At 57.9% G+C, this 57,671-nt stretch carries 48 protein-coding genes and 2 pseudogenes (1 of these 50 running past the window's edge); 30 read left to right on the top strand and 20 right to left on the bottom strand.

What is annotated here, in order from left to right; genetic code table 11:
• Window positions 1-69: 69 nt before the first annotated feature.
• The 3 genes and pseudogenes from RBH71_RS01560 to RBH71_RS01550 all read right to left on the bottom strand — a co-directional run.
• Window positions 70-491, bottom strand: a pseudogene (locus RBH71_RS01560) (SOS response-associated peptidase family protein); the annotation flags it as partial.
• Window positions 492-504: 13 nt separating this feature from the next.
• The gene (locus tag RBH71_RS01555) at window positions 505-642 is read right to left on the bottom strand and encodes a hypothetical protein (RefSeq protein ID WP_244561980.1); all 138 of its coding nucleotides are present in this window, start codon (window positions 640-642) and stop codon (window positions 505-507) included.
• Between the two features lie 14 nt (window positions 643-656).
• On the bottom strand, window positions 657-1,193 hold the full coding sequence (locus RBH71_RS01550) for a hypothetical protein (protein ID WP_080850285.1): 537 nt from the start codon (window positions 1,191-1,193) through the stop codon (window positions 657-659).
• A 118-nt stretch (window positions 1,194-1,311) separates the two neighbouring features.
• Here RBH71_RS01550 and RBH71_RS01545 point away from each other — a divergent pair, with 118 nt between their 5' ends.
• Complete coding sequence (locus RBH71_RS01545; protein WP_323687011.1) at window positions 1,312-2,226, top strand: LysR family transcriptional regulator; 915 nt, start codon at window positions 1,312-1,314, stop codon at window positions 2,224-2,226.
• 153 nt (window positions 2,227-2,379) lie between these two features.
• On the opposite strand, the gene RBH71_RS01540 is transcribed toward RBH71_RS01545, so the two are convergent.
• Genes RBH71_RS01540 through RBH71_RS01525 form a run of 4 tightly spaced genes read right to left on the bottom strand, consistent with a single transcriptional unit; the run spans window position 2,380 to window position 4,760 of the window.
• Window positions 2,380-3,213, bottom strand: coding sequence for an oxidoreductase (locus RBH71_RS01540; RefSeq protein ID WP_112361567.1), 834 nt, complete (start codon window positions 3,211-3,213; stop codon window positions 2,380-2,382).
• 50 nt (window positions 3,214-3,263) lie between these two features.
• Window positions 3,264-3,569, bottom strand: coding sequence for a putative quinol monooxygenase (locus tag RBH71_RS01535; protein WP_111801635.1), 306 nt, complete (start codon window positions 3,567-3,569; stop codon window positions 3,264-3,266).
• A gap of 1 nt (window position 3,570) precedes the next feature.
• Complete coding sequence (locus RBH71_RS01530; protein ID WP_323687010.1) at window positions 3,571-4,302, bottom strand: SDR family oxidoreductase; 732 nt, start codon at window positions 4,300-4,302, stop codon at window positions 3,571-3,573.
• Window positions 4,299-4,760 (bottom strand): VOC family protein, encoded by a 462-nt coding sequence (locus RBH71_RS01525; RefSeq protein WP_112361569.1) that lies wholly within the window; start codon window positions 4,758-4,760, stop codon window positions 4,299-4,301. Before RBH71_RS01525 ends, RBH71_RS01530 begins: the two co-directional genes overlap by 4 nt.
• Window positions 4,761-4,877: 117 nt before the next feature.
• Here RBH71_RS01525 and RBH71_RS01520 point away from each other — a divergent pair, with 117 nt between their 5' ends.
• Complete coding sequence (locus tag RBH71_RS01520; protein ID WP_112361570.1) at window positions 4,878-5,762, top strand: LysR family transcriptional regulator; 885 nt, start codon at window positions 4,878-4,880, stop codon at window positions 5,760-5,762.
• Window positions 5,763-5,818: 56 nt separating this feature from the next.
• Here the strand turns inward: RBH71_RS01520 and RBH71_RS01515 are convergent, their stop codons facing one another.
• Window positions 5,819-6,748, bottom strand: a complete 930-nt coding sequence (locus RBH71_RS01515; RefSeq protein ID WP_060641930.1) for a LysR family transcriptional regulator — start codon at window positions 6,746-6,748, stop codon at window positions 5,819-5,821.
• 160 nt (window positions 6,749-6,908) lie between these two features.
• On the opposite strand from RBH71_RS01515, the gene RBH71_RS01510 reads away from it, so the two are divergent.
• From RBH71_RS01510 to RBH71_RS01500, 3 genes and pseudogenes are all read left to right on the top strand, one after another.
• Window positions 6,909-8,597: a GMC family oxidoreductase gene (locus RBH71_RS01510; protein WP_112361571.1), complete on the top strand. Its 1,689-nt coding sequence runs from the start codon at window positions 6,909-6,911 to the stop codon at window positions 8,595-8,597.
• A 24-nt stretch (window positions 8,598-8,621) separates the two neighbouring features.
• On the top strand, window positions 8,622-11,135 hold the full coding sequence (locus RBH71_RS01505; RefSeq protein ID WP_112361572.1) for a CoA transferase: 2,514 nt from the start codon (window positions 8,622-8,624) through the stop codon (window positions 11,133-11,135).
• 151 nt (window positions 11,136-11,286) lie between these two features.
• A pseudogene (locus RBH71_RS01500) lies at window positions 11,287-11,445 on the top strand (transposon DNA-invertase); the annotation flags it as partial.
• Here RBH71_RS01500 and RBH71_RS01495 read toward each other — a convergent pair.
• From RBH71_RS01495 to RBH71_RS01475, 5 genes are all read right to left on the bottom strand, one after another.
• Window positions 11,408-12,079, bottom strand: a complete 672-nt coding sequence (locus RBH71_RS01495) for a glyoxalase superfamily protein (protein ID WP_112361573.1) — start codon at window positions 12,077-12,079, stop codon at window positions 11,408-11,410. The pseudogene RBH71_RS01500 and the gene RBH71_RS01495 overlap by 38 nt on opposite strands.
• A 552-nt stretch (window positions 12,080-12,631) precedes the next feature.
• The gene (repC, locus tag RBH71_RS01490) at window positions 12,632-13,846 is read right to left on the bottom strand and encodes a plasmid replication protein RepC (RefSeq protein WP_112361574.1); all 1,215 of its coding nucleotides are present in this window, start codon (window positions 13,844-13,846) and stop codon (window positions 12,632-12,634) included.
• A 202-nt stretch (window positions 13,847-14,048) separates the two neighbouring features.
• Window positions 14,049-15,074, bottom strand: coding sequence for a plasmid partitioning protein RepB (gene repB, locus RBH71_RS01485; RefSeq protein ID WP_112361575.1), 1,026 nt, complete (start codon window positions 15,072-15,074; stop codon window positions 14,049-14,051).
• A complete protein-coding gene (gene repA, locus RBH71_RS01480) occupies window positions 15,071-16,354 on the bottom strand; it encodes a plasmid partitioning protein RepA (RefSeq protein ID WP_003518687.1) in 1,284 nt (427 codons plus the stop codon). The genes repB and repA overlap by 4 nt, the downstream gene beginning before the upstream one ends.
• A 421-nt stretch (window positions 16,355-16,775) precedes the next feature.
• Window positions 16,776-17,843, bottom strand: a complete 1,068-nt coding sequence (locus RBH71_RS01475) for a LacI family DNA-binding transcriptional regulator (RefSeq protein ID WP_323687009.1) — start codon at window positions 17,841-17,843, stop codon at window positions 16,776-16,778.
• Between the two features lie 224 nt (window positions 17,844-18,067).
• On the opposite strand from RBH71_RS01475, the gene RBH71_RS01470 reads away from it, so the two are divergent.
• The 10 genes from RBH71_RS01470 (at window position 18,068) to RBH71_RS01425 (ending at window position 36,906) form a co-directional block, all read left to right on the top strand.
• Entirely contained in the window at window positions 18,068-18,901 is an 834-nt protein-coding gene (locus RBH71_RS01470; protein ID WP_323687008.1) for an ABC transporter substrate-binding protein, read from the top strand.
• Window positions 18,902-18,961: 60 nt separating this feature from the next.
• The gene (locus RBH71_RS01465) at window positions 18,962-20,470 is read left to right on the top strand and encodes an amino acid ABC transporter permease/ATP-binding protein (RefSeq protein WP_003518683.1); all 1,509 of its coding nucleotides are present in this window, start codon (window positions 18,962-18,964) and stop codon (window positions 20,468-20,470) included.
• A 19-nt stretch (window positions 20,471-20,489) separates the two neighbouring features.
• Window positions 20,490-21,518, top strand: a complete 1,029-nt coding sequence (locus RBH71_RS01460; RefSeq protein WP_323687007.1) for a Gfo/Idh/MocA family protein — start codon at window positions 20,490-20,492, stop codon at window positions 21,516-21,518.
• Window positions 21,519-21,540: 22 nt separating this feature from the next.
• Entirely contained in the window at window positions 21,541-22,671 is a 1,131-nt protein-coding gene (locus tag RBH71_RS01455; protein ID WP_141193931.1) for an NAD(P)/FAD-dependent oxidoreductase, read from the top strand.
• 205 nt (window positions 22,672-22,876) lie between these two features.
• The gene (locus tag RBH71_RS01450; RefSeq protein ID WP_323687006.1) at window positions 22,877-23,527 is read left to right on the top strand and encodes a LysE family translocator; all 651 of its coding nucleotides are present in this window, start codon (window positions 22,877-22,879) and stop codon (window positions 23,525-23,527) included.
• Between the two features lie 1,207 nt (window positions 23,528-24,734).
• Window positions 24,735-26,039, top strand: coding sequence for a TolC family outer membrane protein (locus RBH71_RS01445; RefSeq protein WP_323687005.1), 1,305 nt, complete (start codon window positions 24,735-24,737; stop codon window positions 26,037-26,039).
• 551 nt (window positions 26,040-26,590) lie between these two features.
• Complete coding sequence (locus RBH71_RS01440; protein WP_323687004.1) at window positions 26,591-30,232, top strand: BapA/Bap/LapF family large adhesin; 3,642 nt, start codon at window positions 26,591-26,593, stop codon at window positions 30,230-30,232.
• A gap of 58 nt (window positions 30,233-30,290) precedes the next feature.
• Window positions 30,291-32,543, top strand: a complete 2,253-nt coding sequence (locus tag RBH71_RS01435) for a type I secretion system permease/ATPase (protein WP_065687694.1) — start codon at window positions 30,291-30,293, stop codon at window positions 32,541-32,543.
• Window positions 32,544-33,746 carry an HlyD family efflux transporter periplasmic adaptor subunit gene (locus RBH71_RS01430; protein ID WP_111803257.1) on the top strand — a complete coding sequence of 401 codons (1,203 nt, stop codon included), beginning with the start codon at window positions 32,544-32,546 and terminating at the stop codon, window positions 33,744-33,746. It abuts the gene before it with no gap.
• Between the two features lie 223 nt (window positions 33,747-33,969).
• On the top strand, window positions 33,970-36,906 hold the full coding sequence (locus RBH71_RS01425) for a Mur ligase family protein (RefSeq protein WP_111851607.1): 2,937 nt from the start codon (window positions 33,970-33,972) through the stop codon (window positions 36,904-36,906).
• Between the two features lie 29 nt (window positions 36,907-36,935).
• On the opposite strand, the gene RBH71_RS01420 is transcribed toward RBH71_RS01425, so the two are convergent.
• Window positions 36,936-37,982: a serine aminopeptidase domain-containing protein gene (locus RBH71_RS01420; protein WP_323687003.1), complete on the bottom strand. Its 1,047-nt coding sequence runs from the start codon at window positions 37,980-37,982 to the stop codon at window positions 36,936-36,938.
• A gap of 49 nt (window positions 37,983-38,031) precedes the next feature.
• Between RBH71_RS01420 and RBH71_RS01415 the strand changes: the two genes are divergently transcribed.
• From RBH71_RS01415 to RBH71_RS01400, 4 genes are all read left to right on the top strand, one after another.
• A complete protein-coding gene (locus tag RBH71_RS01415; RefSeq protein ID WP_323687002.1) occupies window positions 38,032-38,184 on the top strand; it encodes a hypothetical protein in 153 nt (50 codons plus the stop codon).
• 447 nt (window positions 38,185-38,631) lie between these two features.
• Window positions 38,632-38,841 (top strand): cold-shock protein, encoded by a 210-nt coding sequence (locus RBH71_RS01410; RefSeq protein WP_003519318.1) that lies wholly within the window; start codon window positions 38,632-38,634, stop codon window positions 38,839-38,841.
• A gap of 362 nt (window positions 38,842-39,203) precedes the next feature.
• Window positions 39,204-39,584: a DUF6481 family protein gene (locus RBH71_RS01405; protein ID WP_323687083.1), complete on the top strand. Its 381-nt coding sequence runs from the start codon at window positions 39,204-39,206 to the stop codon at window positions 39,582-39,584.
• Between the two features lie 70 nt (window positions 39,585-39,654).
• Complete coding sequence (locus RBH71_RS01400; protein WP_003519315.1) at window positions 39,655-39,930, top strand: hypothetical protein; 276 nt, start codon at window positions 39,655-39,657, stop codon at window positions 39,928-39,930.
• Window positions 39,931-40,444: 514 nt separating this feature from the next.
• On the opposite strand, the gene RBH71_RS01395 is transcribed toward RBH71_RS01400, so the two are convergent.
• From RBH71_RS01395 to RBH71_RS01385, 3 genes are all read right to left on the bottom strand, one after another.
• Complete coding sequence (locus tag RBH71_RS01395; RefSeq protein ID WP_323687001.1) at window positions 40,445-41,146, bottom strand: hypothetical protein; 702 nt, start codon at window positions 41,144-41,146, stop codon at window positions 40,445-40,447.
• A gap of 228 nt (window positions 41,147-41,374) precedes the next feature.
• Complete coding sequence (locus RBH71_RS01390; protein WP_111801401.1) at window positions 41,375-42,130, bottom strand: SDR family NAD(P)-dependent oxidoreductase; 756 nt, start codon at window positions 42,128-42,130, stop codon at window positions 41,375-41,377.
• A gap of 168 nt (window positions 42,131-42,298) precedes the next feature.
• The gene (locus tag RBH71_RS01385; protein WP_111801400.1) at window positions 42,299-43,240 is read right to left on the bottom strand and encodes a LysR family transcriptional regulator; all 942 of its coding nucleotides are present in this window, start codon (window positions 43,238-43,240) and stop codon (window positions 42,299-42,301) included.
• Window positions 43,241-43,908: 668 nt separating this feature from the next.
• Here RBH71_RS01385 and msuE point away from each other — a divergent pair.
• The 10 genes from msuE (at window position 43,909) to RBH71_RS01335 (ending at window position 54,443) form a co-directional block, all read left to right on the top strand.
• Window positions 43,909-44,499 (top strand): FMN reductase, encoded by a 591-nt coding sequence (gene msuE / locus RBH71_RS01380; RefSeq protein WP_162687856.1) that lies wholly within the window; start codon window positions 43,909-43,911, stop codon window positions 44,497-44,499.
• A 22-nt stretch (window positions 44,500-44,521) separates the two neighbouring features.
• Window positions 44,522-45,625 (top strand): dimethylsulfone monooxygenase SfnG, encoded by a 1,104-nt coding sequence (gene sfnG, locus RBH71_RS01375; protein WP_111801397.1) that lies wholly within the window; start codon window positions 44,522-44,524, stop codon window positions 45,623-45,625.
• A 104-nt stretch (window positions 45,626-45,729) separates the two neighbouring features.
• Entirely contained in the window at window positions 45,730-46,647 is a 918-nt protein-coding gene (locus tag RBH71_RS01370; protein ID WP_112361223.1) for an ABC transporter ATP-binding protein, read from the top strand.
• A complete protein-coding gene (locus RBH71_RS01365; RefSeq protein ID WP_065662859.1) occupies window positions 46,647-47,543 on the top strand; it encodes a branched-chain amino acid ABC transporter permease in 897 nt (298 codons plus the stop codon). Before RBH71_RS01370 ends, RBH71_RS01365 begins: the two co-directional genes overlap by 1 nt.
• A gap of 1 nt (window position 47,544) precedes the next feature.
• On the top strand, window positions 47,545-48,585 hold the full coding sequence (locus tag RBH71_RS01360; RefSeq protein ID WP_080850304.1) for a branched-chain amino acid ABC transporter permease: 1,041 nt from the start codon (window positions 47,545-47,547) through the stop codon (window positions 48,583-48,585).
• Between the two features lie 120 nt (window positions 48,586-48,705).
• Complete coding sequence (locus RBH71_RS01355; protein WP_162687855.1) at window positions 48,706-50,040, top strand: ABC transporter substrate-binding protein; 1,335 nt, start codon at window positions 48,706-48,708, stop codon at window positions 50,038-50,040.
• 71 nt (window positions 50,041-50,111) lie between these two features.
• Window positions 50,112-50,888 carry an ABC transporter ATP-binding protein gene (locus RBH71_RS01350; protein WP_323687082.1) on the top strand — a complete coding sequence of 259 codons (777 nt, stop codon included), beginning with the start codon at window positions 50,112-50,114 and terminating at the stop codon, window positions 50,886-50,888.
• Window positions 50,889-50,914: 26 nt separating this feature from the next.
• Window positions 50,915-52,162, top strand: a complete 1,248-nt coding sequence (locus RBH71_RS01345) for an SfnB family sulfur acquisition oxidoreductase (RefSeq protein WP_060641944.1) — start codon at window positions 50,915-50,917, stop codon at window positions 52,160-52,162.
• A 270-nt stretch (window positions 52,163-52,432) separates the two neighbouring features.
• Window positions 52,433-53,881 (top strand): FAD/NAD(P)-binding protein, encoded by a 1,449-nt coding sequence (locus RBH71_RS01340; RefSeq protein ID WP_323687000.1) that lies wholly within the window; start codon window positions 52,433-52,435, stop codon window positions 53,879-53,881.
• Window positions 53,882-54,068: 187 nt separating this feature from the next.
• Window positions 54,069-54,443, top strand: a complete 375-nt coding sequence (locus tag RBH71_RS01335; protein WP_111801393.1) for a VOC family protein — start codon at window positions 54,069-54,071, stop codon at window positions 54,441-54,443.
• 103 nt (window positions 54,444-54,546) lie between these two features.
• Here RBH71_RS01335 and RBH71_RS01330 read toward each other — a convergent pair whose 3' ends face one another.
• On the bottom strand, window positions 54,547-55,602 hold the full coding sequence (locus RBH71_RS01330; protein WP_111801392.1) for an aldo/keto reductase: 1,056 nt from the start codon (window positions 55,600-55,602) through the stop codon (window positions 54,547-54,549).
• 121 nt (window positions 55,603-55,723) lie between these two features.
• Between RBH71_RS01330 and RBH71_RS01325 the strand changes: the two genes are divergently transcribed.
• Window positions 55,724-56,629 (top strand): LysR family transcriptional regulator, encoded by a 906-nt coding sequence (locus RBH71_RS01325; protein WP_111803266.1) that lies wholly within the window; start codon window positions 55,724-55,726, stop codon window positions 56,627-56,629.
• Window positions 56,630-56,946: 317 nt separating this feature from the next.
• On the opposite strand, the gene RBH71_RS01320 is transcribed toward RBH71_RS01325, so the two are convergent.
• Together RBH71_RS01320 and RBH71_RS01315 are read right to left on the bottom strand one after the other, a co-directional pair.
• A complete protein-coding gene (locus RBH71_RS01320) occupies window positions 56,947-57,420 on the bottom strand; it encodes an SRPBCC family protein (RefSeq protein ID WP_111803267.1) in 474 nt (157 codons plus the stop codon).
• Window positions 57,421-57,456: 36 nt separating this feature from the next.
• A protein-coding gene (locus tag RBH71_RS01315; protein WP_111803268.1) for an SDR family oxidoreductase crosses the window boundary here: on the bottom strand, window positions 57,457-57,671 show its final stretch. Its footprint extends 655 nt past the window's final position; only the last 215 of its 870 coding nucleotides appear in the window; the start codon falls outside the window, past its right edge — the gene reads right to left on this strand; its stop codon occupies window positions 57,457-57,459.

The raw sequence follows: 57,671 nt of genomic DNA, 5'->3' as shown, positions 1-57,671 counted from the left end.
GCGGAGGAAGCGTGAAAGACTCGCGGCGATCGAAGCCGATCAGCGCCGCATCGACGAGATCTCGGAAGGTCAGTGCGTTACAGGCTCACCGGATTTCGACACGATCGATGATCCATCGGGCTCACGCGACAGAATGATCAGCGCATCATTCGGAAGCGGACGGAAAAGATGTTTTACCTCGTCCCACGGCGCCCGCATCCAGATGTCCGTGTCCTCTTTCTTCAGCAACAGAACCGGCACGGCTTTCTCATGGATCGGTTTCACGAGATCGTTGGGATCTGTGGTCAGAAAACCATAGAGATCGTCGGTCGTGAGGCCGTCCCTGACCTTCCGCACACTTTGCCATTGCGGCACATGGTTCCCGCAAAAAACATCAGCGATTTCTCGTCATCGTGGGCAAACCAGGCATTGGGCACATTGCCGCCTTCCTGTTTGCTGGCCGGATCCGGCTCGGCAAAACTGGTGACAGGGACGAGGCAACGCTGCTCCATAGACGCCTTTGAGTTAAAGAAGGTCGGCGCGATTGACACCTGCCGCCATAACCTTCACCTGAAGGTCGTTGGGACGCACTTCAGGCATGGGTGCTTCGGCACGCCGTAGAACATCCGAGCTTCCGGATTCATCAAAGACGATCGCTTTCATCGCATGTTCCTCCCTTACTTCGAAAGCGCGCGCCGGGCGATGCTGGCAGCGAACAGTGGCGTTTCGCGGCTGTTGTGGTCACCACCTGCGGCCTGACGGGCGGCTGCAGCATCTTCGTAAGCGACCCCATGGTCTTCGATGAACTTCATGAACGCATCGGTTGGATGCGCTGTGACCTTGTTGGTGTAGCGCGTCCTGCCGTCATCGATTTTCTCAGCGATCAGTTCCCAGACGACATTGACCTGAGTTCTGCCACTGGCGGTGAAGACATCCGAGATCGAGTTCATCCGGCAATAGGTTGGTTCGGCGGCTTCGGCCACATAGTGCTGTACCACTAGGCCTGAGCCGATCTGCTCGACATTGATCGACATCCGACGGCCGTCGTCAGTCCAGGTGACGCCTGCGGCAATATGGTCAGGCGGGCAACAGCGAAGATATTCCGCTTCGGGTAGGTTGAAGAGCCAATCGGCAATGTCGATCCTTTCGAGCGGAATGTCGATCTCTGCGGAATAGGCGGATTGTGAGAGAATTGTATCAAGGATCTTGACCATAGGTGTGTTCCTTCTGTTTGGTGAGCAAAATTGCCCGTTGACGAGAAGGAATGTGCTCCTGATGACCTTGGATGATAACCAACTGAATGGTCGGAACGGTTTTGCGTCGTAGGCAAAGATGAGGGATCCACGCTTCGCTGAACATCTGGCGGTATACGTTGACGTCGTCCGCGCCGGCAGCTTTTCAGCCGCGTCCAGGCGTCGGGCTGTCACTCCCTCGGCTGTTGTGCGGCAGATCGATGCGCTCGAGCAAGATCTGGGGGTGCCTCTCCTTGTCCGCTCAACACGGGCACTGTCATTAACGGACGCGGGCCGTCACCTCTTCGAGCGTGCGCAGCGCCTGCTCGACGATCTGGCCGATACGCATGCCGAGGTGACGGCATTCGATAGTGAGGTCAGTGGCACTTTGCGTATCGCCTGTTTCCCGACCTTCGGAAAGCGGTATGTCATTCCTGTCTTGGCATCGCTTGCATGGCAATATCCAGGCTTGCATGTTGAGCTGGACTTGACCGAACGACTGGCCGACCCGGTCGCGGAGCGACTTGATCTGGTGGTGAGAATGGGGGAACTGCCCGACAGCACGTTGATCGCAACCAAACTGGCACCCCTCGATCGGATACTCGTGGCAAGCCCGGCCTATGTTGAGCATCACGGCGTGCCGGAAAGCGAAGACGAGCTTCGCAATCATCGCCTTCTCGACAAGCTCCATGGCAACGATCTTCTTGAGTGGTCTAGCATTCTTGGCGCGCCGACCGGGGAAGCGTGTGAGCGCGTTGTATTCCGGTCCGATGATTTTGAAGCGCTGAACGGGGCTGCACTAGCGGGGATGGGTGTGGCGTTCCTGCCGAGCTGGGTATCGGGACCTTCGGTGAAGGTGGGTGATCTTGTACGCCTACCGTTATCGGGCGAAAGATGGAATGAAGCGGCCACCGGAATTTATCTTCTACGCGCGCTTCAGGTGCCATCTGCCAAGGTCAAGGCATTCACACTAGCGCTGCAAGATCACATTGGGACGCCACCGCGCTGGAGCTGAGAGGCGTACAGGCGAGAAACGCTAATTCGCAGAGGTTTTTAGCCGACGCCGCGACCAATAACGGCAAGTCGTTGCGTGCAAATCTGCTCAAGGCGATGGGAGGCCCGAAAGCGGCCTCCCATCGGAAGAAGTTTAACCAGACGAGCGTCGTCATTAGTCAACGGCGAAGTCGGTTGAGACCGAGACGGCGCGCCATTCGGAAAGGATGACGTTGTCCTGTGCATGCTTCTTTTCGATCGCTGCGACGGTATCACTACCGAGCGGGAGGCGGACCGGCGGATTGGGGGCGTCAGCGAAGGAGATCAGGACCTCTGCCAGCTTTTGGGGGTCGCCGGGTTGGTTATGGCTGAGACCGGCTGCTATCGTGCGCACCTTGCCGACAGTTTCTGCGTAATCGCCGATGATATTGCCGCGGACCGACAAGGACGAGCTGTCGAGGAAGTCGGTCCGGAAATAACCCGGCTCGATGACGGTGACATGGATGCCAAGCGGCGCCAGTTCGTCATGCAGGGCTTCGCTCAGCCCCTCGACGGCAAATTTCGTCGAGGAGTAGACCCCGAAACCTGCTGCGCCGCGATAGCCGCCGATCGACGAGATATTCAGGATGCGGCCGGAACGGGCCCGGCGCATAAAGGGCAGGACGGCGCGGGTCACGTTGAGGAGACCAAAGACGTTGGTGCGGTATACAGCCTCGACCTCAGCCACGGTTGCTTCTTCGACGGCACCCATCAATCCGAACCCAGCATTGTTGAGCAGGATATCGATGCGGCCGAAGCGCTCGATCGCTGCCTTCACGGCTGCGCTCGCCTGTTTGTCGTCGGTCACGTCGAGGGCCACCGGAAGCAGGTTGGGGTGTTCGCCGAACCGCTCTGTGATCGCCTTCGGATTACGGGCGGTGGCGACGACGGCGTCTCCCTGGGCAAGAGCGTGTGTGGTGACGAGGGCGCCAAAGCCGCGCGAGGCGCCGGTGATGAACCAGATTTTCATGAGGGTGTTCATTGATGCTGGATTGATGGGGAAAGCATTGGGCCGGGGGCTCAAGGGCGCGGCGATGTCATGGTGCAGAATGTCAGTTCCATGTCGCGGGCCAGCAGGTCCGGAAAGCGCGCCATGACGGCTTTGGTGTAGGGCTGCTCAAAATGCGCATCGAGATCAGCGCGCGATCGCCAGTTCTCATAGAGAATCCAGACGCTGGGATCATGGTTGTCGCGGTGCAGGTGATAGTCGATCGATCCCCCCTCGGCGCGGGTCGGTAAGACCAGAGCCTGCAACGCTTCGCCAAGCGTCGCGGCACAGTCCGGCTTGGCCGTCAGCCTGGCAATCAAAGTCAATGTTTCGGTCATGTCAGTCTCCCTTGAAGGCGTCTGCGGGGTAAACGGCTTCCCACCCTGCGGTCGGGTCCGTCGCCAGCGTCCAGATTGTGTCGGCTGCCTCTCTCGCCTCTGTCGATCCGGGGCCGACGAGTGTGGCGATTGTCGCCACCGCGATGCGGATGCCGCGTTCGGCGAGAGGGCCGGCCAGACCTTCGACGACATTTCTAAGGGCCGCCTTGCCAAGGCCGAGACTGGCATAGCCGGCATGGGGTGAGACGGCGAGGCCGCCACCTGTAACCAGAATCGTACCGCCGCGGGCACCGAACAACTCAACGGATGCCCGGATCGTGTGAAGGCCGGCAGCGACATTGGTGGCGAGGTCGTCCGTGACCTCATCGTCGCGCATGCTGAACAGATCCTGTTCACGCACGAACGCGGCATTGAAAAGGACCGCCGTCAGCCCGCCGGACATGCGGTCGCCCTCAGCGACCGCCTTGCGCAGTGCGATCGGGTCGGTCGCATCGGCTTGCAAAGTCGAGACGTGGAGACCTTGCCCGGAAAGGGTTCTGGAAAGACCGGTGAGACGAGCGGCATTGCGAGAGGTGAGCACGACATGCCAGCCTTCCCGCCCGAATTTCTCCGCAACGGCCTGCCCGATGCCGGGGCCGGCGCCGATAATCATGATGGAGTTCGTCATGGGATATTCTCCTGATGTGCTGGCCATCGCGATGCCGTGACGGCCAGCCGGGTGAGAAAGGGTCACGGCAGGACTTCCGCCAGCTCGATCAGATTGCCGAAGGGATCGCAGAAGAAGGCGAGGCGGCGGCTGATTGCCAAAAGCTCGAACGGCTCGGTCACGATGGTGACGCCGCGCGCCCGCAATTCCTCGACAGTGGCGTCGACGCTTGCGACATTCAGGCAGAAATGGTGGTAGCCGGCATATTTGAGGCTATCGCCGAGATCGGTATAAGGGCGGACCTCCGCCGGCGCCGGATCGCCGCCACCCAGGATTTCCACATAGAAATGGTCGTCAGTCGCGGGTGCGAGATAGGCCAATTGTTCGTCGGCGTAGTCCCATTCGGCAACGACACGGAAGTCGAGTTTCTCGACATACCAGCACTTTGCGGTTTCGAGGTCCGGCGTGCGGACGGCAACGTGATGACCGCGCATGTCGGCAAAGGGTGATGCAGTGTTGTGGGCGGGAGGAATGAAGTCGGCCATTGTCCTATCTCCTGTGTGGTCCGGCACAAGCGCCGGTTTGCGAGGAGAAATCTGGACCTTTTCAACGATCAAGATTAGAGAGATAATCTTCCTCTCAATGATGAGTGAGATTTGACAATGCGCAGTACGGATCTCTCTGAACTCGCGGCCTTCGATGCGGTCGCCCGTCACCGCAACTTTCGCCGGGCCGGCGAAGAGCGCGGGGTGACGGCCTCGGCGATCAGCCATGCGGTGGGTAATCTCGAGGCACGCGTCGGCATTCGTCTGCTCAATCGAACGACCCGCAGCGTGTCGCTGACTGATGCCGGGGCAATGTTGCTTGCGCAACTGTCGCCCGCCTTCGGCGAGATCGGCTCGGCGCTCGATGCCCTCAACCAGTTTCGCGATACTCCTTTTGGCAAGGTTCGCATCAATGCGCCCAATTCGGTCGCACCGTTCGTATTCCGGTCAGTCATCGGTCCTCTGATTGCAGAAAATCCCGGGCTTCAGCTGGAAATCGTCGCTACCGACCGGCTTGTCGACATTGTGGAGGAGGGGTTTGATGCCGGCATCCGTCTTGGAGAAAGTCTGCGCGATGGCATGACGGCTGTGAAGATCAAGCCGCGGCTGCGGTTTGCCGTCGTGGGCTCAACAAGCTATTTCGAACGTCATCCGCGCCCCAAAACCCCGGATGATTTGCGTCACCATGTCTGTATTCGCAATATCTATCCAAGCGGCAAGCCCTATGCCTGGGAGTTCAGCCGCGCAGGCAAGATCATCGAATTCGAGCCGACCGGCTCTCTGTCGCTCGATGACCATGAGCTGATGGTCGAGGCAGCACTTTCGGGCGTGGGGCTGGCTTACGTCTGGGAAGAGCGGGCGCGTGCCTATATCGAGAATGGCAGCCTGGTCGAATGCCTGGCATCCTGGAGTGCGCCCGAGGACTGGCTGTATCTCTATTACCCGACGCGGAAATACCTGTCGGCCGGCCTGCGCGCTGTCATCGATGTGCTGCGTGTGTGAAGGGACTGGCGCACCGACGGTTCGATTCCTGTCAAGAGCTTCACCGCTAAGTCGGTTTACTGAACCCAAACTCGTTTGATTGCGTCAAATGCAGCGACGATAGAAGGATCGCTCATGCGCGCTTCCAGGCAGAGGAAACTTAAGGTCGTCGAGAGCTTCACATTATCAGCGATCACCAGTCCATGGGACTGCTGTTCATAAAGGGCAATCGATTCCCGGCAAAGGCTCAGCCCTATCCCTGTGCGTGTCATGGCAATCATTGACGCTTCCTGATCCACCTGGGCGACAATCTGTTGGCGAACGCCAAGATTGGTGAACAGCCGTGCCAGCATCCGGTTATGAACCGATGCGGGTGGCGTGCCGATCCAGGGGAGGGAGGCAAGCTGTAACCAGTTGGCCCCTCGAACAAAGCTGGCGAGCGATGGCGGAGCGACAACGCAATAGGTCAATTGCGCAAGTGCGCGAGAGTGGAAAAGCGACGCGGTACTCCCTCCAGTAACATCGGTCGGCGGGTCATAGTCCCTTGGATCACCAAGATAAAAACCGGCGTCGAGTTCGTTTCGCTTCAGCCTCTCCGGCACATCGCCGCTCATGCCATGACGCAGCGTTGTCTCGATACCTGGCCCGTTTTCGATAAGTGCTTTCAGAAACGCCCCTAATCGTGTGAACTCCGGATCGATGATCGTACCGATCCGCAATTTTCCCCGGACGCCGGTCGATAAACGTCCGGCTGTCTGGCCGAAGTCCGTCAGCGCCGCCAGCACTTGCTCGGCCTTTGCCGCCAACAGTGCACCTTCCTGTGTCAACTCCAAACCTGTCGAGGTCCGCCGGAACAGGGTTAGCCCGGTGTCAGCGGCCAAGCGTTTCAACTGAAGCGTCACCGCAGGCTGCGTAACGTGCAGGTGCTCGGCGGCGCGGGTGACGTTCCCTTCTCGCCCCACGGTAACAAACGCTCGCAATGTTCTCAGATCGATACCTTCCAGCATATTAATTTCACTTATAATGCTTGGTTGAATTTGTCATTGGATTTCACGATCGAATGTTGGCTATGCCTGCATATAAAGCAGGGAGGAAGCATGGCATGCCAATGCAAAGTGTCCAGTCTTATAATTGTGTGGTGTTCCATCGCGATTGGAGGGTAACCCTATGAGGAATGGTGGTTCCGGCAATTTCCACGACGTTTTTGACTACATTATTGTTGGTGGTGGCTCCGCAGGCTGCCTGCTTGCCAATCGCCTCAGTCGTGACCCGTCAAAACATGTTCTGTTGCTGGAAGCCGGCCGCAAGGACGACTACCCATGGATACATATCCCGGTCGGGTATCTTTATTGTATCGGCAACCCACGCACAGACTGGCTTTACAAAACCGAACCGGACGCCGGACTGAACGGTCGTTCGCTACGCTATCCTCGCGGTAAGACGCTTGGTGGCTGCTCGTCGATCAACGGCATGATCTATATGCGTGGTCAGGCACGCGATTTTGACGGGTGGGCAACGACAACCGGCGACGATGCCTGGTCTTGGCAAAATTGCCTGCCCGATTTCAAGGCGCATGAGGACCACTACCGGCTGGACCATGGCGCAGACCCGAAGACTGGTGGCAACAGCAGGTTTTCCGACATGCATGGCCATGGCGGCGAATGGCGCATCGAGAAGCAGCGGCTGAAATGGGATATCCTCGAATCCTTTGCAGAAGCCGCGGTGGAAGCGGGCATTCCGCGTTCGGACGATTTCAACAGTGGCGACAATGAAGGCGTCGGCTATTTCGAGGTGAACCAGCGCTCGGGCTGGCGCTGGAACACGTCCAAGGCTTTCCTGCGCCCAGCGAAAAACCGCGCAAACCTGACGATCTGGACGCAATCTCATGTCGAGCGTTTGATCCTTGCGAACGAGGCATCTGGTCGCAAGCGGTGCATCGGTGTTATTGTTGAGCGTCAAGGGCAGCGCGCGGAGGTTGGGGCGCGGGGAGAAGTCATTCTGTCGGCCGGCGCCATCGGCTCACCACAAATCCTGCAATTATCTGGCATCGGTCCAGCGGGATTGCTGAAGCGTTTCGGTATTGAGGTAAAGCACAACCTGCCAGGTGTCGGAGAAAATCTTCAGGACCATCTGCAGATCCGTGCCGTCTTCAAGGTCGGTAATACGAAAACGCTGAATACGCTCGCCAACAGCGTCTTTGGTAAAGCGATGATAGGGCTCGAATATGCGTTGAAACGCAGTGGTCCGATGAGCATGTCGCCCTCGCAGCTGGGCGCCTTCACCCGTTCGGACGAACGCCAGGCCCACGCCAATCTGGAGTATCACGTCCAGCCGCTCAGCCTCGACGCCTTCGGCGAACCGTTGCACACTGTCCCCGCTTTCACAGCCAGCGTTTGCAACCTCAATCCATCGAGCGTGGGCAGTGTTCATATTCGCTCCAATAAGGCGTCGGACGCGCCCGCGATTGCGCCGAACTATCTCAGCACGGACGAAGACCGCAGGATTGCTGCAGAAAGTCTGCGGCAAGTGCGCAAAATCGTGTCGCAGCCAGCATTGGCGAAATATAGGCCACAGGAGTGGAAACCGGGCCCGCAGTTCCAAAGCGATGAGGAGCTGGCGCGGCTTGCGGGCGATATTGCCAATACCATCTTCCATCCGGTTGGTACGACGAAGATGGGCGGGGATGACGATCCTATGGCGGTTGTCGATAGTCGCCTCAAGGTTCGAGGAATCGCGGGACTGCGGGTCGTCGATGCGGGCATCATGCCGAAGATCACCAGTGGTAACACCAATGCGCCGACGCTGATGATCGCCGAAAAGGCAGCCGGCTGGATTGTTGCTGACGCACACGCATAGAAAACTATTGGGGGAGGTTACAGGATGACATCAATAGCACGTTCAACGCTTCCGCTTTCCGGCGTTCGAGTCGTTGATTTTGGGCAGTATATTGCTGGCCCGGCCGTGGCCATGATCCTGGGCGATCTCGGCGCGACCGTCGTGCATATCGATCCCCCCAGCGGGCCGCTCTGGGACAATCCCGCCAACGCCATCCTCAACCGCAACAAGCTGATCGTCGCACTCGACCTCAAAACGGAGAAGGGTTTGCTTGAGGCGAAAGCGCTGGTGGCCGAGGCTGATATTGTGATCGAGAACTTCCGCCCTGGTGTGCTTGCCCGGCTCGGGATCGATTTTTCGACTTTGCGTAAATCGCGGCCTGAGCTGATCACCCTGTCTATCCCAGGTTTCGCCTCCGACGATGAACTCCGCCGGGACTGGCGTGCCTTCGAGACAGTGATCGCAGCCTCGTCGGGCGTCTTTACGGATATGGGCTTAAACCGCGTTCTTATGGGTATCAACCCGTCTTTCTCGCCGCTCCCACTCTCTTCCGCATATGGTGCGATGCTTGCGGCCTCCGCGACGGTGTTGGCGCTTCAGGCGCGTGAGCGCACCGGCCACGGCGATCATATTGAGGTGCCGCTGGCAAGCGCCGTCATGGAGGGCCTGTCCTACAATTCCATTCTGATTGACGACTATCCGTTGCGTTATAAAACCCAGCGCGAGCGGGAAATCGAGCGTCGGCGGGGCGAGGACCTGCAAATGGACATGTCTTTTGACGACCTCCAGGAGTTTCTCGATCCCTTCTATCGCAGCTATAGGTGCGCCGACGGACGGATGTTCTACGTGGTCTGCCCCAGCCACAAGAACCATGCCAAACGCTGCCTGCAAGCGCTTGGCATTTACGACGAGCTCGTTGCTGAAGGACTGCGCGAGGAGGAAGACACCTATCTTCCAGTTTCGCAGTGGTCTTCAGACGTTTCGCTCGGTGTCTATCCGCTCCCGAAATTCTGGGCTGACAAAATCGCGGCTCGCATGAAGGATGTTTTCCTGACCAAAACGGCTTTTGAATGGGAACGTGTCTTCGGAGAAGGGCTGTTTCCGGGCGCGCCGCAACGCTGGCTGAAGGAATGGATCGCCGACGATCATGCCAAGGCTGCCGGCCTCATGATCGAAGTGGACGATCCGATCTTCGGCCGCATGACCCAGCCGGGGCCTATGGCCTGGCTGCAGGAGAGCGCCGAATCTATGTTAACGCCAAGCCCGAGACGTTGGGGAACGGCCAAGGAGGCGCTAGCACTGCTCGCCGGCATCGAGCGCCCTTCCTTGCCGGTTGTAGCGAATGGGGCCCCCGGCGGCTGGCTGGACGGCGTCAAGGTTCTCGATCTGTGCAATGTGATCGCCGGTCCGCATTCGGTCGCCTATCTTGCCCGTTTCGGTACGGAGGTCATCAAGATCGATCCGGCCAAGCCGCTCTATGACTGCTGGAACACCGTGATCTTCGGCATGTCCCACATGCGCGGCAAACAGTCCGTGCTGCTGAACATTGGTTCGCCCGATGGCCGCATCGTGTTCGAAGAACTGGTGCGCTCAGTCGACGTCGTTGTCTGGAACGCCACCGACCGTCAGGTCAAGGCGATGGGTCTCGATGCCGAAAGCCTGAAAGCGCTCAACCCCCAAGCGATCTTCTGCCAGCTCGATTGCTTCGGCGGCGTGCGCACCGGTCCGCGTACCGACTATCTCGGCTATGACGACCTCGTGCAGTCGGCAACCGGCATCATGTTACGTTTCGGCGGCTCCATGGACACGCCGGAGGAACACGCCCATGTCGGTACCATTGACGTGATGTGCGGTTTCGGCGCTGCGCTCGGCATTGCAGCGGCTTTGTATCAGAAATCCAGAACCGGGGTTATCGGTCGCCCGCGGACATCACTGTCGGCGCTGACCGGCCTCGCCCAGATACCCTTCTGCTATGACTATGCCAACCGAGGTCCCTTCGATGAGCCTTCCGGTAGCGAGACCAAGGGATATAGCGCCCTGTCGCAGCTCTACGAAACGGCGTCGGGGGATCATATTCTCCTCTGTGCTTCGGAAGTTGATTTGCCACGCTTCGGCAGGGCGGAGGGGCTTGAGGCAATTGTCGAGATGGCCGCATCCGATCGCGAGGCCTATCTGGCGAAAGCCTTCATGACGGCACCTGCTGGGACCTGGCAACAGCGCCTGCAGAAAGCCGATATCGGCGTATCTCTCTGCGAGAACATCGAGGAGATCCGCAGCCGCAGCGCCCGCATTGCCGACGGCACGCCGGGGCTCGACCGGGGCAGTTATTCATTCTCGGTTTTTCCAGACCATCCGAGCGGGCACACCGTCACTCAGCTCGACCCCTTCGCCATCCGTCCGGCAGTCGGCAAGGTGACGGCTATAACGCCAGCGGAGAAGTACGGCGCCTCCACGCGAGCCGTTCTCCGCGACCTGAACTACACCGATAACGAGATCGATCGGTTGATTGCATCCGGCACGATCAGCGAGAGTTGGAGCGCAGAGTATCTGCCGAGTTAGCAGGACACGGCAGCTTCGTGTTCTGAGGAGGATACCGAAGCCGCTCACGGCCCGTCCAAATACGCGATGGCATTAACGGGTTAGATATTCAACATGGCACCTTGGGAGGAAGTGCCATGAAAGAACTTTTTGCCTCGACATGACTTATACAGCGCAGGTGCGTTTAGCGCAGGCCGCCATGGCTCAGCGTGACACTTCCGTTTCCGAGTTGTGCAAGGAACTGGGGATCGAGCGTGTCACCCTTTACCGATATGTTGGCCCAAAAGGTGAACTTAGAGATTATGGCCGCCGGGTTCCGGGGCAGGCGTGACGCCTCTGATTTCCCGCGCACGGGCCAATTCGGTCGCGCGCAATTTATCCAGTTCCCGAGGCGAAATCTTCATCCGCTGCGCTTCGGTTAAAGCCCAGACATGCCCGAATGGATCGAAAAAGCTTGCCACTCGCTTACGTTCGTCACTGATCTCAAGGTGATTTCGGACCGTTCCTCCTGCAGCAATTGCCTGCTGCAGTGTCTTTTCGGCATCTGCGACCGTGAGCGAAAAAATCGAATTCACCGCGCCATTTGCCTTGGGGAAGAAAGGGCCTCCTCGATGCGGCTCCGCCTCGCGCCTCGGATTGGCGCCCGAGACCGTGATTTTGATCCCGCCTAAGTCGAGATCTATTGCATAGAGAATATTGCTATCTTCATGTGTTCGCACATGGGAGGCGTTAAACGCCGACATATAAAACGCGGCAGCTTCTCGCTGGCGACCATGTTCAACGAAAACAATGACGGCAAGTTGTTTTTCGTGTTCGCAGGCGGCACTCAGAACCTGCCAATTTGCAAAACCAAATTGGCGAGCGACGATTTCAAGGCATGCGCTGTGTGAAAGCTGCAGATTGTGCTCCTCCAGCAACTTGCGAAGAGCCTTGGCCATAGATTTCGAGTCTGAAAAGGAAAGCATAGTTTGATCCTCAAAGGGCGCGCCGTTGTCAGTGCTTGCATTGCTGACGGTCGCCCATAAGGGTCAAACCAGGATTATCCGTGCCTTCGCCATTCCAGAGGAGCAAGCGGCTGGCCGCACGGTGCCAAGCTTCAAGCTATTGGCGGAAAATGATTCGCGCAATGTCGAGCCCGCAAAAGTGGTCCTCGGCTTAGCGTAGGATTTCGCCCCCTCCCGCAAACGACCCCCAATAGTCGCGTTATTTGACCGTCACAGTCACGAACTACGCTTCCAAACGGAAGTCCGCCGCAAGTTAGGCACCCAACGTCCGCCGCATCAGCTCCGTGAACAACGTCCGGTAGCTGATGTCAGTCTCTCTCGGCCTTTTAACCTGGCTGCAATCCAACAAGAGTTCAGCTGTCGTTGGGTCGTAAACATTGAGGCGGAAGGAACTGATATGGAAGGCCGGAAAATGAAGGGAAAGCCCCCAAACCTGGATGTGGATTCCTCAAATGCTCCAGTCTCCAGATGGAAACACCGGCGCAACGGGAACCCTCATCCATTACGTCAACGTCACCCCGTTGCCTTCACCGAATGACCGGCCGCCCGCAATAGCGCCATCAGTACCGGCCCCAGCGAAAACTCACCTCGCTTGGCCCGATTGGTTAGGTCTCTGAGATACCCGCCGGCCGAATTGATGTGGCCGCCCCGCTCGAGAATGCAGGCGATCGTCACTGCCGCGTTCTCCGGACCCATCACCTCACAGGCCTCCTGATATGCGGACGGGCTCACCCCGAGCATCGATCTGACCACAACGGCGGCCGTCATGAGTTCTCGCCAGTTTCTGATCTGGCCTTCAGGACCGTAGTTTAAAATCTCGGGGCAGGCGCGCAAGACGAGACCAATCGGAAAAGCCTTAATCGGCACATGTTCGGCCTGCTTATTCTGGCTCGGCTCCGCCTCCTGCTCTTTTTCAGAGCTAGGTTCAAGTTCATTAAGGAGGTTGGTATTTGAATTCTGTATGTGACGCTCATTTTGAGCATCATTGGTGGTCATTTCTGAAGAAAAATCATCGGAATTCAACTGGTTGATGATGTTCTGCCGCAAATTATCCATCTCGATGCCCAAATTTCTCAGTTCGTCGAGCGTCGGGGTTCGAGGAATTCGCCTGACAGCGGCCAGATATTGTTCTTCCAGCTCGTCCCAATCGCCTGCAGCTCCCTCTTCGACGGCCGCCGTAATCAGCTTGCGGATATCCCGCCGGCAGATCGTTAGGTTCTCCTTTGCCCTGCGGAACGCGATCCGATCGGCAGCCACCTGCTGGGCAAGGCATGCCAGTTCCTCGGCGCGCATCAGAAGCGGCGATATGTCAAAACCGAAGGCGTGCTCGATCGAGCCTTCACCATCCTTTCGGGCGTAGCGTTTGCCGTTTGCACTATCCTTGCGGATGATCAGCCCTGCATCGACAAGCAGGGCAAGATGACGCCGCAGGGTAGCGCCCGCAATGCCATGCGCACGAATTGACAGCTGGATGTTCGACGGGAAAACGATAAGCTGTGCGTCCTGGCGCAGCTCATTTTCAGGATAGAAACTCAAAAGCGCATCGAGCACTGCAAGGCTGCGATCCTGCAGACCAAGCACCTCTCGCGCCTCCGATGCGTCGCGGAAGACTTTCCATTTGTCTGCCGACTTGCCTTCCTTGATCCTGGTCGTGGCAATCTGCTGCTTCACAAGCGCAAGCGTTACCGACCGCCGCCCAAACGGCGTCGTCACTTGTCCACCTTCCATGTCCCTCGCCTCTTCAAAAAGGCAAAAGATTCACGCTCACCAAAACGGTGCCAAAGACTCTTGACTAGGATTCATGGAAATGCGATTCTCTAGCTCTCACACGACGAGAAGGGCTTCCATGACGGCAACGTTTCGGGGGCCTTTTTCTTTTGCGCGTTTTCCTTACTTAAAATGGTTCCGAAGTCTGTTTCTCGGCTTCAGTTCAAATCTTTGATCTTTCACGCGTGAACCGCTCAGCCAGTGATGGCAGCTGCGCCTCGATGAAACGCAGGAATTCTGCTCCGGCCGGTGTATCCGCAGAAATACGGATATCCTTGTTCGTGCGAGAAAAGCTGCCAAGTGGTTCGCCTGCGGCGCCGGCAATCATCTTGCCGGCCTTCGACGGTGCGGCAGGTTTCAGGGCGTTAAAGGCGGCCAGAAACTTTTGATCGGATCCAAGCCGTCTTTGCGTAGCGGCCGAAAGCACGCTGCGCAGTTCATCATGCAGGTCAGGCTGTTCGGAGAAAGCCTTTGCAAACTCCACCCACCTTGGACGACCGACCTTGGCTGCCCGACCAATTGTCTCGACGATATCGAGCGGAAGTGCGCGATAAACCGCTCGCATTCGTGCAAGCTCGGGATCGTCGATAGACAATGCCGCCTTGATATCACGAGGCTTCACATCGGCATCATCCATACGGCGAGCAAACAGGGTGCGCTCGATCCAGGTCAGATCCTGGCGATCGGCATTTTCAATACCCTGCGCAATGACAAGCTCGACGTCGGAAATCTCGACTTCGATCGCCTTGACCGCAATTCCAAGATCGCGCGCTGCCTGGAGCCGTCGATGGCCGTAGATCACCTGATAGCGATCGGGCGATGCTGGTGACTTGCGGACCTGGATCGGGACCTTTTGCCCCTCGGACTTTATCGAGTTCCTGAAAGACTCGAAATCCGATGCGTCGTCATCTGGAAGACGATCGGGAAAGGGAGAGGGATCGACCTTTGACGGGTCGAGCTCTCTGATCGCACCACCACCCGATTCAACAAGCGCCTTGAGGCGGTCGCGTTCCGATTTGATGTCGTCGATCGCCCTGTGCGCCGCACCGATCACGCCGGCACCGACACGGGCAGTTGGTGCAGGTTGCTGCGGCGAGACAGGAGCATCGGTCGCCAGCCGGTTTTCAAGTTCCGCCGACAGCAGGCCAAAATTTGCAACGATGGATTTACGCGATGACTTGTTGGTCATGTGCGTCCCCAGCTGGTGTTGATGAGTTTCACGACCGCTTCGTTGACGGCATCAACCGCCTCGCGTGCGCGTTTATGCGTGTCACGGCCGATCTGGCCCATTTCGAGTTCGTAGATCGAGCGCTTTGCAAGTCCTGCTGCCTCGACAGCAGTGCTTTCAATCAGCGTCGGAAGAAGCACATCCGTTCCGAAGAGATGGCGCATCAACGCAACGACCTGAGACTGTGGTGCGTCGTTGGGATCATGGCGGGTAATGAGATAGCGGATGAAATCCTGATCAAGCTGCGCTCCGCTCTCATTGAGCACGCTTATCAGGTCCCCCATCATCAGGAGAAACTGGCTCATGGATGCGACATCGAGCATCGCCGGGTGTACAGTGATAATCATGCTGGTCGCAGCATAAATCGCACTCAGCGTCAGAAACCCGAGAGACGGCGGAGTATCGAGAATGACGACGTCATAGTCCTGATCAACCTCGGCAAGAGCAAGCTTCAACCGTTCGAAGAAGATCGCTCCCGAGCCCGATTTCTGCGCCAGAACCCGCGGCGTTTCATGCTCATATTCCATCACTTCGAGGTTGCCGGGTATCAGATCGATCCCGTCGAAATAGGTCTTGCGGATGATATCGCGGATTGGCCGGCGCTCGGCGTCGTCGTAGCGAAGAGCAGCGTAGATCGTTTCGTTGGCACCAACGTCAAACTCAGGTTGCGCGCCGAACAGTGCAGAAAGTGATGCCTGCGGATCGAGATCAAGAGCAAGGACGCGGTAGCCCTGCAGGGCGAGATAATGCGCAAGATGGACGCAGGTCGTGGTCTTGGCACTGCCGCCCTTGAAGTTGGCGATCGCAACGACCTGGAGATGCTCGCCCTCGCGTCGGCGAGGAGAAAATCTCAGCGCTTCAGAAGGCTTCTGGGCGGCAAAGAGCTCGCGCAATTCATTGATCTGAGCAAGCGTATAGACACGATGGTTATTTTCCAGCCGGCCAGGGATCGGTCCACGGCCTTCGCTCGACATGAGTTTCAGCGTAGAATCGGGTATTGAGGTCAGCTTGGAGACTTCGTTGGTGAGGAACGGTCGCAGGCTTTTCTCCGACTTCGGAGGATACATGCGGGTGCGAAGGTCCTGCAACTGCTGAGACAGAAGACCCGCATGGCGCATGATCTTGGCGCCCGCGTCTTCCTTCTGACCGCTCGTCATTTCTGCGTGTTTTGCTATCGCCATATTTTCCTCTTGGCGGGCATTCGCCGGTTTGCCGACCATCGTCCGCCAAAGGTACAACATGATTCTGTTTCGCCGTCCAGTTATTTACGGTTAACCGGATATTGACGTCCGTGGTTGACAGGGGAATAGAGGCGGCCATTTTATAAATTATAATCAGATACTTATAGAATATTTCGGACATCCTGTCCCTGCGGCGGCAACTGCATTTTCGCTCGGCAATCAAGGTCATCAGCGTCGGTCGAAACGAGATTTTCAGGGCAAAAAATCTACCCCATGGCGAATCGAACGACATTCGATCTCAAGAGGCAACCACTCGGCCATACTAAAAGGGGCCGGCTGCGAGCCGATCTATCGGATTCTGTCTGACCGAGGACCAGCGCCGTTTTTACGTTGGCGATAATAGTGACAGTGGATCGATCGGCGAGGGGCCGTCACAAAAAGACGGAGGGATCAAAGCAGCTTTTCAACACCGTCTACCGAGTCAAAGTGCTTCCCGCATGGAGGCACGTTCAACGATTTCGGTTTTCAGAACGACCTTGCGGACCATCTGACCTTTGCCATTTAGCCGGTCGACCAGCAACCTGGCCGCCGTCGCACCGAGATCATAGACGGGTTGGCGCACGACGGTCACGGGAGGCGTTGTTACAGACGTCCAATCCGCATCATGGAACGATACCAGCGACAGGTCATCCGGGATGCTAAGCCCCAGTTGACGGTGAACCTTGAACACCTCCAGGCCGATTATACTGTCCGATGCAATGATTGCCGTCGGACGCTGCGCCGACTGGAGCATTTCGGTAACGATGCGATGCGTCTCTTGCTGCGTGACGGCACCGACCTGTACCCAGCTTTCCATGTTGGTCAGACCAGCCTCACTGCACGCACCAAGATACCCTTCGATGCGTCGCCTGACCGAACCGGTACTGATGTCGTCTGCACTGCGGAACCGATGATCCGGCGTGTCGCAGGCGGTTAAATAGGCGATGCGGCGGTGGCCGAGAGCAATCAGCCGGCGTGTAATATTCTCGGCGGCATGCCGGTCGTCGGCAATAACGGTGTCGACATCGAGCGTGTCGCTTCCACGATCGAGCAACGCGAGCGGCAGCCCCGAGCGAATAACCTCATGCAGATGCTCGACATCGTTTTCCTTGGCCGGCGAGACGATGAGACCGTCGACACGCTTGGCAAGCAGAGTGCGGATGGCCGCTCTTTCCGCAACGACGTCTTCACCCGAGTTAATGAGGATGACGGTGAAGCCTGCCTGCCGGGCAATATCCGTGATGCCTCGCACGGCGAGGCTGAAAAAGGGGTTTTCAATATCTCCCACCACGACGCCGATGGTGCCTGAACGACCTGTCGTCATGCTGCGAGCAAGCTCATTGGGGCGATAATCGAGGGACTGAGCCGCGGCCAGGACCGCCTCTCTCACCCGATGGCTAACAGTTCCGTAGCCACCTAGCACGCGTGCAGCCGTTGCCTTTGAGACGCCGGCTTGGCGTGCGACGTCAGCGACTGTCACGGAAGGAGTTTTAGGCGGGATCTTGTCCATAAGCGGTAGCCTTACAAGAGAACTTGACGACTGGCAAATGCGAAGATAACAATTGCCAATACCCAAAGAGACCGGTCTCTTTCTAATTGAGACCGGTCTCAAAAATAAAAAGACTTCCGACATGCGAACTGTGTGGGCCGGGTAGGTGACATCATGCGCCGACCGGGTGGGACCCGTGCGCCTTGAATTTATCGCAGACAACGACACCAGAGGAGAAGAAACCAATGCAATTTACCCAAGCCTTAACATCCGCCTTCGCAAAAATTCGCGCGACCACGGCCGCGATCACACTCGGTGTCCTTGCAGGCGCGGCGACGCCCGCACTTGCCGACAATCCGCTTGGCCTCATCGATCCCGTCACCATCAGTGTCGGCACGATGGGCGATGCCAAGCCGTATGCCTTCACCACCGCCGACGGCAACTTTACCGGTTTCGACATAGAGTTGTTCCTCAACGTAGCCGAACGTCTTGGGTTCAAGAAGGAACAGGTGGTGTTCACCGGCCAAGAATTCTCGGCCCTGATGCCCTCTGTCGCCAACGGCCGCTTCGATGTTGCGGCCGCTGCGATCGGCACGACTGCCAAGCGCAAGGAGACCATTGATTTCTCTGATGGTTATCTTGCAGGTTTCTTGAGCGTCCTCACTTCCGAGCCAGGCATCACCGATGCAGCGGGTCTTAAAGGCAAGCGTCTCGGTGTGGTGCAGGGTACACTTCAGGAAATCTATGCCGAGAAGAATTTTGCCGGCACCGATCTCGTGAAGTTCCCGGACAACAATTCTGCCGTTTCCGCACTCAACAACGGGACGGTCGATGCACATTTCCTCGATTTCGAGGCTGCAAAGGACTATTCCGCCCGTTATCCGGCGCTAAAAGTCGCAGTCAACATTCCGAGCTTCGACGCGCCCGCCGGCTTCGTCATCCGCAAGGGTAACGATGCATTGCGCGAGGCGCTTAACAAGGGCCTGAAAGAGGCCATGCAGGACGGCACCTGGAAAAAGCTGCACGAAAAATGGTTCCCCGGCACGCCGATGCCGCAGGCATATCTTCCCAAGCAGTGATGCCACCTTCCGGTCCGGCCTTTACCGGTCGGACCGGCCTTTCTTTCAAGGGATATCCTGATGAACTGGCTTGAAAACCTGCGCCGTAGCTTCCTCGACTGGAATGCCATGGCCGAAGTGCTGCCGACCATGATCACCGTTGGTCTCAAGAATACGCTGATCCTGGCTGCGACCTCGACTGTGCTTGGCGTCGCCATCGGTATGATGCTCGCGATCATGGGCATTTCCCGCTCGCCCTGGCTGCGCATTCCCGCTCGTCTTTATACCGATATTTTCCGTGGCCTGCCGGCCATCGTCACAATTCTCCTCATTGGCCAGGGTTTTGCCCGCATTGGCCGCGAGCTCTTCGGTCCATCGCCTTATCCGCTCGGCATTCTGGCACTCAGCCTGATTGCCGGTGCCTATATCGGCGAGATTTTCCGCTCTGGTATCCAGAGCGTCGACCGTGGGCAGATGGAGGCCTGCCGGGCATTGTCGATGAGCTATGGCCAGGGCATGCGCCTTATCGTCGTGCCGCAAGGCGTGCGCCGCGTTCTGCCGGCCCTCGTCAACCAGTTCATCGGCAACGTCAAGGATTCGAGCCTGGTCTATTTCCTCGGGCTTCTGGCCTCAGAGCGTGAGATCTTTCGCGTGGGCCAGGACCAGGCGGTGGTGACCGGCAATCTGTCACCGCTCCTGCTGGCAGGCGTATTTTATCTCGTCGTTACCGTGCCGCTTACCCATGTCGTCAATGCGATCGACAATCGTCTGCGGGTTGGCAAGCAGCGCCCCGCCGTCATCACCAGCGGACTGGAGGAAGTCAGTGAACTCGACAGTGCAGCTCGCGCGACTGGCGTCTCGTTCAAGGGCGGCAGCCTTGATGTGCGCCGTCTCGGTATGGCCTATGGCGATCTTGATGTGCTGAGGGGTGTCGATCTTTTAGTCAAGCCGGGCAGCGTCACCTGCATCATCGGCCCGTCCGGATCCGGAAAATCGACTTTGCTGCGTGGGCTCAACCGTCTGGTCGAGCCGAAGAGCGGCGATATTCTTATCGATGGCGAAAGCATTCTCGCAATGAAGCCGGAAACGCTGCGCCGCCGGGTCGGCATGGTCTTCCAGCATTTCAACCTCTTTCCCGACCACACGGCGCTGGAAAACGTCATGCTGTCGCTTACGAAGATCAAGGGCCTGCCCGCAGCCGAGGCCGAGCGCATCGCCAAGGCAAGGCTTGCCGATGTCGGCCTTGCGAGCCGCCAGCACCACCGTCCGGGCGGTCTTTCCGGCGGGCAGCAGCAGCGCGTTGCCATTGCCCGTGCGCTTGCCATGGAACCGGAGGTTATCCTCTTCGACGAGGTGACGAGTGCGCTCGATCCGGAATTGGTCAAGGGCGTGCTCAACCTCATGGCCGAGCTCGGCACGCGTGGCATGACCATGGTCGTCGTCACGCACGAAATGGGATTTGCCCGCCGGGTGGCCGATCAGGTCGTCTTCATGGACGAGGGGCGCGTCGTCGAAGCCGGCACGCCAGAGGCAATATTCGACAACCCGCAAAGCCCGCGTCTCCAGCGCTTCCTTGCGGAAGTGCTCTGAGCGCCGGGAGGAGAAACCAATGACACAAACGATACGATGGGGTGTGCTAGGTTGCGCAGGCATTGCTGCCAAGGCGGTCATTCCCGCCATCCAGTCCAGCCGCCTGGGGCGCGTTGCGGCAATCGCCTCGCGCGATGCCGCGAAGGCGAAGGAGATGGCGGCCCGCTTCGGCATCGCCAAGGCCTATGGCAGCTACGAGGAACTGCTTGCCGATCCGGAAATAGACGCAATCTACAACCCTTTGCCCAATCATCTGCACGTGCCACTGACGATAAAGGCACTGGCGCAGGGCAAACCCGTACTCTGCGAGAAACCGATCGCGCTTGATGCCGAGCAGGCGAGGGTACTGGCAGCGGCACAAAAGGCGGCGGGCCTGCCGGTCGCGGAAGCCTTCATGGTGCGCCACCATCCGCAATGGAAAAAGGCGCGCGCGTTGATTGCCGAGGGGCGCCTCGGCGAGGTGAGGGCCATCCAGACGATCTTTTCCTATTATCTCGACGACCCCGGGAATGTACGCAACCAGGCTGATATTGGCGGCGGCGGTCTGTTCGACGTTGGTTGTTACGCCATCAACACGGCGCGGTTCCTGTTCGACGCGGAACCGGTACGGGCGATCGCCCTCATGGAGCGCGATCCCGTCTTCGGCACGGACCGGCTGACGAGCGGGCTGCTTGCGTTTCCAGAGGGAAGGCAGCTTGCCTTCACCTGTTCCACACAACTCTGCCTCACGCAGAAGGTCACGGTGCTTGGAACGTGCGGGCGTCTGGAAATCCCCATTCCCTTCAATGCACCAGCTGATGAGCCGACCATCCTTGTCTTTGATGATGGTCGCGATCTTGCCGGCGGCGGCCGCGAGGAGATCGCGATCGGGCCTGTCGACCAGTATCGCGAACAGGCCGATGCATTCGCCGAGGCTGTTCTCTCCGGCGGGCCACTCGAGACGGGGCTTGGCGACGCAATCGCGAATATGACGGCGATTGACGCGCTGTTCCGCTCCGCAGCCAGCGGTCGCTGGGAGATCCCCGATGCCTTACCCCCATCCGTATGACAATTGATTGAAAGCCAATTCCATGACCGACAACACCATCTCTTCGGCCGTCATCATCGGCGCCGGTATCTTCGGCGTTTCCACTGGCGTACAGCTTGCGCGGCGCGGCATTAAGGTGACGATCCTCAATGACGGGCCGCCGGCCAATGGTGCCTCCGGCCGCTCGCTGTCCTGGCTGAACTCGGCACGCATGCGCTCTGAGCCCTATCATCGGCTGCGCATGGCCGGCATCGACCGGTATCGCACATTCGCGGCGCAGAATCCCGGCGCAGAATGGCTTCGCTTTGATGGCGGGTTGACCTGGGACGCGGATGACGAGCGCAACGAGATCGACGCGGCCTATCGCCACGAAGTTTCGCTTGCCTATGATGCGCAGCGCCTTTCAGCAGCCGAAGTCGCCCGCGTGGTGCCCGGTGTCGACGCCGGCGCAATCACTCCACAGGGCGCAATCTACAATCCCGGCGAAGGCTGGGTCGATTTGCCGACGCTGATTGGTGTGCTGCTTGAGGAGTTTTTCGCACTCGGTGGCGTTCTGGTAACGGACCAGGGTGCTGCACGGGTGGTGATCGAGGGTGGTCGTGTCATTGGCGCGCAAACTGCAAATGCTGTTCTCCATCGGGCGGATGCCGTCGTGCTTGCCACCGGTCCTGCCGTCCCGAAGATGGCTGCGGAAAGCGGACAGACCATTGCCGACGGGACACCGATCGCCCTTCTCGTGCAGACGAGGCCGCTCGCCCATCCCCTGCGCGCTGTTCTCAATACACCGCGCGTCGCCGTTCGCCCGGCGCCGGACAGCACATTCTCCCTGGATGCCGACTGGGCGGCCGATGAGGGTGTGACAGTGCGCGCAGACGGCAGCTATGATATTGACGATAGCGTTGTTTCAGAGCTTTTGGTTGAGGCTGCGCGGGTGATGGAAGGCAATCCGAAACTCGAGGTGGCTTCCATCGGCGTTGGTGGCAAACCGATCCCCGGCGATGGCGAGCCGGTGATTGGAGCCATCAAGAGTATTTCCGGTTACTACGTGGCCTTCAGCCACAGCGGTGCTACACTCGGCCTCATCGTGGGCGAGCTGCTCGCGTTCGAGGTTGCGACAGGCACCGAACATCCCATGCTCGCAACCTTCCGACCGGGCCGCTTCTCCCTGAATTGAGCAATGTCAGGCAGATATCGCCAAAATGAGCCGGCCGCAGCGGCCGGTTTTTCTACGATACTGAGACTGAGACGTCCGTTCCGATGCCTGACATCTGGATGCCGTTCTTGTCGACTCGAACATCAAAGGCAAAAAAGAGGATGACCTCGTGTCTGAGGCCGCCGCATGCTATTGGTAGCGCAATAAAAAACGGGCCAAAATAACTATGGATTTGGCAATTCCCAGCGCAACAAATCTCAGCCTGTTCGTCAGCGCTACACTGGTGCTGCCTCTTGTGCCGGGACCGGCAGTTCTCTACATCTTCGCGCGCTCGGTCGAGCAGGGTCGCTCTGCGGGGCTCGTTTCAATCCTTGGCATCCATACGGCCACGCTTGTGCATGTCGCCGCCGCCGCTGTAGGATTGTCGGCGCTCCTGGCATCATCCGCGCTCGCCTTCAGCGTCGTAAAGTATGCCGGCGCGGCCTATCTGATCTGGCTTGGCCTCAAAAAGCTTTTTGGCCCCTCGGATATTCCCGGCGTCGAGGGCAATTTACCCACACGGAGCCGCATGCGCCTCTTTCGTGAGGGCTTTATCGTTAATCTCCTCAATCCGAAGACCGCACTATTCTTTCTGGCTTTCTTGCCGCAGTTCGTTGAGGTCAACCGTGGCCATGTGGCTATGCAGATCGCTTTTCTCGGGTTTGTTTACACAGCGATTGGCGTTCTGACGGACAGCTCTTACGCACTTGCCGCCGGCACGGCCGGCAAGTGGCTGAAGCGCAGTCCCGCGTACCTGAAGGCTGAACGCTGGGTCAGTGGTTTCGTGTATATCGGTCTTGGCTTGACGGCCGCTTTTGCTGGCAATCAGAAGAAATAGGCCATCCTGCGAGTCCATGTCGAACTGCGACCGTCAGTGCACTTCACGCTATCTGTGGCGCGCTTAGGTATATTTCCGTTCATGGCAATTTGGACCTCGTCGTGGGAACAAGTTTTGCGACTTTCAGGAGGTTTTGCTACGGCTGCGGATGGAATCTATCACACGCCCCGTTGGGCCTTCTAATCGAAGGCGATCAAGTGACAGGATGAGTTTGAGTTAGGCAAATAGAATCTCTGCTTTTTTCCTGTGACGCCTCAACGTAACATAGGATTCAGTTTGACGATACCGCGTGCCATTGCGCGAGCACCCTCGAGGATGCAGCTTCGTAACTTGCGTGCCGGGGCGTTCAGACGGCATGGTCGCTAGAAATCGCCCCAATACTTTGCGGACAACCCGCCATCCAATTTCAACGTGGGGGACCCAGAGGACGCTCTCTGCAGACCGACACGAGGCCAACATAGCCTAGAAACTAGCGTTACTCCCACACTCGATGACCTATCATGCGAACGCACGCAAATCGAATGCCTGTACAAAGCGGTCGAAACCACGATCGCTCTCCGCCCTCGAAATTGGTCCAACTGATCAATCCTGACTTCAGGATGGGAAATCATGCTGGCAAAATCGGACTCATCGGTATCAGGCCAGGGTCGCAGATTGGATCGCTGTGTCGTGATGCGCCTTCATATAGCTTCACATCCGTAGCGGGCTACGACGTCGGTCAAACTGGTAATTGCATCAACAACCTATCTTGCGACGCCAAATATTAGTAGCACGCACCTGCGTGTGCAATTGGAATAAACATTAAATTTATTGGCAGGTTTGCATCACTATTGCGCCCCCCCCAAAGCAGATGATCAGGTAACAGCAGCATAGAGAACTGGTTGAGCAAACGCCCCTGGATCATGCCTTAAGCGATATACATGGTTATTATTCACTTGACCTGATTAACCAATCGTTAACCATGTTTGCCTAGTTCTGTCTCCAAAGCCGGTTTTATGTCGGTAAATCAAAGCCATGGTCTCGTTCCTCGTACTGGCAGGTTGCTCATTCTTCCCGTCAGAAGGTGGAACGTTAAATGCGATTTAGTTGGCTTCCAGCGTTTGTTTGCGTCATCGCCGCGGGTATATTGACAACTGGCTGTGCAAATCGCTCCAGCGCCAACATCCGACAAGCGGGCCCCGGGAATCCTGAAGCTTCCGGCAAAGACATGCAACTTGGTAACGCGGATCTTCCGGGCGTGATCGGGACGATATCGGAACCCGTCAGGCCGGCGAAACGCGAACGAACCGAACACAAGGGCCCCTTGTCAATCGAAACTGCTGTGAGAAAGGCAGTCGATTGGCATCCCGCTGTCACGGAAACCATAGGTCGGCTTCGTCAGCAGACCGAGTCGGTCAATGAAGCTCGTGCCGGTTATCTTCCCAATATGAGTTGGGGACTCGACTCTTCCTATAGCACCAATAGATCGGATCGCTACAGTCCAGATTTGAACTTCAATGTCTCGCAGATGCTTTATGATTTCGGTAAAGTGGACAACCGGGTCAAAATCGCCACTGCGGGAATTGCGGGCCGGAAGTCGCAGGTTATGATGGCTGTGGACGATCTGGCGCGCGAAACGGCGTATTCAGTGATCGAAATACAGCGCAATCGCTCATTGGGAAGTGTTGCGCGTGACCAGATAAAGGATGTGAAAGCGATCTTGGACCTGGTGAAGTCGCGCACCGACAAGGGCGCAAGCACGCGTTCAGATCTGCTGCAAGCCGAAGCGCGTGTTCAGGCCGCAGAAGCCACATTGTTGGAGATCGAGGGGCAATTATCGCGCTGGGAAGCGATCCTCGCGAATTTAAGCGGTATCGACGGACCCGTCGATGTATCGGACACACTGCCGGCATGGCTGTCTAAGTCCTGCAGTTCCACAAATCCGGACTGGTCGCGCGTGCCGGCAGTCATGCAGGCAGCGGCAGATCGCGAAGCGGCGACCGCGCAGATTGCTCTTGCGAAAGCCGAAGGGTTGCCGACACTGTCGCTCGACGCTGGAATTGGTGTCGACGTGACGGAACTCAGCCCATTTGATCCCGACTACAGTGTCGGGCTAAAGGTTACGGGCAGCCTCTACAATGGCGGTGCGACGAGCGCTAGACGCAACATGGCCGTCCAGGCGCTTGGAGCATCACAGGCTGCAGAAGCGCGCGCGTTGGTTGATATCTTGAGGAACCTGACGGAAGCCAGTAGTCAGATTTCAAGTAAAGAAAGTCTGCGCCGCTCGCTCTCGACGCGTCAGTCAACGATGCGACAGACGCGTGATCTCTATCGAACACAATATGTTGAACTCGGGACGCGAACACTGCTTGATCTGCTCAACGCCGACCAGGAACTCCATGCCGCCAGGTTCGATATCAGCAACATCAAGTATGACCTGCACAGGTTGAACATCGACTGCACGTTCAATAGTGGACGAATGCGGGAAGCCTTCTCGCTGGAAGGCCAAACCGTCCAGGGCATTTCCCTTTAGCGGACGGTAGCAACGGCCGGCCCTTAAGCGACATATATTTGATTTTAATCAATTTTTTAAACGCAAAGTTTCTCTCCTGGTTCGCGCCTAGGCTTGATTAAACAGTATCACGGGGAAGGTCGGATCGCCGCAAGATACGACCATAACGGGTGTTGACCAAAAATAGAATTGGTCTCACACGTGATTGCCGACCGATGATAATGCAAGCCGTCCCCAAGAGAAATCGACCATGACTTCGCACTGTTGCCACCCTCATATATAAGAGGGGAAAACATATATTAGATCTCGGAATTACCGTTACAAAAGAATTTCCTAATGCTCTTCCCGGTTGTTTTTTTCTTGCAGAGTCCATTTTTTATGCAATTATGAGGGTGGGAGAGGCGATCGGAAGACTATTTCCGACGTTTAGATAAACCGATCCGTTGATTTTGGGGCTGCTTGCTTCTCAGCGGTCGTCGCTTGCGAAAATCCAGTTTCTTACATGTTGCCTGATGTCACGGGCGGCAGGAATTTCTGTCGCCGATGTTACCGCGTTGCAGGAGGACAGTTTCATGGTTGCGATCGTTACCGACAAGGCCGCCGGTGGTTCTCAGACCGTGTCGCTCGATAAACTTGATATCGAAAAACCGAGCATCGTGCGGATTCGCGCGGATAAAAATGAGGTCTCCGACTTCGTGCGCGACGGTGACGATCTCCTTCTTCGGATGCGTTCCGGCGAGACCATCCGCATCGGACACTTTTTCCGCGAGATGGATGGTGAGCACAGCGAGCTGGTGCTGGAGGATGAAAATGGCAACCTCTGGCTGGGTGAGCATAGCGACGGCTTGGCTGACTTTCGTTTTTCACAAATAGAGGGCGTAGATCAACTGGTTGGCGCCGCTACAAGTGACGGCTCCGTCCTCGGTCTTGTCGCTCTGGGCCTGCTGGCTGGCGGGGGAGCCCTCGCTCTTGGAGGATCTTCCAGCGATGACGGTGATGCTGACGCCGACGCAGATGCTGACGCAGATGCTGACGCGGATGCTGACGCAGATGCCGATGCCGATGCCGACGCGGATGCGGATGCCGACGCTGACGCGGATGCGGACGCCGATGCAGATGCCGACGCGGACGCTGATGCCGACGCCGACGCGGATGCTGACGCCGACGCAGATGCGGATGCGGATGCTGACGCGGATGCCGACGCCGATGCGGATGCCGACGCTGACGCCGATGCTGATGCAGATGCAGATGCAGATGCCGATGCGGACGCGGATGCCGACGCTGACGCAGATGCCGACGCCGATGCGGACGCGGATGCCGACGCCGATGCCGATGCCGACGCCGACGCCGACGCGGATGCCGATGCTGACGCGGATGCCGACGCCGATGCGGATGCCGACGCTGACGCCGATGCTGATGCAGATGCAGATGCAGATGCCGATGCGGACGCGGATGCCGACGCTGACGCAGATGCCGACGCCGATGCGGACGCGGATGCCGACGCCGACGCCGACGCCGACGCGGATGCCGATGCGGATGCGGATGCGGATGCCGATGCGGATGCCGACGCTGACGCTGACGCGGATGCGGACGCCGATGCAGATGCAGATGCCGACGCGGATGCGGACGCCGATGCAGATGCAGATGCCGACGCGGACGCTGATGCCGATGCCGATGCCGATGCCGATGCCGATGCCGATGCTGACGCGGATGCGGATGCCGATGCGGATGCCGACGCTGACGCTGACGCTGACGCGGATGCGGACGCCGATGCAGATGCAGATGCCGACGCGGACGCTGATGCCGACGCCGACGCCGACGCCGATGCCGACGCTGACGCCGATGCCGACGCGGACGCCGATGCAGATGCAGATGCCGACGCGGACGCTGATGCCGACGCCGATGCGGACGCGGATGCTGATGCCGACGCGGATGCTGACGCCGACGCCGATGCGGATGCCGACGCGGATGCGGACGCCGATGCAGATGCCGACGCGGACGCTGATGCCGACGCCGATGCCGATGCGGATGCCGACGCTGACGCTGACGCCGATGCGGATGCCGATGCGGATGCTGATGCCGACGCGGATGCAGATGCCGACGCGGATGCGGACGCCGATGCGGATGCTGACGCCGATGCGGATGCCGACGCTGACGCCGATGCGGATGCCGACGCTGACGCCGATGCGGATGCGGATGCCGACGCCGACGCTGACGCCGATGCGGATGCTGATGCCGACGCGGACGCAGATGCCGATGCGGACGCAGATGCTGACGCCGATGCGGATGCTGACGCCGACGCCGACGCCGACGCGGATGCAGATGCAGATGCCGACGCGGATGCGGATGCAGATCTCGAGCCCACGGACGACGTGGCCTCAGCTGAAGTGAATCTCTTGCCGACAGTGACGGAAAATGTTCCGCTTGGAAGCGACACCTACCTCGCTGTCGTCAGCCTTGCAGGTCTCGATCTTCAGCTATTTGCAGATACAGTCGAATTTGACGTGGCGACCGGTCACAAACAGGATCTCAATTTCGATTTCAGTGGAATACTCGGGGCTGGCGTTCTCGGCGACTATAGTCTTGTCGTGCAAAAGTGGGACGCCGCAACGCAGCAATGGACAAGCATTGACGGTGGAGGACCTGCCACGATCCTATCACTGTCACTTTTTGGCGGAACAAGCGGCACCGTACCGGGACTTGATCCGGGAGAGTACCGCGCATTCATGGGATTTACGGGCCTGCTCGGCGTAGGAGTTGGTGGCACATTAACCCTTGATGGCACCGACTATAATTTTACTGAAGTTGGAGGTTATGAAGCTGTCGAGGTGAGCGGCAACGTCATCGATAATGATGACGTACCGGCCGGAACAACAGTTCAAAGCGTCGACAGCCAGACTGTTGATCAGGATGGGACTACTGTACAAGGCGATTTCGGCGAGCTTCTGATCCTAGCCGATGGCACCTATACCTACACGCCGTTCGCGAATGGAGCGGGAATCGGCAAGGTCGACAGGTTCGAATACACGGTAGTGGATGCAGACGGCAATATTGGCACTGCCACCCTTTATGTCCAGATTGGCAGCGACAATGTGACTATGACCTGGAGTGACACCGACCCGAGCCTTCCAGCGACGTTCGAATTTGCCGCGACGGGCGATAGCGCAAACGCTTCGGTCGTTTGGGACAATGTCACGGACGACAATTTCTATACCACCACAGGTTCCACATTGCTCTCAGGGGGCCTGGGGCAGACGAGCACATATATCAGCAGCAGCTTCGTCATTACTGATAGTATGGAGGTCTCTGGCAGCATTAGCGTTTCCGTTTTGCTTGCTGCGCTGTCGAATGGGGCGCTCCATCTCGAACGAGAAACGACACCAGGCAGCTGGCAGCAGGTGGCAACCGATTCCTTCAACATCATTGTTGGAGGTCTCGGCACCGTGGCATCGATCGACCTCTCTGAACTTGATCTGGCTGCCGGCACGTACCGTGTCCGCTCCACTTTGAGTGGCACGTTGGTAAACGTCTCGGCGACCATAACGACTGATATCGATGTGACATATACGGACCAATATGAAGTCGGGACTGCGACCGGTGATAGCGGCAACCTGCTTGCCAATGACGATCTGGGCTCCACTTTCACGAAGTTCCAAATATTTGACGGAACGAGCTTCGTTGATGTGACGGATGCCAGAACGATCGATGGCGAATATGGTACACTGACCATCAATGCGGATGGCAGCTACAGCTACGCGCTGAACCCGGATCTCGCGCATTTCAATACGCCGCAAACCGACACGTTTGAATATCAGCTGATCCATCCTTCAGGAGTGGCTGAGCAATCCTCGCTGGTCGTGACCGTGGATCCCTCCGGCGCGGGCGTGCCGGATCAGGCCATGATGTTCGTAGCCGAAGACATATCCGGTCTTGATACCATCGACGTTACGGCAAGCGACGACCCGCCCGCATCAAATTCGGACAATGACGACCGGCTCTCTCAACTGATTGAGGACGATACGGAGGAACTGACGGTACCGCTCGACGATCTGGCTGCCCTCAGCGAACCTGAGGACGGTGACGCCGATCTGAGTTCAACAGAAGAGCGGACGGATATATTCGAGATGCCCGAGCCGGTGGAACTGCCTGTCGATCCATTCGGGCACCTGGTGGCCGAGGATGAACTGAACCCCACGCAGTCGACTGTAGTCTGAACGATCCAAGGCCGGCATGGGGGCATCAATGCCCTCATGTCGTCACAAAGGAATATCCATGCCCCTTTCCGACATGACGACGGAACAATGGCCTGATCCTAATGCTGCCGGCACTGATTTTGCGAGCTGGAGCGAGGCCCTCCAATATGTGGCACGTCATTATGGTGTGCCGTTCTCGCCCGGCGGGGCACAACAACTCGCCGAAGGACTTCAGGCGATCGAGACATATGATTGGCTTGCGCGCCTGGCAAGCAAAATGGGCCTGCAGATAAAACAGGCAGCCCCGACACCGCGCCTACTCAGCAGCTGGCGATTACCGGTTATCGTAAAGCTCTCGGACGGTGCCGTGGGCGTCGTAACGGGTCTTTCTGCGAGGAAGGACGCGTCCATCGTGCTGAGCGGAGAAGGCAGCGTTGCAACGGTCTTGCCGCTAGACGTTCTGCTGTCGCAGACCGAATTCATCATCCTGGCGCGGCCGCAACGCGGAACCGTCGATGAGCGGGTCGACGGTTACATTGCCCCTTACCGGGAACATTGGTTCCGTTCGATCGCATTTCGCGACTTCGGCTCCTATGGTCATGTCATGCTGGCATCACTTGTTGCCAACATTCTGGCGCTGGCCGGCGTGATGTTCTCAATGCAGGTTTATGACCGGGTGGTGCCGGCCAAGTCCTTCAACACGCTTTATGTCTTGTTCATCGGTGTGCTGATGGCCGTGTTCTTCGACTTTATCATGCGCCGTCTGCGCACCCGCATCATCGACATCATCGGCAAGCGCACAGACATGCGAATCTCCGATCTAGTTTTCGGTCATGCGCTCCGGGTAAAGAACCAGGAACGGCCCACCTCAACTGGCACATTCATTGCCCAGTTGCGCGACCTGGAGCAGGTGCGCGAACTTTTGACCTCCACCACAGTGTCAGCAATTGCCGACCTTCCATTCTTCATCCTGTTCCTCTTCATCTTCTGGCTGATTGGCGGACCGATTGTGATCATCCCGGTTGCGGCACTGTTGCTTCTAATCTTGCCGGGCCTGTTGGCACAGCGCAGGCTGCGTGCTGCCGCCAGTGAGGCAATGCGGGAATCCTCACTGCGCAATGCCATGCTCGTCGAAGCCGTTCAGGGCATAGAGGACATCAAGACACTACAGGCTGAGGATCACTTTCAGCAGCGCTGGAACCATTACAATGCCGTGTCTGCTGACGGACAGCTTCGCCTGCGCGCCATTACCAATGGTCTTGCCGCGTGGAGCCATACAGTGCAAACTGGAACATTCGCCGCCGTGGTCTTCGTCGGCGCGCCGATTGTCATGGAAGGCAACATGACCACGGGCTCCCTCGTTGCCTGCTCCATTTTAGGCTCCCGCATGATGGCGCCCATGGCGCAACTGACACAAATCCTCGGTCGATTTCAGCAGGCTAAAGTCGGGTTGAAGAGCATCGATGCCATTCTGCGCATGCCTTCGGATCATCCCGACAACGAGACACGAGTAAGTGTCTCCACCCTGCGTGGCGCCTACAGGATCAAGGGTGCTGCTTTTCACTACGGTAAGGGTACAGGCCGGCCGGCGCTTGCCATCGGTGACCTGACAATTGCCGCTGGTGAAAAAGTTGCCGTTCTGGGCAAAAACGGCGCGGGCAAATCGACCCTTCTCCTTGCTATGGCGGGCATGGTTGAACCGGCAGCCGGTGAATTGCTGATCGATGACCTTGCACTTTCACAGATCGACCCTTCCGATCTCCGTCGCAATGTAGGGCTGTTGACGCAGGATATGCGCCTGTTTCACGGCACGATCCGTGAAAACGTCACCCTAGGCGCATTGCACGCACCCGAACCATTGCTTCTTGAGGCACTTTCGATGACGGGAGCGGATGATTTCGTGCGAAAGTTCCCTCGTGGTCTCGACCACCCGATCCTTGAAGGTGGAAGAGGCCTCTCAGGCGGACAGAAGCAGGCATTGCTATTGGCACGCCTTCTCATTCGTGACCCATCCGTCGTCCTGCTCGATGAGCCCACCGCAGCAATGGATGAAGCGACCGAGCGTGAGTTCATAAAACGCTTGCGATCCTGGAGTGCGGAGCGAACGGTCGTCGTCGCAACGCACCGCATGCGCGTTCTTGAACTTGTTCAGCGCATCGTCGTTGTAGAGAGCGGGCAAATTGTTCTCGATGGCAGCAAGGAGGAGGTTCTCAACACCCTACGTGGTGTCAAAAAAACTGTGCCGCCGAACGGCGTGCGCCGAAAAATGTCGGAAGCGAAGCCCGCAGCGGCGGCCAACAGCTTTCCATTCAAGACGACACAGGAGGTGTAAATGGCGGCATTCAGCGAACGCGATTGCTCCAGGCGCGGCGGTTGGGCATTCGGCGACGATGACGGTCGAAACCTCACCCGGTCCACACGCGTCGTGCAACTTTTCGTCGCTCTTCTGGTGGCTATGCTCGTCTGGGCCTATTTCGCAACGCTTGATGAGGTCTCAACCGGCGATGGCCGTGTCATCCCCACCAGCCGCGAACAGGTCATACAATCACTGGAGGGGGGTATTGTCGCAACGCTTCATGTGCGCGAGGACCAGGTGGTCGAGCCCGGCCAGATTCTCGCGCAGCTTGATCCCACAAGAAGCGAATCCGATGTTGAGGAAAGTGCCGCAAAATATCGTGCTACGCTCGCTGCCGCGGCGCGGCTTGAAGCTGAAGTCAATGGCACGCCACTGACTTTCCCCGCGGCGCTGAACGCTTATCCTGGACTGACGGGATCGGAGACTGAACTTTACACGGCGCGACGGCACGCGCTGGAGGAGTCGCTGCGCTGGATCGAGGAATCCCTTTCGCTTGTCGCAAGTGAACTGAAACTCAACGAAGAACTGAGGTCCATCGGGGCGGCCAGCAATGTCGAGGTCATCCGGCTACGAAGGCAGATCGTTGAACTCGAACTCAAGAAGGTCGAGATCAAGTCTGAATATCTCGTGAAGGCGCGCGAGGAACTGACGAAGGCGAATGCGGAGGTCAATTCGCTCTCCCCGGTGGTGACCGGCCGGGCGGATAGTCTTGCTCGCCTGACACACCGTTCACCGGTACGCGGCATCGTCAAGAACATCGAGGTGTCGACAATCGGCGGTGTTGTCCCGCCCAACGGCAAGCTCATGGACATCATCCCGCTTGGTGATGAGCTTCTCATCGAGGCGCGCATATCGCCACGCGACATCGCCTATATCCATCCGGGCCAACGCGCGAGCGTCAAGATCAGCGCTTATGACTACGCCGTCTATGGCAGTCTCGACGGCAAAGTCACGACAATTTCGCCCGACACGATACAGGATGAAGTCGACCGGGAGATTTACTACTATCGCGTATTCATCAAGACCGACAAGGACGCGCTGGTCAACGCCGCCGGTCGTGAGTTTCCGATAGTGCCGGGCATGGTCGCGAACGTCGATATTCATACGGGTGAAAAGACCGTACTGGAATATCTCGTCAAGCCTTTCAACAAGGCCCGGGAGGCATTGCGTGAACGTTGAGGCAAGAGTGGACCTGGCAAGGAAACCACGGGACATAAAACAGCGGCTTTCGAGTATTCGGACCTTTCTGCGCGGCCGGGTCCGCCCACTGGCACAGCCGCTGCCATCCGTGACGTTGTTCTTTTCGGTATCCGATGGTGACAAGCGCGCCCGTGTCATTAATGCGTCAGGGCCATCGCTTGAGTCGGCATGGCAGCAGGGAGTAACCAGTCTGTTCGCCGCCATGGCCTCCGAAAACATTGAGGGGCGTTGGCTCCGTGTCGATTGGGTAGAGATTGCCGAACAGACGACATGGCCTCAGCTGCGTGCACTACTCGGCAAAGTGAAGCGAAACTATTTCCGCTTTGGCATCGCGCTGGATCCGGCATTCCGCCATGCCTTCACGGAACAGGAGCTGAACGCAAATGCGATGCTCTATGGCGGCAACACCATCACCAATGCCGTGCTGAATGAGAAGAATTTCAGCATTTATGCTCGCGCTCGCTATGAAGATCTGCCAGCTCTCAGCTTTTCGCAAGACAAAGCGATCTTTCTCTTTTCGACAAAAGGTGTCTTCTGCGATGAAGCCGATAGGCTCCACGCAATTGAGGGAATGGGCATTGAAGCCGGACGCCGGACAATCGACAGGCTGGACGGCGGGGTGGTCCTGTCACTTATTCGTGACTCCTCTAGGTATCTTGCACGACAGGTCGAAGCAGACGGATTCTTTGTCTACGGTTACCATGCCTGTTTCGACCGACGCATAGAGGCCTATAACGCCTTGCGGCACGCGAGCACGACCTATGCCATGATCGAGGCCTGGGAAGTCACCCATGACGCGCAGCTGAAAAATGCGATCGAACGCGCGCTCGTCGCTCTCGAGGCCAGGCTGATCAAGCCTGCCGTCCTTCCCGATGGCACGCAAGCTGCGTTCCTCGTTGAGGCCGACGGTGAAATCAAGCTTGGCGGCAACGCCGTTGCGCTACTCGCCCTGACGAAATACATGGCGGCCACCGGTAAAAAAGAATGGAGGGGACTTGCAGACCAGCTCGCTCTCGGCATCCGCCACATGCAGAATCCGCAGACCGGCGCCTTCGTGCATGTCCTTCATTTTCCCGGTCTTGCCATCAAACAGAAATATCGCACCATCTATTACGAAGGCGAGGCAGCCTTCGGTCTCATACGACTCTACGACCTGACCGGCGATGAGAGGTGGCTAGAAACCGTTGAGCGGGCATTCAATCACTTCATCGCCCGCGATCACTGGAAACATCACGATCACTGGCTCGGCTATTGTGTCAATGAACTGACGCGTCACAGGCCCGAGGAGCGCTACTTCCGTTTTGCCATCCGCAACATCGCTGACTATCTCGATTTCGTGGAGAACCGGATCACCACCTTCCCGACATTGCTCGAATTGATGATGGCCGCACGCCAGACGCTGTCGCGGATTGCTGCCGAACCCAAATTGCACGGCCTACTGAGTGACATCGATTTGGTGCATTTCGAAAGGGCGCTTGAGAAACGCGCCCGCCATCTGCTAAACGGCCATTTCTGGCCGGAAATGGCGATGTATTATCGCAAGCCCGACCGTATCGCCGGCTCATTCTTCATCCGTCACCATGCGTTCCGGGTGCGGATAGACGATGTCGAGCACTACCTTTCCGGCCTCGTTGCTTATCGCAGCTATCTTAGAGAGCGGGCAGCTTTCCGCGAACTTGTACGCCAACATGCCGCATCTGACAGGCTCCGTGTCGCCAGATTATCGAAGTCAAAGGTCATTCCTGGTGGCAGGCAGTGGAATGCGGCGCATATCGCTGCCGCGACTGGCGGCACCTGGGTTCGTCAACCGCCCCACGGCTGGACTGCAAAGGGTCTTTGCACCTACGCACCTGCCATGCAACCTGCAGACATGGTCGTCTTGCGTGGCAATGAGGACGCAACAGGCGTGCCGGTGAATGCACTGATCAATCGGGCAAAACCGGCAGGTTTCATGACAACAGAACCGGATCTTGCCAGTGGCCAGCAGGGGCCGGTGCTGAAGGTTGCGGACAATATGCAAGCCGTTCTGGCGATGGGCGACTATGCGCGCAGCCGGATGACTGGCAGTGTGTTGGCCGTGACCGGTAGTGCCGGTAAGACGACAGTTGTCGCCATGCTTGCCCACGCGCTTTCGGCTTGGGGCAATGTCGCCAAAAGCAACCATAATGCGAACCTGCCCGCCGGCGTGGCGTGGAACCTTGCTTCCATCCCGTGGGAGACCCCACATGTGGTGCTGGAACTCGCCATCGGCAAAATGGCCATAAGTGCCCGTATGGCGCGTCCGAAAGTCGCTATTTTTACCAATGTTCTACCTGCCCACCTAGGCGAAAAAAGCACGGTTACCGACATCGCACGGACCAAAAGCGCGATATTTCTGGGCATGGAGCCGGGCGACACGGCTGTCCTCAACCGCGATATGCTTGAATGGGACACGGTGCATGATGCGGCTTCTCGGCGAAAGCTTGACATTGTCACCTACGGCACCTCGGAGGAATGCATGTGCCAGCTGCTGCGCTATGACGCGGCAAGCCGGCACGCTCATGCGCGGATCAGGAACCGGGAGGTCAGCTTCTTGATCGGCGCGGCCGGATCTCACATGGCGCTGAATGGCCTGGCCGTTCTCGCAGCGATCTCCGTACTCGGTCACCCACTCGAACCAGCGATCGCCCAACTGGAAAGTTTCGCCGCTCTGCCGGGACGCGGTGAAGAAATTCACCTCTTGCTTGACGGACGGCGGCTCACCGTGATCGATGATGCCTATAACGCCAATCCGGGTTCGATGCGCGCTGCTCTGGCCCGCCTGGGTGATCACATAGGTGGGCGGCGGATTGCTGTTTTGGGAGAGATGGCGGAACTTGGCCCCGGCGGGGCCGCCTACCATACCGAGCTCGCAGCCTTTATACAGGACCGGTCGATCGATGAGGTGTATGTTACGGGTGACCTTTATAGCGACTTCTGGAAAGCGCTTTCGCCGTCCTCGCGTGGTCTCTATGCCGAATCTCGTCAGGCACTGAAGGAAATTCTTCGTGAGCGTCTGGTAGACGGGGACACGGTTCTTTTCAAGGGTTCGCACAGCACAGGAATGCACGAACTGGTAGAATGGTTGAAGAATAACGCCGACCGCAGCACCCTCACGTAGGCCAGTTTGCACGCGGCCAAAGCGAACCGCTACTTGAATTGTTCAAGTTCCATTTCATGCACGGCACGACGGATTTCGACCGGGGACTTGCCTCGAGCGATCAGGGCAGCAGCGAGGCGACCGTGATATGCCAGAATATGGCGTTGGCGGTCCTTCGCCTGAACGTAGACGTGGTGTGGCTCAAAGCCTGCGGCGCGCAGACGCCTGACATAAAAGAGCTGACTGAAAAATGGTACGGTACGATCTTCCGGATCGGACAGAATATAGATCTCTGGCCGATGATCGGCCGGAATACGGTCGATTTCATCAACGGGATCGTAAAATTCTGATGAATTGTAAAGCAGTTTGCCAGGAACTCGCCGCCGCCGCTCCCAGAAGGCGGATACCTGCTTTACCGAAACCAGACCGGAGGTGATAACGGCTGCCGAGATGTCCCTGCGCCGGTTCATGAGGGCGGCAACAATCTGTCCGCCTGCGGAATGACCCGCAAGGATGAAAGTTGATACCTTATGCCTTTCTCTGATCAGGTCGAGCGCGCGATCCATCAGCGCAATTTCGCGCAGATGGCGACGTTTGTTATGGTCGCCAGAAGAACCATATATGCCCGGGCGGGCAATGAAGATTGCGGGATAGCCGGATTGTAGCGCCCAATCCGCCATTTCTGCTGCTATCGTGGCAGGTGACTGGCGCAGATAGGAATCTGATATGAAACGCACGCCTTTGGAATTGCGCAACATCACGTCGCCACCGAAATAAACCAGGGCCGTCTGGTTTTGGCCATCTACCAGCCCCTGCGGATAATACCGAATGCAATCGCCCTTGCCGTCGACTTCGATCCACAGACCGTGAGGGACGGCGGAGCATGATCTTGCCGATGCGTAAGACCCGTTCAGAGCCTCAAAGGGGCTGAAGCTCTCGTCGTTCTTGAAAATGGTCAGTTCACGCGGCTTTGGGAGTTCGAAAGGACCAAGTCTTGGTGCATCGGCCAGCGCGGATTGCGACGCCCCGGGAATAGCGAGCGCGAGCAAAACCCAACGCGCGATCCACCAGGAAAGCCTGGGCTCTTGCCTGTTCATGGTTTCACTCCGTACGTCATCGCGTTCGTATTATTAGGAACAGTCACCAATGTTAGAGCTCCGCCAGCAATCCTTGCATCATTTTGCCAAAAACATGCCGGTACGTCACCTCCTTGATTACCGCGCACGTCGAGGCGCGATCGACGATCTGGATCGAGACAAGCTACCCTGCTTCATCTTCACGATGCTCACCATCGCGTGATGTCGATCGCGGCCCAGCAAAAGAAATTCCAACCGCACGAAGCGCCGTAAAACGCCATGCCTACTCGACCCAGCTTGGAGCGCGGATTCCGTGGAAGTCGGCGTGTGGATGACATTGATTGCCGACGCCATTTGAGGTTGCGCAGCCTAACGTTCTTCTCGAGGTGGGATAAGCTGTCTATAAATCCGGAGTAATTCAAAGCACCAGCCTCATGCAACGCTCGGGAAGAACAACCTTAAGGCGAATACACATAATATGAAAACTAATCGTTGACGCGACGACTTCTGTCCGTTATACATAAATCATCGATCTTTTGCTTGCCGAGCTTTGTCTACCGCGCGATTGGCACCGCGCTTTAAGCGAACTTCCATTTCAAAAATAGTCGGTTTCCTCGCTGCGCAGCATCAGCTTCGCGGTCCTACACTCTATGCTTTGAAAGGGTTCAAAATGACCACTGGCACAGTAAAATGGTTTAATTCCACTAAAGGCTTCGGCTTCATCCAGCCTGACAATGGCGGCGCTGATGCGTTCGTTCATATCTCCGCTGTCGAGCGCGCCGGAATGCGCGAGCTCGTTGAAGGCCAGAAGATCGGCTTCGAACTCGAGCGCGACAACAAGTCGGGCAAGATGTCTGCTACCAATCTGCAGGCCGCATAAATCAAGATTTGCTTCCCTTTGACCACGGATGTACTGGCACTGTCGGAAGCTGCTTCATTAAGGTCAGGCGTTTTGCCTGGCCTTTTTCGTTTCGGTTTCAAGCCGAACCAATTGAGATTGCAAGAGCAGAAAAACAAAATGGATCCGGCTCGCAGACGACGATCTGCCTCACCGGCATCCAGATGTTATTTTTCTGTCAAAAGCAACCTTGCGGTAGTGTCGGAATACGGCGCCCACGCTCCGTAGACCGAATGGCTGCCAGCGGCACGTCTTGCCAAGAAGGCAGGGCACTGCTCCATCAGTCCGGTCATAAATCGCGCCAAAACGCGATGATCTCTCTTCCACTCATTATCAGGATATCCATGAAGAACGCCCGAAACAATGACGTCGCCGACCGTCGCGCCGCATCTACCGAAGCCAAAGCTGCTCTGCTCAATGCGTACCGCGCGGCAAAGACCGCTTTAGAACCTTCCAGGCTGGCAAGACAGGCAGAACGAGCAGCCATTGCCACAGCTCGAGAAGAGCGACGTCTTCAACGCGAGCGCACGAAGCTTGAAGAACAACAGCGTATCGAGACCGACGCTTTGCAGCGCCAGGCAGCGATTGAGGCGGCCGCAGTCGCAGAAATCGAAGCGCGGGAGAGTGCCGAAAAGGCACGTATAGCCAGAGTCATTGAAGATGAGACAATGCGAAAGGCTGAACGCGACCGGCGCTACGCTAACCGCAAGGCAAGACAAGCCTAACCTTGTCCTTGCACGCCGACCCCGCAACATGACGGCATCATGCTGGTGACACTCTAACGAAAGCAGCCCCATGGCACCGGATAATAACGAGCTCCAGGCAATCAACACGTCGTGGCAAATCGCTATCCAGGAAATCCTGCGCATGGTCATTCGCGACATGTACCATGACGGTGGAGAAGCGAATTTCAAGGCCCATATAAAACGTATTGAAGAAGCTGCGGTCGACAGCATCCACTCCGATCTTCGACTTCGAGGAACCGACGAGTGGACTGAAGTGCTTGTAAAGGAACGGGCGAGCAACTTCGTGACGACATTGCTGACGTCCTTCACTTACGACCGTGCCTGACCCCGGACATCGGTTTCAATGAGGAACCGAGCCGATTTCCAAGGAGAAGTGCGCCACCTCCGAGTACGATTTTCTGATGAGGGTTTGGTTGAGGGATTGGCTTTTTCTCCTTTCTCTGTGCCATGGTGGCCGAGCTGGCCTTAAAGCTGGAACTGACGTGCCCGGTATTCCACATCAGTGGATCGAGCTCTCGGCTCCGTGAGAGCTAATAGTTTATTCAATCACGGTCTGTTCGATCATTTTGCCCATGCGGATCTGAGCGCGACTGGTGGCCGGCCCTCGCAACTCGCCGCACTATCAGCGAGCATTGAGGCAACGCAGCGAGCCACTTTCCTCGACCAGCAGACCAAGTGGAAAGACGTTGGCGTCGATTGACGCGTAAACGACCTGTTCAAGGCTGTCTGGCGGGGCGCGTGGACAAATCGCTGACAGCACACGGACCTACCGGGTGTTTTAAAAGCAATAATTGTCCCACGGTCGCGGCATGACGGTTATCTGCTAACCGCATTAGCCGCTATGCGACTAAGAACGCGGTTACTTCATCGGCCAAGCCAGCGAGAAAAGTGTGTCGATCTGGATGAGGTTCCGGGACATTTGGTGGCAATTCGTCCATGTATGTGAAATGGCCGGCATCGGGATCAACTTGGAGCGCCACAGATGCCTGGGCGGTTAGTACATCCATGAGAAAACGAGACTGGGCCGGGGGCGTGATTGTGTCCTTGGCTCCCACCCAGATTTTCATCGGCATCTTGATACGGTCAAGCGCACCTGGACGGCGGAAGAAGTCCGTTGGCGGAGCCAAGACGGCCAGTCGCTCGAGGCGTGGCGTGGAGCCTCTAATCAGTTGCTGCCCATCAAGGGTTTCGCCCTCGGCACCTTGAAGGGCGAGCATGGCCGTAGCTCCAATGGAATGCCCGATACCCACGATGGGGAGATTGCTGGAGGTGCAATCGTCTATAGATGCTTCGAGCCTGCGGATGCGCATGTCCAACTCGGCCTTGGTCGGGGCGATTGAGGTCAGCATTTCAAAGTGTGGTGCGATGACCGTGCAATTCCCGTTCGCCAAGGTCTGCAGCAAATGACGGTGGCGTGACGGATTACCGCCACGACCGACTGCGAACAAAGCAATCCACTTTGGGTTCTTGGCCTCAACCCGAGTAATGGTAAAAGATTCCAACTCATTGGATACGATGCCGATATTGGATTCAATTTCCATATTTTCTCTCAATCATCAGAATAAGTTTATCATCGTCTTCCGCGATAAACGAAGCCAACGTATCTCATTCATTGAAGTCCTGACCAGTCAGCGATTCAACGTTGCTTTTTGGAGGCCGTTTGAACCAGAGCGACTTCATCGAAACAGATTGGTGCATTCTGATGGGTCTGTGAACGCTGGTGCCCCAGGAGAAAAAAGAGCGGGCGCGGCCCGCTCCCGTCCAAGGATTTAGACCTGGGCTTGGCCACCATCGGCAAACAGTTCGGCGCCGTTTACGAAGCTCGCATCGTCGGAGGCGAGGAAGAGGGTCGCCTTGGCGATTTCGTCGGGCTCACCGACGCGACCGAGCGGAATACGGGAAGCTAGGTAGTCGATCAGACCCTGCTGCTGCTCCTTGTCATCACCAGCAAGCTCCACGAGTCCGGGCGTGCGCGTTGCTCCGGGGGAGACGACGTTGACGCGGATGCCAGTGCCCTTGAGATCGAGAGCCCAGGAGCGGGCGAGGTTGCGGACGGCCGCTTTGGAGGCTGAGTAGACCGAGAATGCGGCCGTGCCTTCTGTGCCGGCGGTCGAACCCGTTAGAACGATCGACGAACCCTGACCCATCAGTGGCAGAGCCTTTTGAACAGTGAAGATGACCGCCTTCACATTGCGAGCGAACGTGTTGTCAACCTGCTCTTCGGTGATTTCGCCGAGGGGAAGCATGCTGCCGCCGCCGGCGTTGACGACCAGGACATCAAGGCGTCCCTGTTGCGACTTCACCTGGGCGAAGACTTCGTCGAGTTCGTCGTTCTTTGCCGAGTCCGCCTGTATGCCGACGGCGCCGTGGCCGATCGTTGCGACGGCCTCGTCCAGAGCGTCCTTGCGGCGACCTGTAATGTAGACCCGGGCTCCTTCGGCTGCGAAAAGCCTGGCGGTCGACAGGCCAATGCCGCTCGTTGCACCGGTCACGATTGCAATCTTATTTGCTAGTCTCTTGGTCATTTTATTCTCCTAAGGCTGGGCGCGCGAAAGGGTCAGTCCGAATTCGCGGCCTGTTGACGGTCTAAAGCTATGCGGGAGGTGGCGCCGGCCTTGGGCCTGTCGTCGCCGTCCGATGTGCAGAACGTAATTCCTCAGCCCTGCAGGGAGAAGCCAGTTCGTATGGAGACATTATCCATCTGTATGGACAGTCTCCGTCGCCGCGCCGCGCCTTGCGTCGACGCCTTCAAACACTTTCGCCGCCCAGTCCGAGAATGCCCGCAGCCGCGGGTTTGAAAATCTGTCAGCGGGATAGACCAGGTGCAGAACATGGTTTTCAGGCTTCCAGTCAGGAAGCAGTTCGATCAGCAAACCCTTGTCGATATTAGGTCTTGCCAGGAAGCCGAAACTTTGGCCGATACCCAACCCGGCTAGCAATGCATTCAAATGCGCCGTGCTTTCGTTGAGGGAAATGCCGCTTGACATCGGCATATACTCGGTCTGCTCGTTGCCGCGCTGGAAGCGCAGCGGGAACCGTTTACCGGACGACGCCGAAAAATAGCTGACGACACGATGCGCCTGAATGTCGTCTGGATGCATCGGCAGTTCTTTTCCGGCGAGATAAACTGGCGCTGCGCAGAGCACATAGTCGAGTTCGCATAGCTTCCTCGCCCTGAGGGATGAATCGCCAAGTGAACCACCACGAATGACGCAATCGATCCCTTCGCCAATAAGGTCGACAGATCGATCACTGACGCCGAGAAGCAGGTCTATCTGCGGATACTGGCGCTGGAAGTCCCAAAGGGACGGGATGAGGATCCGGTTCGCCAGGACAGAACCAATATCAATCCGAAGCCTTCCTTTGGGCGCGCTGCGGGCGCCAGCGACGGTGCCGTCCATGTCGTCCAGATCCGCAAGCAGGCGAAGGGCGCGCTGGTGATAGGCAATACCTTCCGTGGTCATTGTCACCGACCGGGTGGTCCGCTCAACGAGTTTCGTCCCGAGATGTGCTTCAAGATCCTGCACGAGCTTGCTAACTGACGACCGTGGGAGATTCATTGTGTCCGCAGCCTTGGTAAAAGATCCGGCTTCGGCGACGCGAACGAATGTTCGTATGGCGAGTATCTGGTCCATGCAACGCCCTGCAGATTAGGTCTACGATAACCGACTATATCGGAACCGCGACCAAGACCATTTAATTTCTTGCTCTCAGTCGGTCGCGTGCCTCCAACAAGACCTCGAATGCTGATTGTCGCTAAAACACAGTCGACGCCATACATGCCGGAGGTTTGGCTTCTCTGTGCAGAGAGGTCCGGTAAATGGTCCGTTTTCGGTCGGTTTCGTCGCCCCAATCGGTTTGATGGTAAGGCGCGGCATGGCGGCGGCAAGCAAAATGCCATGCCGGAAAGACCGCACGCAGTCGATGACACCTATCCTGCGCACATGCGCTGACTTGGGCGCTACCAAAGTGTGCATTTTATCGACGTAGATCGCTCGTCAGTCATTCACCAATCGAAGCGGGGCGGTTCGATGGCTGGCATACAATTAATACAGTGAAATGAGCCACACCCTCATTCAATTCTGGTGAGGGAGAACGCGACTGTTTTTGTATGTCGGTCACGACAAACGAGCGACGTGGCGCCTAAACGCTTCGCTGCTCACTGGCACTGCCTGCTTAGTCCTTTGCGTCAGAGGGCGAATGCACAAGATTGGTTTCCTCAAAATGCCCTCACTTTGGAATTTGCATCTTTGATTATCTATGAAAACTATAGAAATTAAAGGTAACAGGAGTGAGGCGAACAATGAACGTACTTGGAATAAGCGGCAGCGTTAAACAACCGTCACGCACGGCAAGCATTGTCTCGGACATCCTGAACTCGATCGAGAGACGGGCAAGCGTCTCTGTGGACACGGTCGATCTGGCTGTGGCGGCGCCGATCCTGTTCAGGGCTCTTCGCGCAGATCAACTGGATGAGGCCGGCCGCAGGATTATTGATGCTGTGGAAGCTGCCGACGTACTTGTCGTCGGTTCGCCTGTCTACCGCGCATCCTACACCGGCGCGTTAAAGCATCTCTTCGATCTCGTCGATTTCCGTGCGCTTCAAGGCAAGCGCGTGATCCTTGCGGCAACGGGAGGTACAGCACTGCATGGCCTCATGCTGGAGCATCAGTTCAGGCCGCTGTTCGGCTTCTTTGGCGCGGTTACTGTGCCAACGACGGTCTACGCCGTTGAGGCGGATTTCACCGGATACACGCTCTCGAACCCCGTGGTTGAGGCGCGCGTCGAGCGTGCCGCCGCCGAATTGATCGATCTACTGCCAGCCAGAAACCTTGTCGCCGACGATCACCGTTCAGCCCTTCGCCTCGTTTCACAAGACGCGGTCGCGAACTGACATCAGAAAAGAGGAGATTTCCATGACTGAACACCACGCCGAGCCCGTGAAATTTGCCTATTGGGTGCCGAATGTATCCGGCGGCCTCGTCATCTCGAACATCGAGCAGCGCACCAGCTGGACAATTGACTACAACCGCAAGCTCGCGCAGATCGCCGAAGCGAGCGGCTTCGATTACGCGCTGAGCCAGATCCGCTTCACCGCCGGCTACGGTGCCGAATTCCAACATGAATCCGTGTCGTTCAGTCACGCTCTGCTGGAATCGACGACGACGCTGAAGGTCATCGCCGCCATTCTGCCTGGTCCGTGGAACCCCGCGCTTGCCGCCAAACAGATTGCCACGATCAATCACCTCACCAACGGTCGCGTTGCCGTTAACATCGTCAGCGGCTGGTTCCGCGGCGAGTTTCACGCCATCGGCGAGCCTTGGCTCGATCACGACGAACGCTACCGCCGTTCGGAAGAGTTCATCCGGGCTCTGCGTGGCATCTGGACGGAAGACAATTTCACCTTCCGCGGCGATTTCTACCGCTTCAACAACTACTCCCTCAAGCCGAAGCCGATTGATCCGCAGCCGGAAATCTTCCAGGGCGGTTCGTCGCGTGCGGCTCGCGATATGGCGGCCCGCGTATCCGACTGGTATTTCACCAACGGCAACACGCCGGAGGAAATCGCCAAGCAGGTGAATGACATTCGCGTCAAGGCCAAGGAAAACAACCATGCGGTCAAAGTCGGCGTGAATGCCTTCGCCATCGTGCGCGAGACCGAGGAAGAGGCGAGAGCCGTGCTTGCCGAGATCATCGAAAAGGCCAATCCGGAAGCGGTCAATGCCTTCGGCCATGAGGTAAAAAATGCCGGCAAGTCTTCTCCCGAAGGCGAGGGCAACTGGGCGAAGTCCAGCTTCGAAGATCTTGTTCAGTATAATGACGGCTTCCGCTCAAACCTGATCGGCACGCCGCGGCAGGTTGCCGAACGCGTGGTGAACCTCAAACGCGCCGGGGCTGACCTTATCCTGCTGGGCTTCCTGCATTTTCAGGAAGAAGTCGAGTATTTCGGCAAGCATGTCATCCCGGTCGTGCGCGAACTGGAACAGGCGGAAATCAGCGTAGCAATAGCTGCGGAGTAAGATTGCAAATCAGACGGCAGCGGCCTTTGGCCGCCGCCTGCACCACGGGGGACCGCCTCCGTGATTGGAAACCTGTGCCCATTGGGCGGAGCATGGACTGAACGATGTCAGCATCGAGTTTTCTGGTTGCAAGTCTTGGCGCGGAGGTGGCGATCCCAACGGACATTCGCCAACACATTGCCTTGCCCAGCGAGCATGTCGGGCAAGAACCCCGCGCGGTGGACGCCGCCAAAGAACTTGTGCTGGAGCTTCGCGGTATTGACCTCTCCTTTGGAGGCGTCGTCGCTCTGGAGAATATCGACCTGGCCGCGCAGCAGGGCGAAATCCTGGGTATTATCGGGCCCAACGGCGCCGGCAAGAGTTCGCTGATTAATGTTATCTCAGGCGTCTACCGCCCGGATCGTGGCCATGTAGCGATTAATGGCAAAGCCTATCGTCCAGTGCCGACTGAGAAGCTCGCCAGTCTCGGCGTGGCGCGGACGTTCCAGAACCTCGCCTTGTTCAAGGGTCTCAGTGTTCTCGATAATGTTGCCACGGGGCGGGCTTACGCCGAGCAGGCAAATTTCCTGAGCCAGATAGCCGGTCTGCCGAGTGCTCGCCGCGAGCAGGCCGATGCCCGCGAGCGGGCAGGGCGGATCATCGATTTTCTGCATCTGACGCCCCATGTTGACCGGCTTGCCGGCACGCTGCCCTATGGATTGCAGAAGCGGGTGGAACTCGCGCGTGCGCTTGCCGCCGAGCCACGCATTCTGCTGCTTGACGAGCCCATGGCTGGCATGACGGCGACGGAGAAGAACGAACTTGCCGATTATGTGCGTCTCGCGCGTGACGAATATGCGGTCACCGTCGTTCTGATCGAGCATGACATTGGCGTGGTGATGGGTCTTTCCGACCGCATCGCGGTGCTCGACTACGGGCGCAAGATCGCCGATGGCACGCCTGCGGAAATTGCCAGCGATCAACGTGTCATCGATGCCTATCTCGGCGCTGCGCCGGAAAACGAAGACGGGGAGGGTATCTGATGGCTGCGTTTGATTGGTTGTTCTTTACCGAGGTGCTGGTCGGCGGGTTGCTCTCCGGGGTCATGTATTCCCTCGTCGCCATCGGGTTCGTGCTGATCTACAAGACATCGGGTGTCCTAAACTTTTCGCAGGGCGCACTTCTCCTGTTCGCCGCGCTGACCTTTGTCAGCCTTGTCGAGCGTGGCGTGCCTTTTGTGGCAGCCTTTGCCATTACCTTTGCCATCATGGTCGTCATCGGTGTTGCGATCGAGCGTACGGTGCTTCGCCCGCTCACCAACAAGCCACCGATCACGCTGTTCATGGCGACGCTTGGCCTATCCTACATCATAGAGGGAGCGGCCCAACTCCTCTGGGGTACGCAGGTTCATGGGCTTGATCTCGGTATCGAGGACATTCCCTTTGATGTCGGTGGCGTTTTCATCAGCCAGTTCGACATCTTTGCCGCAGTCGTCGCGGCTGGCATGGTGGCGGCTCTCTCGGCCTTCTTCCGCTACACCCGCATCGGCCTCGGCTTCCGCGCCGTCGCGGATGACCAGTTCGCGGCGCTTGCCGTCGGTCTCAAGCTGCCCTGGATATGGGCGAGCGTTTGGGCGGCGGCAGGCCTCGTTGCCCTGGTCGCCGGGCTGCTCTGGGGTGCGCGGCTCGGGGTGCAGTTCTCGCTGTCGCTGGTAGTGCTGAAGGCTCTGCCGGTGCTCGTTCTCGGCGGCTTCGATTCCATTCTAGGCGCGATCATCGGTGGTCTGATTGTCGGCGCGTCGGAAAAGCTCGCCGAGGTCTATATCGGTGAGTACTTCGGCGGCGGCATCGAGGGGTGGTTTGCCTATGTCGTGGCCCTTGCCTTCCTGCTGATCCGCCCGTCCGGGCTCTTCGGTCAAAAGCTCGTGGAAAGGGTCTAATATGTCCGCCGTTACAGCCGATCTTTCATCGTCGTTCTCCCTGCCGCGCCATGCCGGCACGGTCGCAGTGCTCGCCGTTGCTTATCTCGTCGTGCCGTTCGTCGGCACCAGTTACCTCTTCGAGGCAATCCTGCTGCCGTTTCTTGCGCTCAGCCTTGCCGGGGTTGGTCTCAACCTTTTAACTGGCTATGCGGGTCAGGTCTCGCTTGGCTCGGCCGCATTCATGGCCGTCGGTGCCTTCGCGGCATACAATTTCAATCTGCGTATCGATGCGCTGCCGCTTATTGTTTCGATTGTACTTGCCGGTCTTTCCGCCGCGGCAATCGGCATAGTTTTTGGCCTGCCGAGCCTTCGACTGCGCGGTTTCTACCTCGCCGTTTCGACTCTTGCGGCGCAGTTCTTCGTGCAATGGGCGTTAACGAAATTCAGCTGGTTCTCGAACGAATCCGCATCCGGCGTGATCGATGCGCCAGCGCTATCGCTGGCCGGCATTTCTTTCGAAGGGCCGATCGGGCGTTATCTCTTCGCGCTGACCATTGTCGCCGTCCTCACGTTCCTCGCCTACCGCCTGGTGTCGTCGCAGACCGGTCGCAACTTCATTGCCGTGCGCGACAACGAGACCGCCGCACGCATCATCGGCATTCCGGTGCTTCGCACCAAGCTGCTCGCCTTTGCAATCTCGTCCTTCATCGTCGGGGTTGCCGGGGTCATCTGGGCTTTTGCCTATCTTCGCACGGTGGAGCCGGCCGGTTTTAATCTCGACCGCTCGTTCCAAATACTCTTCATCGTCATAATCGGCGGGCTTGCCTCGATCCGGGGTGCCTTCTTTGGCGCGGCTTTGATCGTCGTCTTTCCGCTCGTCCTCTCACGGCTTGGCTCTTTGCTATTAGGCGATGTCTTTAATTCCGGAGTGCTCGATATGACGCAGCGCATCGTTCTCGGCGCCTTGATCATTCTGTTTCTGATCCTGGAACCTGACGGCCTCGTGTCATTGTGGGATCGCTTGAAGTTACGCATTACGGCTGCCGTCAGGCGGGCGTGAACCCCTCGAAGCCGGCCCTGACAGGCAAAGGCTTCCAACAAGAAAAAGTTTATCAGCAATGAATTCCTGAAACCAACACGGATGGCCGAGCGCCAGCCGACAGACGGAGTGTGTCCAGATATGACCTTCTACACGAAAATCAAAGCAGCAGCCTTTGCTGCCGGCATCAGCCTCGCCGCCATCGCCTCCCCGGCCATGGCCGATGAACAGTACTTCCCCCTGCAGAGCTACCGCGTCGGGCCTTATGCAGCCGGTGGCACGGGCTTTTTCGGCGGATTCATCGATTATCTCAATCTCGTCAACATCAGGGACGGCGGTATCAACGGCGTCAAGCTGACATGGTCCGAAGCCGAAACCCAGTACGAAGTTGAGCGAGGGGTCGAAGCTTATGAACGCCTGAAGAGCAACCCCGGCGTTGCGGCCTGGAACCCGCTGTCGGTCGGCATAGCCTATGCCATGATCGACCGTATCACCCAAGACAAGGTGCCGCTCATTACCATCAACCACGGCCGCACGGATTCGACCGATGGCCGTGTTTTTCCCTATGTTTTCCCGTTGCTGCTCAATCCCTACAGCGAAACCTCCGGCATCGTGAACTACATTGCATCCAAGGAAGGCGGGGTTGGAGGACTGAAGGGCAAGAAGATCGTCGTGCTCTACCACGGCTCTCCCTATGGCAAGGAAACGATCCCGATCTATGACCTGCTGGCCAAGAAGTATGGCTTCGACCTCCAGCAGATCGAAGTCCCGCATCCGGGCAACGAGCAGCAGTCGCAGTGGCTGACGATCCGCCGTGCCAAGCCGGATTATGTCGTGCTGCGCGGCTGGGGCGTCATGAATCCCGTGGCGTTGAAGACGGCGGCCAAAACCGGTTTCCCGGTGGATCACATCATCGGCAATGTCTGGTCCAACTCGGAAGAGGACGTTATTCCCGCCGGCGATGCGGCCAAGGGCTACACCGCCATCACCACCCAGGCATCAGGTGCCGAATATCCGGTGGTCAAGGAAATCGTGAAAACCGTCTATGACGCCGGCAAGGGCAACCTTGATGACAAGAGCCGCATCGGCTCCGTCTATCACAATCTCGGTATCGTCAACGGTATTCTTAATGTCGAGGCGGTGCGGATCGCCCAGGAGAAATTCGGCAAGCGCACCCTGACCGGCGACGAAGTTCGCTGGGGCTTCGAGCATCTGCAGCTTGATCCAGCCCGTGTCGAGGCATTGGGCGCCAAGGATCTCTTCCACTCGATCAATGTCACCTGGGATAACCATGAGGGTAACGGCTACGTGACGTTCCAGCAGTGGGACGGCAAGAAGTGGAACGTGGTTTCCGATTGGATCGCACCGGACTGGGCCCTGCTGCGCCCGATCATCGAGAAGTCGTCCGAGGCCTATGCGGCTGAAAAGGGCATCAAGCTTCGCACGTCGGAAGATGCGAATTCCGTGACGAACTGATGTTTGCGTGGTCGGGCAAGGGTCTCCCGGTGTCCGGCCACAACATCCCGAAAAGCGCCAAGGAGATCGTGATGACCGAGGGGAACAGGCTGCTTGCCGTGGAGGGGCTCCACGCAACCTACAATCATGCCATCACCGCATTGCATGGGGTCACTTTTTCGCTCGGACGGGGGGAGATCCTTGCCGTTCTCGGTGCGAACGGCGCTGGCAAGACGACGACGCTGAAGGCGGTTTCCAACCTCCTTCCGGCCGAACGGGGGCAGGTGCTCGCCGGTCATGTCCTGTTTGACGGTCGTGATGTCACGCGCGAAACCCCAGCAAGCCTTGTCCGTCGCGGTCTCGTGCAGGTGCTCGAAGGTCGCCATTGCTTCAAGACACTGACGGTCGAGGAAAACCTGGTCTCCGGCGGCCTTGGCCGATCCGCCACGCGCACTGAAATCGCGACCGACCTTGAGAAAATTTACACGCATTTCCCAAGACTTAAGGAAAAGCGCCGGGTGCTTTCCGGCCTCACTTCGGGCGGCGAGCAGCAGATGACGGCCATCGGCCGGGCACTGATGTCGCGGCCACGGCTGCTTGTCCTCGACGAACCGTCAATGGGGCTGGCGCCTCTCATCGTGCAGGATATTTTCCGCACGCTGAAGCGCCTTAATCGCGAAGAAGGGCTTTCGATCCTGGTCGCTGAACAAAACTCAGCAGTCGCGCTGACCTATGCCGACCGGGCCATCATTATGGAAAACGGCGTGAGCGTGCTGTCAGGCACGGCCGCCGAACTCAAGGCGCGCGATGACGTGAAAGCCTTCTATCTGGGCCAGAAGCCAACCGCGCTCGTCACGCATATTCACTGAAAATCAAAGGAAAGAGGAGACATGGCATGACCATTTCCAACGTGAAGACGAAAGATGCGGCTCAAGGCGTTCCCGCCGTGCCGCGGCCGAGTGAGCCGGCACACATCATCAAGAGCGATGCCGAAGCAATCGAAGTCGCCAAGAAACTCGCCGCCGAAATTGCCCCCGGCGCAGCCATTCGCGATCGCGATCGTATCTGGCCGGTAAAGGAACTCGATGCCTTCTCGCAAAGCGGGCTCTGGTCGATCAACGTGCCGAAGAAGTTCGGCGGTCCTGAAGTCTCCTATGCGACGCTCGCCAAGGTGATCGAGATCGTCTCCGCGGCCGATTCCTCGATTGGCCAGATCGCGCAGAACCATCTCGGCGTCGTTGCCGCGATCCGCACGGTTTCCGATGAGGCTCAGCAGACGCTGCTTTTCGCAGAAGTGCTGCGCGGCACACGCTTCGGCAATGCCTTCTCCGAATTCGGTTCCAAGCGGGCGGCGGACTTCGAAACGAAGTTCGTCGATGCGGGCGACCATGTGATCGTCAACGGCCAGAAATTCTACTCCTCCGGCGCACTTCTCGCCCATCTCGTGCCCATCGTTGCGCTCGATGATGAAGGCCGCGCCTGGTATGCAATTGCCGAGCGGGATGCACCCGGATTGACCGTCATCGACGACTGGTCATCCTTCGGGCAGCGCACGACGCTCTCAGGCACTGTCATCCTCAATAACGTCAAGGTGCCGAAAACACACCTGGTTCCCGGCTACAAAGGGTATGCGGAACCCACTGCGGATGGTGCGATTTTCCAGATTATCCAGGTCGCGGTGGATACGGGTATAGCGCAGGCGGCAATCGATGAAACCATCTCCTTCGTGCGCACCAAGAGCCGTGCATGGGTGGACAGCGGCGTAGATCATGCCTGGGATGACCCCTACACGATACAGGCTGTCGGCGATCTGACGCTGCGACTGCATGCGGCCCAGGCGCTGCTTGAAAAAGCCGGTTATGCCATCGATCGCGCCATCCGGAACCCGAATGCTGACACGGTCGCCGAAGCACAGATCGTGACGGCCGAGGCGAAAATTCTCTCGACAGAGATTGCCATTGCGGCGACCAACAAGCTGTTCGAACTTGCAGGCACCCGCTCCACGCTTGCAGAGCACCACCTCGATCGCCATTGGCGCAATGCCCGTACCCACACGCTGCACGATCCCGTCCGGTGGAAATATTCCATCCTAGGCAAGTACTTCCTCAATGGCGAGAAGCCGCCACTTCACGCCTGGAGCTGAGTAAACTCTGGAGCCCGGGGCGCGCAAGGCGCCCCGGTTGGCAATTGATCTTGCTACATCCGCCAGCAGTAATGAGATATAGTGACGTGATGAGACGGTGCCCCTCAAGCGCGTTTCCAATCAAGCGCCCCGTAACGAGGAGCTTTGCCGGAAACTTCGGGAACATAGAATAGTGGTGACGATGAGCCTTATGCGCAGGAAGCGGAAAACGCTTTTTAGGGCCTTCCAATCGTGCAGGGCACAGATCTCCTTGGGGAGAACGTAGAGGCAATGAATTCTATTGTTCCCATAGCTTCTGCCCGCCTGACCGTGGCAGTTGTCGGCGGTGGCTTCACCGGCGCGGCAATGGCAATGCATCTGGTAGCGGGTATCGGATACTCGACTGATACATCCATTGTCGTCATCGAACCTCGATCGGAGTTGGGCCGCGGCTTGGCCTATAGCGCAACCGATCCGGCGCATCGGGTCAACGTTCCCGCTGCAAGAATGACGTTGTTTCCGGATATTCCCGATGATTTCGAGCGTTATGTTGGCGGTATTCCTACCCGTGACGATGCCGAGCTCATAGGACACGATGGCTTGCCTTATCCCAAGCGGTCTGTCTTCGGCGAATACGTCTCGGCACGGATTCAACCGTTTTTGGATGACGGCCGTATCAGACACTGGCGGACCAAAGCGATCTCGGTGTCACGAAAAGGAAACCGCTATGAGATTGCGGGGTCTGACGGTACAGCGCTCATTGCGGATATAGTCGTGCTGGCCGTCAGCCATCCACCACCTTCTTTGCCCCGGGTGCTTCAGCCCTTCAAAGATGATCCCAAGCTGATTGCGGATGTCACCGTGACCGATGCGATCGACGCCGTCGAGACTGGAGATCGTGTTCTCATCGTCGGAAATGGCTTGACCTCCGCCGATGTGGTTGCCTCGCTCAAGAGACGGGGCCATGTCGGCCAGATAACGTCGTTCTCTCGCAGGGGCTTGCGGTCTCGCGGCCATGGCCCCGTCGGGCAGGAGCCTTTCGGCGATTTCCTGTCTGAACCGTTCACCTCTGCAAGCAAGTTGCTCCATAAGGTTCGCCAAACGCTGCGAGAAGCAGAGGAACGGGGAATGACATGGCATAGCGTCGTGGATGCGCTGAGGGCGCAGGGGAGGGACATATGGGGAAATCTGCCTGTCATTGAGAGACGGCGCGTTGCCCGACACTTGCGGCCGGTCTGGGATGTGCATCGCTTTCGCATCGCGCCGCAAGTCGAGGCTGCTGTGGAGCAGGCGATCGCGAGCGGCCAAATGGATGTCCGGGCTGCCTCGCTTTCTTCCGTGACACGGATAGACGCCGGCTACAGGGTGACGTTGCGACCCCAGCGCGCCAAGTCTCTCGAAACGCTTGACGTCGATGCGATCGTCGTCACCACGGGCCCGGCGCATGGCGGCATTCTTCAAAGCCAAGCCATGCTTCGAGAACTTGAGCAGGCGGGCCTGTTGCAACCCTGCCCGACCGGGCTTGGCATCTTGGTTGATGCCAAGTCTAATCCCGTATCGGCTTCAGGCGAAAGTACGACTTCACTGTTTATTGCCGGGCCGCTTGCACGCGGCACTTTCGGAGAACTAATGGGGCTGCCGCAGGTTACCGAGCATGCAATCTTCGTCGCGCAGCGTGTTCGCGACCTGATCGATGAATGTGGGATCTCGCATCGCACGGGCCAGGCGGTGGAAGGCTGACGGCCCGCTGTTTCTTGAATACATTTCTTCCACTCTTCGAGAGAGCCTTGGGACGATAATTCCATCAAATTCGCCACGCTTTGCGAGGCCCTCAGGACGGTGTACGGTGAAAGCATACAAACGAGCTCCTGGCTCAGGGGGAGCTCGCCCCCTGCTGCCAGCGCGCTGCCTTACGGGAGATGAGACCATGTTCACGCACATCATGATCGGAAGTAATGATCTGGAGCGGTCAAGAAACTTCTACGACGCCACGTTCGCTGCATTGGGCGGCAGGCCCGGCGAGATGGATTCGAGAGGCAGACTGATTTATGTCCACGAAGGCGGACGACTGATGATCACGAAACCGATCGACGGCAAGGCGGCGACCGTTGCCAATGGCGGGACAATCGGAATCGCCGCCCTGAGCCGCGAGCATGTTCTGGCGTGGCACGACGCCGGTGTTATGCACGGCGGCACATCGATCGAGAGCCCGCCGAATGAGCGACCGAACGGGGCCTTCGTCGCTTATCTTCGTGATCCGGACGGACACAAACTGAGCGCACGGTCTCAGCCGACAAAGTAACGCATCGCCAACAGCTGCTGGCATTCTCACAGCTGTTGTGGGTTGGTCTTTCTGCATAACTTTTGCAGCCGGATCTGCCACCACATTAATCGCAATATTACGCTCAACATCCACGCATCTTGGAACCTACCATCGGTGGATTAAGACGGGCAAAGCCCTCCTGACGATGATAGGGGAAATGCGGATATGGCGGCGTCAAGACGCTCGCATTGTCCAGGAGAGCAATCTGATCATCGGTGAGATGCCATCCGACCGCTCCGAGGTTCTGCCGGAGCTGCTCTTCGTTTCGCGCTCCCATGATAATGGAAGACACCGTGGGCCGGCCTGTAAGCCAGTTGAGCGCCACCTGCGCAACTGTTTTGTCGACCTGTCTTGCAACGTCTTCAAGGGCATCAACGACGCGGTAGAGATGCTCCTCATCGACCGGAGGACCAAAGCTTGCGGTTTCGTGAAGACGACTGTTCTCCGGCAGGGGAGCGCCGCGCCTGATCTTTCCCGTAAGCCGCCCCCAGCCAAGCGGACTCCAGACGAGTGCTCCAAGGCCTTGATCCATACCCAGTGGCATCAGATCCCACTCGTAGTCTCGACCGAGAAGGGAATAGTAAACCTGATTGGCAATGTAGCGAGGCCATCCGTACGCGTCGGCAACCGCCAGCGACTTCATGATTTCCCATCCCGAAAAGTTCGAGATGCCGACATAGCGGACCTTTCCCGCACGAACGAGCATATCAAGGGTCGACAAGACTTCTTCGACGGGTGTCCGGGCGTCGTAGGCATGAAGTTGCAGAATGTCTATGTAGTCCGTCCGAAGCCGGCGAAGTGCGTCTTCGACCGATCTGATCAAGCGAAACCTGGAGGAACCCGCATCGTTCGGCCCATCTCCCATAGGCAGGCTGGTCTTCGTCGATATCAGCACGGTCTCGCGACGACCTTCCAGCGCTGCACCCAGCACCTCCTCCGATGCACCGTTGGAGTAGACATCTGCGGTATCGAATAGATTAACGCCTGCTTCAACGCAGATATCGATAAGTTGCCTTGCCTCGGTGACATCGGTCGTGCCCCATGCACTGAAAAGGGGACCTGCCCCTCCAAACGTGCCTGCGCCAAAGCTCAGGACCGAGACTTTGAGGCCTGATCGGCCAAGAGAACGATATTCCATCTGGTCTTCCTTTCTTGAGAAATGGAAGCGACTTGCGCCACCTGATGGGGAAGAGATAGGAGATCCGGCTTTCGTGATATAGATTGCGGGCGGGAACAACATTTGTGAAATCAGGGACCAGATGGCTCGAGCGGAAGTCAATCGATCCGGAGAAATGGAAGTCTTCGTGCAGGTTGTCGAGCGCGGTGGCTTCTCGTCAGCTGCTCGCAGCGTCGGAATGACGCCGTCGGCGGTGAGCAAACTGGTCGCGAGACTGGAGGCGCGGTTGGGTACCCGTCTCATCAACCGCTCGACGCGCGTGTTCAAGTTGACCTCGGAAGGCTGTGTCTTTTTCGAGCGCGCCACGCGTATCCTGGCAGACATCGAAGATGCCGAGCGGATCGCCAGTGCGGGTGAGGTGCCCAGTGGCCGCCTCCGCCTGAGTACCAGCGCCTCCTATGCCACCCATGTCCTAGCCGGTATACTCCCGGAATTCCTGGAGCGATATCCTGCGATTACCGTCGATATCGTGCAGAGCGACCTTGTCGTCGATCTGCTTGAGGAGCGAATGGACGTTGCGGTTCGCGCAGGCCCGCTTAAAAGCTCGAGCCTCGTCGCGCGCAGGCTTGGCGATACTGCAATGACAATCGTCGCTGCTCCCTCTTATGTCGACCGGCGTGGGCTGCCCCGGACTATCGAGGAGCTTGAAAGGCATGACAGGCTGGGCCTTGGTTACACCCGCTCGATGGATGGCTGGCCGTTAATATCGGAAGGCGCGACGATTTTTGCCCCAGTCGTCGCCCGTGTCCAGGCCAATGACGGCGAGGCGCTGCGACAGTTGGTACTCGCTGGAAATGGAATTGCCCGTCTCGCCAACTTCACGATACGCGGTGATTTGAAGGCCGGCCGGCTGGTGCCGGTGCTCGACGAGTATAATCCTGGAGACGGGGAGGAGTTTCATGCCATTCATATCGGGCAGGGTGGCCCGCTGCCTTCGAGAGTGCGCGCTCTTCTCGATTTCCTGGCCAAACAAGGCAAAGTTACATAGGCGCGAAATTGATGCTTGGGCGCGCTGATCACGGCGTGTCGATCTTTTAAAGATCGGCACAACGCTTTTTCATCCCGAGCGTCCCTATCCAGACGCTTTACTTCGCTGAGATCCTTGGCTTTTCCAGCAAGCTTACCAGGCCGGTGATATTACAGCCGTGGGCCAGCGCCTGACTCACTGCCGGCCGGTAGCGCAGAGGGTCAAGATTTCCACGCGGCGGAGAAATGTGTGTCCGTGGCGGAGGGTTATGATCGGCCCTGTTGGAAGGCTGGACGCCTCTAGGGAGGCGGCCCAGGTTTGTTTGTTGCGATCGGCAATCACAGCCGGCCCTCTTCAAGCAGCTGGCGGGTCCGCTTCAGCGTCGATTCGAGGGCCGACTTGTAGCCTTTGTCGCTGTCGAACTGTGTCTGCTCGGCCTGTTCCTCCGGGCCATCGTGCTCCTTGCCGCGCAGACCGAGGTAGCAGTAGAACTTCAGCTGCAGTGCGCCGGCTTCGTCCTCGAACACCTCATTGATAATGGCGCCTTCACGGGGGCCGGCTGCCTGGAAGAAGGTGACCTTGCTCTGTGGCTCAAGGGTGATGATTTCCCTGATGTCGGAGCCGGCGATTGTGGCCGTGCGCACAAAGTGCGTTGTACTTTCCTCGATGACGTCACAGCGGGTGCAGAGGCCGGGCGGGAGAAAGAGACGCGCATCGCGCGCCTTCAGCTCCAGGCCCTTCCAGACCTGTTCCCGGGTGAGTTTGGTTTCGCCTTCCTGATTCACCGGGACTGTTGCGCTCGAATAGATCATGACGGTTCTCCTTGTTTGAAATTGTGGATGATGGCCTCAAGCCGAGGCAACTGTTTCCAAGGCGAAGTCGCGGTAGGAGCGCAGCGGACGGGCAAGAAGCGTCGTCAGGCGTTCAACATCACTGCCCTCGGGCAGCATGCCATCGGTCAAGAATCGCTCGCCCATCATGCGCATGTCGTAGGCCATCCAAGCCGGCATGAACTGCTTGAGGTTCTGCTCAAAGGCGGCCGTATCACCGCCGCCATAATTAA

The sequence above is a fragment of the Rhizobium sp. AN68 genome (assembly GCF_030758035.1).
In the GTDB taxonomy this organism is placed as follows: Bacteria; Pseudomonadota; Alphaproteobacteria; order Rhizobiales; family Rhizobiaceae; genus Agrobacterium; species Agrobacterium tumefaciens.
Note: the sequence above shows the minus strand (reverse complement) of the source record. Positions and strands in the feature narration are given on the sequence as shown.

What these genes read in the sequence shown, in the direction of transcription:
- RBH71_RS01555 (WP_244561980.1), bottom strand. Translation starts at nt 642, where the DNA reads ATGAAAGCGATCGTCTTTGATGAATCCGGAAGCTCGGATGTTCTACGG.
- RBH71_RS01550 (WP_080850285.1), bottom strand. Translation starts at nt 1,193, where the DNA reads ATGGTCAAGATCCTTGATACAATTCTCTCACAATCCGCCTATTCCGCA.
- RBH71_RS01545 (WP_323687011.1), top strand. Translation starts at nt 1,312, where the DNA reads ATGAGGGATCCACGCTTCGCTGAACATCTGGCGGTATACGTTGACGTC.
- RBH71_RS01540 (WP_112361567.1), bottom strand. Translation starts at nt 3,213, where the DNA reads ATGAAAATCTGGTTCATCACCGGCGCCTCGCGCGGCTTTGGCGCCCTC.
- RBH71_RS01535 (WP_111801635.1), bottom strand. Translation starts at nt 3,569, where the DNA reads ATGACCGAAACATTGACTTTGATTGCCAGGCTGACGGCCAAGCCGGAC.
- RBH71_RS01525 (WP_112361569.1), bottom strand. Translation starts at nt 4,760, where the DNA reads ATGGCCGACTTCATTCCTCCCGCCCACAACACTGCATCACCCTTTGCC.
- RBH71_RS01520 (WP_112361570.1), top strand. Translation starts at nt 4,878, where the DNA reads ATGCGCAGTACGGATCTCTCTGAACTCGCGGCCTTCGATGCGGTCGCC.
- RBH71_RS01515 (WP_060641930.1), bottom strand. Translation starts at nt 6,748, where the DNA reads ATGCTGGAAGGTATCGATCTGAGAACATTGCGAGCGTTTGTTACCGTG.
- RBH71_RS01510 (WP_112361571.1), top strand. Translation starts at nt 6,909, where the DNA reads ATGAGGAATGGTGGTTCCGGCAATTTCCACGACGTTTTTGACTACATT.
- RBH71_RS01505 (WP_112361572.1), top strand. Translation starts at nt 8,622, where the DNA reads ATGACATCAATAGCACGTTCAACGCTTCCGCTTTCCGGCGTTCGAGTC.
- RBH71_RS01495 (WP_112361573.1), bottom strand. Translation starts at nt 12,079, where the DNA reads ATGCTTTCCTTTTCAGACTCGAAATCTATGGCCAAGGCTCTTCGCAAG.
- repC (WP_112361574.1), bottom strand. Translation starts at nt 13,846, where the DNA reads ATGGAAGGTGGACAAGTGACGACGCCGTTTGGGCGGCGGTCGGTAACG.
- repB (WP_112361575.1), bottom strand. Translation starts at nt 15,074, where the DNA reads ATGACCAACAAGTCATCGCGTAAATCCATCGTTGCAAATTTTGGCCTG.
- repA (WP_003518687.1), bottom strand. Translation starts at nt 16,354, where the DNA reads ATGTTGTACCTTTGGCGGACGATGGTCGGCAAACCGGCGAATGCCCGC.
- RBH71_RS01475 (WP_323687009.1), bottom strand. Translation starts at nt 17,843, where the DNA reads ATGGACAAGATCCCGCCTAAAACTCCTTCCGTGACAGTCGCTGACGTC.
- RBH71_RS01470 (WP_323687008.1), top strand. Translation starts at nt 18,068, where the DNA reads ATGCAATTTACCCAAGCCTTAACATCCGCCTTCGCAAAAATTCGCGCG.
- RBH71_RS01465 (WP_003518683.1), top strand. Translation starts at nt 18,962, where the DNA reads ATGAACTGGCTTGAAAACCTGCGCCGTAGCTTCCTCGACTGGAATGCC.
- RBH71_RS01460 (WP_323687007.1), top strand. Translation starts at nt 20,490, where the DNA reads ATGACACAAACGATACGATGGGGTGTGCTAGGTTGCGCAGGCATTGCT.
- RBH71_RS01455 (WP_141193931.1), top strand. Translation starts at nt 21,541, where the DNA reads ATGACCGACAACACCATCTCTTCGGCCGTCATCATCGGCGCCGGTATC.
- RBH71_RS01450 (WP_323687006.1), top strand. Translation starts at nt 22,877, where the DNA reads ATGGATTTGGCAATTCCCAGCGCAACAAATCTCAGCCTGTTCGTCAGC.
- RBH71_RS01445 (WP_323687005.1), top strand. Translation starts at nt 24,735, where the DNA reads ATGCAACTTGGTAACGCGGATCTTCCGGGCGTGATCGGGACGATATCG.
- RBH71_RS01440 (WP_323687004.1), top strand. Translation starts at nt 26,591, where the DNA reads ATGGTTGCGATCGTTACCGACAAGGCCGCCGGTGGTTCTCAGACCGTG.
- RBH71_RS01435 (WP_065687694.1), top strand. Translation starts at nt 30,291, where the DNA reads ATGCCCCTTTCCGACATGACGACGGAACAATGGCCTGATCCTAATGCT.
- RBH71_RS01430 (WP_111803257.1), top strand. Translation starts at nt 32,544, where the DNA reads ATGGCGGCATTCAGCGAACGCGATTGCTCCAGGCGCGGCGGTTGGGCA.
- RBH71_RS01425 (WP_111851607.1), top strand. Translation starts at nt 33,970, where the DNA reads ATGGCCTCCGAAAACATTGAGGGGCGTTGGCTCCGTGTCGATTGGGTA.
- RBH71_RS01420 (WP_323687003.1), bottom strand. Translation starts at nt 37,982, where the DNA reads ATGAACAGGCAAGAGCCCAGGCTTTCCTGGTGGATCGCGCGTTGGGTT.
- RBH71_RS01415 (WP_323687002.1), top strand. Translation starts at nt 38,032, where the DNA reads ATGTTAGAGCTCCGCCAGCAATCCTTGCATCATTTTGCCAAAAACATG.
- RBH71_RS01410 (WP_003519318.1), top strand. Translation starts at nt 38,632, where the DNA reads ATGACCACTGGCACAGTAAAATGGTTTAATTCCACTAAAGGCTTCGGC.
- RBH71_RS01405 (WP_323687083.1), top strand. Translation starts at nt 39,204, where the DNA reads ATGAAGAACGCCCGAAACAATGACGTCGCCGACCGTCGCGCCGCATCT.
- RBH71_RS01400 (WP_003519315.1), top strand. Translation starts at nt 39,655, where the DNA reads ATGGCACCGGATAATAACGAGCTCCAGGCAATCAACACGTCGTGGCAA.
- RBH71_RS01395 (WP_323687001.1), bottom strand. Translation starts at nt 41,146, where the DNA reads ATGGAAATTGAATCCAATATCGGCATCGTATCCAATGAGTTGGAATCT.
- RBH71_RS01390 (WP_111801401.1), bottom strand. Translation starts at nt 42,130, where the DNA reads ATGACCAAGAGACTAGCAAATAAGATTGCAATCGTGACCGGTGCAACG.
- RBH71_RS01385 (WP_111801400.1), bottom strand. Translation starts at nt 43,240, where the DNA reads ATGGACCAGATACTCGCCATACGAACATTCGTTCGCGTCGCCGAAGCC.
- msuE (WP_162687856.1), top strand. Translation starts at nt 43,909, where the DNA reads ATGAACGTACTTGGAATAAGCGGCAGCGTTAAACAACCGTCACGCACG.
- sfnG (WP_111801397.1), top strand. Translation starts at nt 44,522, where the DNA reads ATGACTGAACACCACGCCGAGCCCGTGAAATTTGCCTATTGGGTGCCG.
- RBH71_RS01370 (WP_112361223.1), top strand. Translation starts at nt 45,730, where the DNA reads ATGTCAGCATCGAGTTTTCTGGTTGCAAGTCTTGGCGCGGAGGTGGCG.
- RBH71_RS01365 (WP_065662859.1), top strand. Translation starts at nt 46,647, where the DNA reads ATGGCTGCGTTTGATTGGTTGTTCTTTACCGAGGTGCTGGTCGGCGGG.
- RBH71_RS01360 (WP_080850304.1), top strand. Translation starts at nt 47,545, where the DNA reads ATGTCCGCCGTTACAGCCGATCTTTCATCGTCGTTCTCCCTGCCGCGC.
- RBH71_RS01355 (WP_162687855.1), top strand. Translation starts at nt 48,706, where the DNA reads ATGACCTTCTACACGAAAATCAAAGCAGCAGCCTTTGCTGCCGGCATC.
- RBH71_RS01350 (WP_323687082.1), top strand. Translation starts at nt 50,112, where the DNA reads ATGACCGAGGGGAACAGGCTGCTTGCCGTGGAGGGGCTCCACGCAACC.
- RBH71_RS01345 (WP_060641944.1), top strand. Translation starts at nt 50,915, where the DNA reads ATGACCATTTCCAACGTGAAGACGAAAGATGCGGCTCAAGGCGTTCCC.
- RBH71_RS01340 (WP_323687000.1), top strand. Translation starts at nt 52,433, where the DNA reads ATGAATTCTATTGTTCCCATAGCTTCTGCCCGCCTGACCGTGGCAGTT.
- RBH71_RS01335 (WP_111801393.1), top strand. Translation starts at nt 54,069, where the DNA reads ATGTTCACGCACATCATGATCGGAAGTAATGATCTGGAGCGGTCAAGA.
- RBH71_RS01330 (WP_111801392.1), bottom strand. Translation starts at nt 55,602, where the DNA reads ATGGAATATCGTTCTCTTGGCCGATCAGGCCTCAAAGTCTCGGTCCTG.
- RBH71_RS01325 (WP_111803266.1), top strand. Translation starts at nt 55,724, where the DNA reads ATGGCTCGAGCGGAAGTCAATCGATCCGGAGAAATGGAAGTCTTCGTG.
- RBH71_RS01320 (WP_111803267.1), bottom strand. Translation starts at nt 57,420, where the DNA reads ATGATCTATTCGAGCGCAACAGTCCCGGTGAATCAGGAAGGCGAAACC.